This window comes from Paenibacillus sp. J31R120 (genome assembly GCF_056269225.1).
This window is the reverse complement of sequence record NZ_JBWDNN010000003.1, coordinates 171117-227841: the sequence shown is the minus strand read 5'-3', so window position 1 is coordinate 227841 and position 56725 is coordinate 171117. Positions and strand designations below refer to the sequence as shown.

Sequence of the window (56725 nt, the reverse complement as noted above, 5' to 3'; positions counted from 1 at the left end):
GGATCTACCCGCTGAAGCGGGCAGGCGTCGTTTACCAGCCGGCAGACGAGAGAGGAACTGTCATTGTTCAGGTGAAAGGGGAGAAGCTAAGATTTAACCACAAGCGTCTGAAGATGTACATCGCCAAGGAGAAACTGTATCCTGGTGAAACCTACGATCTGGACATTGTTTTTGAATCTAAGGAGCATCGAAAGGCGCGTCATGAGATGAGCCGGAAGCATGTTGAAGGGTTGGAAATTGTTCTGCCCCCTGAGTAGGGGGCAGATTGTGGTCAGTCCATGTTTGCGTTAGTCGCGGCTTCGGATGACTAGAAGTCTGCCATTCCGCACTTCAATCTTGCCTTGCTCAGCCTTCATGACGTTGCTGATTCCTAGCGATTGCCCGATGGTAAGTGTAGCCTCGTTCAGCGGGTATTGGAAGCCGGTAAGCGTAATACCGGTTACTTGTTCGGACAGGGGCAGAAGGGATACTTGCGGATGGTGGCCGCGCTGGAACAGGGTTGTTTTCGAAATGAGACAAATTTCATTATGCTCGTCTACGATTGCAGCTTCTATGCCCAGTTCATTCGCAAGCGCCAGCAGATGCACATTCGCGAGTGAGTGGTCGAAACGCGTTCCGAGTGCGCCTAGCAGAAGCAAGCCGTCAGGTTTCATGTCCAGTGCCAGACGGAAGGCCATCTCGGTGTCGGTGTAGTTCTTGTCTATGGGGTCACAGGAGATGGTATTGCCGCTGCGTTCGCGAATCAGCTCCATCTCCGATTCTGTGACAGAATCGAAATCGCCGATGGCGATATGAGGTGCGAAGCCGTTCGATATCAGATAGATGGCGCCGCTATCCGCGCCGATCAACGTATCGGAGGATGTAATATGCTGAAGAGCCCAAGGCCCCAAATTTCCTCCGGCGAAAATAATGATGCGTTGCTGCATGAAAGGTACTTCCTCTCTGGCCTATGAATAAGTGTCAAGTGTCCGCAAGAGGTGGACACGACTCTCAGTATATCGTTTCCCGCTGAATTCGACAATGTGCTCAAAAATTGTCGTTGCGATTAGAGGGAGCCGGATATAAAATGGGTATGGACGCATGGTGCTTGCCATGCATAACGGACGGGAAGCGGGGATATCGGCAGTGAACTTGACCATGAGCATGGACATTTTCAATGTATTCAGCTTAATCGGTACAATTGCCTTTGCGGTGAGCGGCGCGGTTGTGGCGATGGAGGAAGAATACGATATTTTGGGCGTATACGTGCTTGGACTCGTGACGGCTTTTGGAGGCGGGGTGGTGCGGAACCTGTTGATCGGTGTTCCGGTAACGACGCTATGGAGCCAAGGTTATTTGTTCATGACGGCGCTCTCGGCTATGACCATTGCCTTTATACTGCCAGTTAGGTGGATATTGCGGTGGAGACGAAGCGAAGCCTTTTTCGATGCGATCGGCTTGTCGGCATTTGCCATTCAAGGCGCATTGTATGCGACCAAGATGGAGCATCCGCTTAGCGCGGTGCTTGTAGCCGCTATGCTCACCGGTATCGGCGGCGGGATTATCCGTGACGTCCTGGCGGGACGCAAGCCGCTTGTCTTAAAGGATGAGATCTACGCGGTATGGGCCATGCTGGCTGGTGTGGCGATCGGACTTGGCTGGTTTAAGTCGACAATCGAGCTGCTGGCGTTATTCGTGATCATTATTACATTCAGGATGCTGTCAGTTTACTACAAATGGAAGCTTCCTAGAAGGTCGCTTAGAGGTGCTTTTAGCGCATCGGAGCAAGCGGCCATTCGGAAGTTGAAGCATAAGAAAGGAGAATAATAAGTATGGACCACAATGTTCGAGTATTATTCGTATGTCTTGGCAACATATGCAGATCGCCTATGGCGGAAGCGGTGATGCGCAAGCTGGTTGCAGAGAGTGGGCTGGAGGAACGTATAGCTGTTGACTCTGCTGGAACAGGAGATTGGCATATTGGTCGTGAGCCGCATGAGGGTACTCGGGGTGTGCTTGACGCCCACAGCATCTCGTATGTCGGCATGAAAGCTCGGCAGGTCATCCCGCAGGACGCGGCTGACTTTCACTATATTGTCTGTATGGACCGGAAAAACCTAAAGGATGCGCGCGAGATGATGGCGAGCGCTCTCGGCCAGCAAGCTGCAGGGAAGCTGTTCACATTCATGGAGCTGATTCCGGACAGAGGCGTGCCGGATGTGCCGGACCCGTATTATGAAGGCAACTTCGACTATGTGTATGAGCTGGTTGACGAAGGATGTCACGCTTTGCTCGACAAAATCAAGGCGGATACGGGCTGGTCGTAGGTTAGGGTGTGTGTACTTGCCTGCATTGTGCCTGTACTATTCTGTATTCGTTGGTGGAGGGTACACTGTACTCGATATAGGCGTGATGTACAGGTAACAGGTGCCGAACTGGCTAGATGTGTATTGGACAGATAACGGAGTGCTGTATGGATATAGGTGTGATGTACAGGTATCGGGTGTTGAACTGGCTAGATGTGTAATGGACAGATAGATGGGATGTAATTTGCTGATAGTAACTTTCGTGCTCGAATGACACTCTGTCCCCGTATCCGTACTTAACCTAATTAATAAATATGGTCTTCCTAGTGTAGCGTCTCGTCTTCATTCCGCTGTAAACCGATGCAAATTGAAGGGCTGCTCCGAAAGTTATGCAAAATAACTTCTGGAGCAGTTCTTTTTGTGTACGTATGGCAAAGGGTTGATGCGAAAGTAGCTGCTGAGCGTGCTGCAAGCCGAAAACTTCGGCTTAGAGAGCCGAAAGTAGCCGCTGAGTGTGCTGCAAGCCGAGAAATTCGGCTTAGAGAGCCGAAAGTAGCCGCTGAGCGTGCTGCAAGCCGAAAAACTCGGCTTAGAGAGCCGAAAGTAGTCGCTGAGAATGCTGCAAGCCGAAAAACTCGGCTTAGAGAGCGGGAAGTAACCGCTGAGCGTGCTGCAAGCCGAGAAATTCGGCTTAGAGCGGAGAAAGCAGCCAACGCATCTGCACTAATTCTAGAAAAAAGGGAGCTACAAGACTCAACAGCCTTGTAGCTCCCTTTTTCAAATAAGCGAGTAGCAGCTGACAATCGTCACCTACTCCACTTCTATAAAGTAACGCAGTGCCTGCGGGATTTCCTTTTGCCAGAAGCCCCATTGATGCTTGCCGTCTTTCTCTTCGTAGAAGATGTTGGCGCCTTTGTGTTCCAGCAGGGCACGCGTGTTGCGGTTCAGTGCGACGAAGTCGTAGACACCGCGGTCTGTCTCATAAGCGTCTTCCTGAAGGCCAACGATCATATAAATGTCCAGCCAGCTAAGATCGAGGGCGTTGCCTACTATGCTCTGAGAGCTGGCGTAGAAAGCGCCGGACATCGACATTACCCGTGTGAACAGTTGCGGATACGACAACGCCAGATGCAGCGAGACCGTACCTCCGAGCGAGTCGCCCGCTAGCACCCGGTGCTCAGGCTCGCGACGTACCGGATATTTCTCTTCAATAAAAGGCACAAGCTCCTCAGCGAAAAAGCGGAGGTAAGCTTCATGACGATTACCGTCCGCCGCGTATTCCTCGGTGCGCACTTTTTTGTCGACATCAACGCCTACTATAATGAAAGGCTCCAGCCCTTCATCCAATATCAGCTGCGTCGCTGTCGTCGCGACCCGGCCAAAGTTGAAGAAATCCTCTCCATCCTGACAATAGATAACCGGATAGCTTAGCACTTCATTATAGCCCGGCGGGAGAAATACGCGAAGATTGCGCTGCCCTTCGGCCAAGTAACGGCTGTCTACCGTTTCCTTCAAAATCGTTCTTTTCAAATAGCGTGCATCAGTCATGCTCAAAACTCCTTATCTGAATTGAATGGATTACCGTTGTTGTGGGTAAACAATAGTAAGGTGTATACGGGAAATGGGGCGAAAACAAGCTGTTGTATTATGCTGTACTACTAAATTTCGGACGCTGTAGCATATACAATTCCTTAACAGAATGGTTAGAATAAGCGAAAAAACAACGGTTTTTTTGTTTTTTGCTTTGACCATTTTCATTAAACAGGGTTATAATAATTCTATAACAGAGGTACCCGATTTTCAAATATTTCGATTGAGGTGAGCGTTCAAAATGAGCAAACTGCCATACGAAGTTCAAACGGAACCGGTTACGCCGCTATCTGTATTGTCACTCGATGGAGACGTAATTAATCCGGATCTGATGCCGGATTTGACTGATGAGCAACTGAAAGAAATTATGTATCGCATGGTATTCACACGCACATGGGACGAGCGTGCCGTTAACCTGGGCCGCCAAGGCCGTCTTGGCTTCTATGCTCCTGTATCGGGACAAGAGGCTTCGATGATCGGCAGCGAATACGCGCTGAACAAAGACGATTTTATCTGCCCTGGCTATCGTGACATGCCTCAGCTAGTATGGCATGGCCTGCCTCTGTACCAGGCATTCCTATATTCCCGCGGTCACCAACACGGCGGTCAAATTCCTGAAGACGTGCATGTTCTCATGCCGCAAATCATCATCGGCGCTCAGATTCTTCATGCAACTGGCGTAGCGATGGCATTCAAGAAAAAAGGCGAGAAGCGCGTTGCAATTACGTACACGGGCGATGGCGGTTCGTCGGAAGGCGACTTCTACGAAGGCCTGAACTTTGCAGGCGTGTTCAAACTGCCTGTTATCTACGCTGTACAAAACAACGGCTACGCGATTACGACACCTTTCGAGAAGCAAACAGCTGCGTTGTCGATCGCTCACAAAGCGGTTGCGGCTGGCATCAAAGGCGTGCAAGTTGACGGCATGGACGTTCTTGCTGTTATTAAAGCCGTTAGAGACGCTGCTGAACTGGGCCGTAACGGTGAAGGCGCGACATTAATCGAGATGCTGACTTACCGTTTCCGTCCTCACTCCATGGCGGATGACGCGACGAAATACCGTACGAAGGACGAAGAAGCAGAATGGGCGCTGAAAGATCCGCTGACCCGCTTCGGCAAGTTCCTGGAGAAAAAAGGCCTTTGGACAGAAGAAGATACAGCCCGCGTAAAAGAAGAAGCAAAAGCAGCGGTTAACGAAAACATCAAAAAAGCGGAAGCAGTAGAGAAAATGACTGTTGCCGGCTTGATCGATACAATGTTCGAAACAACACCGCAATACTTGGAAGAGCAAAAGGCTGATTTTCAATAAAAGGGGAGGATGAAACGATCATGGCTCAAATGAATATGCTTGAAGCGATTCGCGATGCGATGCGCGTAGAACTGAAACGTGACTCCAACGTGCTCATCTTCGGTGAGGATGTAGGTAAAGTCGGCGGTGTATTCCGCGTAACGGAAGGCTTGCAGGAAGAATTCGGAGAAGAGCGCGTATTCGATACGCCGCTGGCTGAATCCGCAATCGGAGGTTTGGCAGTAGGTATGGGCGTGCAAGGCTTGCGTCCAATCGCCGAGATCCAATTCGTAGGCTTCATTTACGAAGCACTTGACCAAATGTTCATCCAGGCTGCGCGTATGCGTTACCGTTCCGGCGGTCGCTACAACGCGCCAATCGTATTCCGTACGCCGTTCGGCGGCGGCGTCAAAGCAGCAGAGCTGCATACGGACTCCCTGGAAGGTCTGGCTGTACAGACTCCTGGTATTAAAGTGGTTATTCCATCCAATCCATACGATGCAAAAGGTCTGATGATCTCCGCGATTCGCGACAACGATCCGGTATTCTTCATGGAGCATCTGAACTTGTACCGTGCATTCAAAGCTGACGTTCCAGAAGGCGAATACACCGTTGAGATTGGCAAAGCAAACGTGGTTCGCGAAGGCAGCGACGTAACGATCATCGCTTACGGCATGATGGTTCATACAGCGGTGAAAGCAGCAGATGAGCTCGAGAAGCAAGGCATCAAAGCGGAAGTGATCGACCTTCGTTCCCTAGTGCCGCTTGATATCGACACCATCGTAGCATCTATCCAAAAAACAAACCGTGCAATCGTGGTTCAAGAAGCGCAAAAAACTTCCGGCGTAGCTGCTGAAGTTATCGCGCAAATCAACGAAAAAGCGATTCTGCATCTGGAAGCGCCAGTGCTTCGCGTAGCGGGTCCGGATACGGTATATCCGTTCGCTCAAATCGAAGATCAATGGCTGCCTACGCCAGCACGCATCGTGGCTGCGGCTCAAAAAGTTATCAATTTCTAATTTAATGGACGGAACATTTTTTAAAGGAGGTTATGATCGGTGGCTAAATTCGAATATCGATTCCCAGAGCTAGGCGAAGGCCTGCATGAGGGCGAAATCATCAAAGTGCTGATTAAGCCGGGCGCGACAGTGACGGACGATGACATTATTATGGAAGTACAAAACGATAAAGCTATCGTCGAAGTACCTTGCCCGGTTAACGGCAAAGTGCTGGAAGTATTGGTGAAGGACGGTCAGGTATGCCATGTTGGCGAACTGGTAGCTGTAATTGAGGCGGAAGGCGACCTTCCTGAGCAAGCGACTCCTGCTGCGGCTGAAGAGCCGAAGAAGGAAGAGTCAGCTCCTGCAAGCGCACCTGCTGCAGCTCCTGCTCCTGAAGCTAAAGCAACGAACGCTCAAGTATTGGCAACACCAAGCGTACGCAAATACGCTCGCGAGAAAGGTGTAGACCTGACTCAAGTTAGCGGTACCGGCAAAAACGGACGCATCACGCGTGACGATGTGAACGGATTCGGCGGAGCACCTGCAGCTGTAGAAGCGGCAGCGCCTGCGGAAGAAAAAGCAGCTTCGGCTGGCGAGGCAAAAGCAGCAGCTCCTGTAGCGGCTGGTACACCTTACCGACCAGAAGAGCGCGTACCGTTCAAAGGTATCCGCAAAGCGATCTCTAATGCAATGGTGAAGTCGGTTTACACGGCTCCGCACGTAACGATCATGGACGAAGTAGACGTTACTGAGCTGGTTGCCCTTCGCTCGAAATATAAGCCATACGCAGAGAAAAAAGGCTCCAAGCTTACGTATCTGCCGTTCATCGTGAAGGCCCTGGTAGCGGCTTGCCGCCAGTTCCCAATCATGAACTCCACGCTGGATGAGCAAAATCAAGAAATCGTATACCGCAAGTACTACAACATCGGTATCGCTACCGATACGGACAACGGCTTGATCGTTCCGGTTATCGAAGATGCTGACCGCAAAAACATCTTTATGGTTGCTGACACGATTCGTGACTTGGCTGTACGCGGCCGCGACGGCAAGCTTGCTGCGAACGAACTGAGAGGCAGCACGATTACGATCTCGAACATCGGTTCCGCAGGCGGCATGTTCTTCACTCCGGTAATCAACTTCCCTGAAGTTGCGATTCTGGGTACAGGCCGCATCTCCGAGAAGGCGATTGTACGCGACGGCGAGATTGTAGCAGCACCTGTTATGGCATTGTCCCTGAGCTTCGACCACCGTCTGATTGACGGCGCAACAGCACAAAACTTTATGAACTATATCAAACAGCTGCTGGCACAGCCTGAGCTGTTCATAATGGAGGTCTAACAAATGGTAGTTGGAGATGCTTCCTTAGATATTGATACTCTAGTCATTGGCGCAGGTCCTGGCGGTTACGTAGCCGCTATCCGCGCAGCACAGCTTGGTCAAAACGTATTGGTTGTAGATAAAGAGTATGTGGGCGGCGTGTGCTTGAACGTTGGCTGTATCCCGTCCAAAGCACTGATTTCGGCAGCTCACCAATATGAGTCTGTAAGCCACGCTTCCGCTTTCGGTATCGAAGTGGGTGAAGCGAAGGTTGACTTCAGCAAGGTGCAAGAATTCAAAAACGGCATTGTGAAGAAGCTGACTGGCGGCGTTGCTTCGCTGCTGAAAGCGAACAAAGTACAATTCTTCCAAGGCGAAGTGATGTTCATTAACGAAAACGAAGCTCGCGTATTCAACGATCAAGAAGCGCCGCGCTATCGTTTCAAAAACTGCATCATCGCGACTGGTTCCCGTCCAATCGAGCTGAAGGCGTTCCCTTACGGCGGACGCATCGTGTCCTCGACAGGCGCATTGTCGCTGCCTGAAATTCCGAAGAGCCTTGTCGTAATCGGCGGCGGCTACATCGGTATCGAGCTTGGCCAAATGTACACTAAGTTCGGCACGAAAGTAACGGTAATCGAAGGTTCCGATTCCGTACTTCCAGGCTTCGACAAAGATATGTCTTCCATCGTTGCGAAGAAGCTGAAAGCCAAAAACGTAGACATCGTAACAGGCGCTCAAGCGAAAAGTGCAGAGCAAACGGATAAAGATGTAACAGTTACCTACACAGTAGGCGACAAAGAAGAAAAAGTAACAGCGGACTACCTGCTTGTTACAGTTGGCCGCCGCCCGAACACGGATGGCGAGCTTGGCCTTGACCTGATCGGCGTGAAAACAACAGATCGCGGTCTGGTTGAAGTTGACCAACAATGCCGTACCAGCATTCCGCACATCTTTGCAATCGGCGATATCATCGCAGGACCAGCGCTTGCGCACAAAGCGATGTACGAAGGCCGCGTAGCGGCTGAAGCGATCGCAGGACAACCAAGCGTGATCGATTACAAATGCGTACCGGCTGTATGCTTCTCCGATCCGGAATGCGCAAGCGTAGGCCTGAGCGAGAAAGAAGCGAAGGAGCAAGGCCACAACGTGAAAGTGGGCAAATTCCCATTCGCTATCAACGGCCGCGCAATGTCGCTTAACGCTACAGAAGGCTTCGTGAAGCTGGTAGCAGACGCTGATTCCGGTCTGGTACTGGGCGCGCATATCGTAGGCCTTGAAGCTTCCAACATGATCGCTGAGCTTGCTCTGGCAATCGAGATGGGCGCAACGCTTGAAGATATCGCACTGACAATCCATGCTCACCCAACTTTGGGCGAGATCGTATTGGATGCGGCTGAAGTTGCACTTGGCCATCCGATCCATACGGTTGCTAAGTAATTCACTTAGCCGACTTGATCTAAATTAGCTTGAATGAGAAGCCTCGCTGGCCTTTAAGGCACAGCGGGGTTTCTTTGCGTCCACAATAACCTTCACATGTATGGCTTTGCATGAATTTCATGCGGTTTCCTTTGCCTATCGCTTTTTGCATATATTATAATGAAGAAACAAAATGCGCAGATGATGAGAAGGGGCTGAATCAGCATGAATCAAGAAGAACAAAAACGATCGAGTGAATCACGAACGATTATGACGCAGCTCATTTTCCCTTTGGATACGAATCATTACGATACCATGTTCGGCGGCAAGCTGATGGAGTATATGGATAAGGTAGCCGCGATTGCGGCCATGAGACATGCGAGAACAAGAGTGGTGACGGCGTCCACAGACAGCCTTGATTTTCTTGCGCCGATCAGGGTCGGCGAAGTCATCGAGGTGGAGGCGTTCGTTTCTTGGACGCATCGCAGCTCCATGGAAATTTACGTCTCCGTCACGGCGGAGAATCTGTACGCCGGGACGCGTGCAGTTACGGTGACCGCCTTTTTCACTTTTGTTGCGCTTGGAGAAGACGGCAAGCCATGCCCGGTTCCTTCCGTTGTACCGGAGAGTGAATTGGAGCGCCAGCTGTTCGCCACAGCGCCAGATCGGCATCAGCTGCGCAAAAAACGGAAGAAAGACAGGCTGGGCAACTAATTACAAGTAATGTTATAATAATAGTTATTTTGCGAAAGAAAGCTTGCTTTAAGAGATAGAAGCACAAGCTTTTCGTATAGAATTACGCCGATGATGGCGATTATGATAAAGGAGGGTCTCCTATGAGCACGAGTGAACAGGCTTATTTGCAATTATTAAGGGATGTGCTGCAGGGTGGCGTCCGCAAGGAAGATCGTACAGGGACCGGGACGATCTCCACGTTCGGCTATCAGATGAGATTCCCGCTCAGCGAGGGCTTTCCGCTTCTGACGACGAAGCGTGTACCCTTCAAGCTTGTAGCGAGCGAATTGCTTTGGTTTATTAAAGGGGATACGAACATCCGCTATTTGCTTCAACATAACAACAACATTTGGAATGAATGGGCATTTAAGCGCTGGGTAGAGAGCGAAGCCTATTCGGGACCGGATATGACGAATTTCGGATTGCGCTCCCAGACGGACTCGGCATTCGCCGCGCAATATGAAGGGCAGATGGAAGCGTTCAAGGAGCGTATTTTGACCGATCCCGATTTTGCAGCTCAATATGGAGAACTAGGCAATGTCTACGGGAAGCAGTGGAGAGATTGGAAGACGACTCAAGGCGGAACCATCGACCAGCTTAAGGATGTTATCGCAACGATTAAGAGCAACCCGGAATCCAGAAGGCTTATCGTATCGGCTTGGAATCCTGAGGATGTGCCGACGATGGCTCTTCCGCCATGTCATACGATGTTCCAGTTCTATGTGTCTGAGGGCAAGCTCTCTTGCCAGCTGTACCAAAGAAGCGGTGATATTTTCCTGGGTATTCCGTTCAATATCGCGAGCTACGCGCTTTTGACGCACCTGATCGCACATGAATGCGGGCTGGGAGTAGGCGATTTTGTTCATACGCTTGGCGATGCCCACATCTATTCGAACCATATGGAACAGATTGAGATTCAGCTGTCCCGTGATCCGAAGCCGCTGCCGAAGCTGCTATTGAATACGGACAAGCAATCGGTATTTGATTTTGAAATGGAAGACTTGATGCTCGAAGCTTACAATCCGCATCCGTCGATCAAAGCACCCGTAGCGGTGTAAGGGGAGGAGGAACAGACGATGACGATTACGTTAATAGCGGCAATGGACCGGAACCGGGCTATTGGTGTCCGCAACACTCTTCCTTGGCGCTTGCCTGGAGACTTGGCGTATTTCAAGAGAATGACGACAGGCAAGACCGTGCTGATGGGCAGAAAAACGTTCGAATCGCTCGGCAAACCGCTGCCGAACCGGCGTAATGTCGTCCTCTCTCGCCAGACTGATTTGCATCTTGAGGGTTGTGAAGTGATTCATAATTTGGAGGATGCGATACAGATGTTCGGAGAGGAAGATCTCATGATTATTGGCGGTGCGGAGATCTATGCGCTGGCCTTGCCTCATACGGATCGGATATTGTTGACCGAAGTGGAAACGGAAGTCGATGAGGCGGATGCGTATTTCCCGGTATTTGATGAGAGTGCATGGAGACTTGCCAGCAGCGAGTTCAAAGCGAAAGATGATCGGAATCCCTATGACTTCACATTCCAAAATTATGAACGCATCTAAAATAGAGCGTGTTAAAGCGGCTGATGTACGAACAATATGTCATAAAGTGCAAATGATTGTACGGATAGTCCATTAACGTGATCATTAGAGGAATGCTAGCATGTTATAATAAGTCACCGGATTTGGCACAGCACGCTGTGTTCAATAATATATGGATTCCCGCAAGTGGTCTCATATCGTATCTTGTACGTGTACGTGAAGCAACCGGGAAACAGGGATGGAGGAAATTCGATCATGTCTACACCAACTGGATTTATGGAATATCAGCGCGAATTGCCGGCCGATCGCGACCCGCTTGAGCGCATCAAGGATTGGAACGAATTTCATAAGCATTTGTCCGACGAACAGTTGCGCACCCAAGGCGCACGCTGTATGGATTGCGGAACGCCTTATTGCCATACAGGCATGGAGCTCGCCGGATCGGTGTCCGGTTGCCCGGTCAACAACCTGATTCCCGAGTGGAACAACCTGATCTACAGAGGACTGTGGCGCGAGGCGCTGGAGCGCCTGCACAAGACGAATAACTTCCCTGAGTTCACGGGCCGTGTATGCCCGGCGCCATGCGAAGGCTCTTGTACGGTCGGCCTTATCGGCGATGCCGTCACAATCAAGACGATCGAACAAGCGATTATCGATCGCGGCTTTGAAGAGGGTTGGGTCGTTCCTCAGCCTCCTAAAGTGCGTACCGGCAAGCGTGTAGCAGTCGTAGGCTCCGGCCCTGCTGGCATGGCTACGGCCGCTCAATTGAACAAAGCGGGCCATACCGTTACGGTATATGAGCGTGCCGACCGCATCGGCGGATTGCTCACATACGGCATCCCTACGATGAAGCTGGAGAAGCATGTCGTACAGCGCCGTGTAGACTTGATGACAGAAGAGGGCATCGAGTTTGTCACGAATACGGAGATCGGCAAAGATATTACAGCAAGCGAGCTGGTGGAGAAATTTGATGCAGTTGTTCTGTGCGGCGGCGCGACGCGCGCACGCGATGTAGATATCGAGGGACGCGATCTGAACGGCGTGCATATGGCGATGGACTATTTGAACGGCACAATCAAGAGCTACCTGGACTCCAATCTGGAAGACGGCAACTATATCTCCGCAAAAGATAAGGATGTTATCGTTATCGGTGGCGGCGATACAGGTACAGACTGTGTAGCAACGGCGCTACGCCATGGCTGCAAGTCGGTTACGCAATTCGGTACGCATGCGAAAGCTCCGCTTGAGCGCGATCAGATTAGCAACCCTTGGCCGCAATTCCCGAACGTCTATACGCTGGATTATGCGCAAGAGGAAGCAAAAGCGCTATACGGCGAAGATCCTCGTGCATTCTCCGTCCTGACGAAAAAGTTTGTAGGCGACGAGAATGGCGTCCTGAAGGAGCTTCACACGGTACAAATCGAGCGTACGGTTGACGAAACCGGCCGCAAAATCTATAAAGAAATTCCGGGAACGGAAAAGGTATGGCCAGCAGATCTGGTCTTCATCGCGGTAGGCTTTGAAGGTCCGGAAACAACGCTGATCGAGCAGCTTGGTCTAGCACAGGATCGTCGTTCCAATGTGAAAGCTCCGTATGGCAAATACACGACGAATGTCGACAAGGTATTCGCAGCTGGCGATATGCGCCGCGGACAAAGCTTGGTGGTCTGGGCGATCAACGAAGGCCGCGAGGCTGCCCGTGAAGTGGATAAGTATTTGATGGGCTCATCGATGCTTCCATAAGCAGCGCCTCTATGTTAGGCTATACCTATAGGTTTCATAAGGAAGCGCCCTAGGGCGCTTTTCTTGCTTGTCCAGATTCTGTGGGAATGGAGAGAGAAGATATGATTAAATACGGTTCAGACCAGATAACGGAGCTTCGGTTTACTCGCTTTGATGCATCAATGGAGCGCCGCGACGATCAATGGGTAGATATCGTGCTTCGGCCGACAGTAGATGAGGGCACGCCTGTACCGGATGATCTGATCCAATTCACCCTCTATGTGATCTGCACGCTGGATGGCACGATTGTCCAGATGGTCCCTCAGGATGAGGATTGCGACTGTGAATATCAGCTGACATTCAGTGAGAAAGAACAGGTGCGCGCCTATATGACGCAACTCGCTATTCAGGAAGCGATTTCTAACCTGACTCCCCCGCAATAAGGCAAGTTGTGGTAAAATTATGGATAGATCCTGCGTAGGAGGAGAGGCAGATGTCTGCAGAGCATGCCTATGTGTTAACACCAACCGATGTTCACAACATACGCAACTATGTGCATCATAAGTATGCCTCTATGCCAAGCGATCAGCGTGCGGAGATCGTCGCAGACGCAGTTGCGCGCATCATTCATAATCAATTGCCGGACTTTGATCCCGATACGAAGAAGCAATTAACCTACCGGCTCATTCGCTCGACGGTACTGGAGCAGCAGCGCCCCGTCAGTCCCGACGATATCTACGTCATGTGTATGGAGCTTGATCTGGAGAATCCGGCAGTAGCGGAGCCGCTGCGCAAGTGGACAAGAGAGCAGGAAGCTTCATGGAGGGGCCTGAGTTCCGCCAGCATGCCCCTCGGGGGACGGATGAATGGCGAATCAGACGTTGCCGTTGTCATCCCGCTGCCTTCTGCAAGCGCAGCGATAATCAGGAAGCAGCGCCGAAGAAGCTTCATACTCTATGGGACATTGACGGCAGTCGTGATAGCGGCATCTATGTTTTTTGGCTGGTCCTTGACGCATGAACGGGTGCAAGAGCTTTCAGCCAATGGAGCGGAGAGCGGGATGCTGGTTCCTGCAGAGGCTCCTGCCGCATCGCCCAATGAATTGCCGGCGGAGCTTAAGTATGCCGCTATTGATAAAGACAAGCTCGTTGCTTTTCTGGAGAACAAATCTTCGATTCTAGCAGATTCGTTTTATATAGACGCCATTATGAAAACAGCGAAGGAGTTTGATATTCATCCCGTTTTCCTGATCGCCATCACGGGCCAGGAGCAGGGGTTTGTCCCGCGAAAGCATGAGCGGGCGAAGGAAATCGCCAACAATCCCTTTAACGTCTTTCATAGCTGGCAAGAATTCAATACGACGATTGAGCAATCGTCGCAGATTGCGGCAAGAACCATTACGAGACTGAGCAAGGACAGGCCGTCTGAGGTAGACCCGTTTACATGGATTAACCGGGAATATGCAGAAGACCCTAATTGGTCGAAGGGCGTGCGCACCATTTTCACTTCCATAATAAAGACATTGGAGACGTCCTGATGACTAGAGTTGACCAAAGGAGCGAGCCCAGTTGAAGACACTAATCATTGCGGAGAAACCCGACATGGGACGCAATATCGCGGCCGCTATCGATCCCAGAGCCAAAAATCACCGTACCTATATAGAAGGCGAACACTACATCATTACGTGGGCCATCGGCCATTTGATCGGCTTAGCCGAGCCCGATGCTTATGATGATAAGTACAAGCGCTGGAATATTGGCGACCTGCCTATCATTCCAGAAGTATTCAAGCTGGTCCCCAACAAAAAAACGATGGATCAGCTGAAAGTGATCAAAGAACTGGCGAAGCGATGCGATTCGCTTGTGAACGGCTGCGACGCCGGGAGAGAGGGGCAATACATCTTCTCCCTCATTCAGCGCCATCTGAAGCTGCGCCAGCCCGTCAAGCGACTCTGGATATCGGATTTGACGCCGGAGACGATACGAAGAGGCTTCGCGGAGCTTAGAGAAGGCTCCGAATATGATAACTTGACGAAAGCCGCGACGGCCCGAAGCGAGGCGGACTGGCTGATTGGCATGAACGGCTCGCGCGCTTTTACAACAAAACATAATGTATTATTGTCTGTCGGCCGGGTACAGACGCCCGTTCTGGCGCTTATCTATGACCGCCAAAAAATAATCGAGACCTTCGATTCGCTGAAATTTTATGAAGTGGAGGCCAAATTTCTTCAAGAAGATACAGCGTATCGCGGATTATGGCAGGGTGAGCGGTTGACCGATCCCAAGAAGGCGGAAGCGATCGCCGCGAAGGTGAAGGGGAAAACCGGATCGATCGCGTCGTATGAAGTGAAGGATGTGAAGGAGTACCCGTTCAAGCTGTATGATCTGACGCTCTTGCAGCGGGAAGCGAACGGCAAATTCGGATTTTCGGCGAAGAAGACGCTGGATACGGCGCAAGCCTTGTACGAGAAACATAAGGTGATCACGTATCCCCGTACCAACTCCAACTATGTAACGGAGCAGAACATTCCGGAGATGCACAAGACCTTGTCCTCTTTGCATGGCACTTCGTACGACGAGTGGGCCAAGGGAGCAAATAAAAGTCTCGTGCATAAGGGCAATAAGTTCATTTGCAATCCAGCGAAGGTCGAGGATCATCATGCCATTCTGCCGACGCACCGGAAGGCTAGCGGACTTTCACCCGATGAAGCCAAGCTGTATGATCTCATCGTACGCCGATTCCTGTCACAGTTCTATCCGGCAGCGGAATACAAATCCCATACGGTACTGACCGAGGTGGAGCAAGAAACATTCAAAACGACGGTGAAGGAGCTTCTCAGCTTAGGCTGGAAGGTGCTTTACGCTGATCAGAAGAAAGAACGGCCCAAAGGCGGAAAGAGGGACAAGGAAGACGATTCCGAGGATGAAGAAGAAGTGCTGGAGCCGTTCTCTGTGAATCCGGCGGCGAGTGTGAAATGTACAGATGCCGCAATGAAAGAGAAGGAAACGCAGCCTCCCAAGCATTATACGGAAGGTACGCTGCTGAAGGCGATGGAGAGCGCAGGCAAGCAGATCGAGGACGAAGAGGTACGGGATGCGATGAAGGATTCCGGTCTTGGCACACCTGCTACCCGCGCGGCTACAATCGAGAGGCTTAAAAACGTAGGATATGTAACGATGCAGGGCAAACGGATCATGATTTCCCAGAAGGGGCGAACGGCGATTGAGCTGATCCGCGCAGCCGGTGTGGAGTTGTTGACCTCACCGGAGATGACCGGCATGTGGGAGCGCAGGCTGAATGAGATCGCCAGAGGCAGCGCGTCGGATGCTACTTTTATGGAAAATGTGAAGAAGTTCGCCACGATGATCGTAGATAAGGTTCGCCAACAAGCAAGAGCCGATATCAAGGCATTCGAAGGAGACGAGAAGCCGGGGAAAGGGAAGTCCGCCAGAGGACAGCGTTCCACGCGCAGCACTTCGTCAGGGCGCACGAGTCGGACAAGCAGCGGCCCATCAGGAGCTTCATCAAGCGCACCGGCTAAAAACACGGCGGTCAAAGAACGCGCCGAAGCGCCAGGAGACGGCACGATTGCGGCATGCCCCCGCCCGGGCTGCGGCGGCAGATTGTTTATGGGGCGGAAGGGGTATGGGTGTACCCATTACCGGAGCGGCTGCTCGTTCGTCATCTGGAAGGAAAGCTTCGGTCGCAGCTTGACGGATGCTCAGGTACGGGCCATTGCGGAGAAAGGCAAAACCGCCAAGCTGAAGCTGACCATGGCTGACGGAACGGAGACGCAAGGCAAGATCGTGCTGAGAAATGCGGCGACTGGCGAGCTGGCTGTAGAAGCTGATCGCTAATCGCGGTTCAAGTAACGATGAATCGTATCGGGTACCTCTACAAGCTTATCTAATGTAAAGAAAGCGCCTTTTGGCTGCACATCAATCTGTACGACATTGTAATGCCATTCTTCAGGCGTGCGCACATGAATGGCGTGAATGCCTGCGGTTAAGGCTGGCACAACATCTGTACGAATGGAATTGCCGATCATCCACGTATGCTCGCGGTCAAAGGTGCCATGCTGCAAGATCTGCTCCAGTGCAGCGTTATTCTTCAACTGTCTAATATAGATACGTGAGCTGAAATAACGCTCCAGTCCCATTCGCTCTATCTTGCGTTGTTGAATCAGAAGCTCGCCGCCCGTGTAGAGATGCAGCTCGTGTCCAGAGGAAGCAAGCTCATCTAGCGTGTGCTCCATGTTGGGATAAGGCTCGGTCTCATGATCGTATACGCTGATGCCGAGCTTCCACAAAAAATCCTCTTCCAGGACCGAGCGTTTTCTTCCAGTTGTATCGCTGTAGTAAGTGTAGGTGTCAAGGAACGACTGGGGGAAATGCTCACTCTTGAAACCGGTAACACCAATAAGCGCGATGTCCCGTTCCATTTGCTTGTCGCGAATCGCTTCGGGCGTGACGATGCCATAGCCGCTGAACCAGGTGGACATGGAATCCACGAACTGATCCACGACAAAAAAGAAGTATTTGTTGCAATAAATCAATGTATCGTCCAAATCAAATAATATATGTTGTTTCATGACAGGTCAGTCTCCTTCTCATAAGCCGTTGCTTCTATTGCTGTTGTATGACCAATCTACCGCAAATGGCAGGCAATAGTCAATGAGCGGCTGCGTAACTTGTCTGGCGGGGGCATAGGACGGTTCATGCTTCCGCATAATGTAAGTGGAGGTGATCGGATGCCGTTCAACAAAAGCGAGAAGACCCACAATCAGCAGGACAACGCAAGCCAAAAGGAAGAGGCGATCACGCCGAAGACGGATAAGCAAGCGAAACGTCCTCCAAGCCTGAACGGAATTGACAAACAGCCGTAGCGCAGGAAAAAAGAGGAGAGAGCCGCTAGAGTAGCTGCTCTCTCCTCTTCATTAGGCATATTTCAACTGGCTGGCCGCCAGCTGGTTCTTAATAAAGGCGATACGCTTGCGAATGTAGAAATCGCGGCTATCGCTTCGCAAATCTCTAGGGCTGATCACCTCCTCTGTATCGTTATCAAGAATAACGAGCCGCCCGTCATTATAAAACTTAAACGTTAAGTCTCGTGAGGAGCGTCCTCTCTCTACAAAGCGGAAATTTTCACAGTTGGATTTCATGGTGATCTAGCCTCCTTCAAGGATATGTTTTGTAATATTCAGAACATTTGTTCTTGTTTTTATTATAGCAAACATTTGTTCGTGTGGAAAGAGTTTTTTATTTACTTTAAACTAGATTCATAGAAGGCTGGCATCGAGCAGAAGGAGTGCGGAACATGTTGAGAATTAAGGGTTTGTCGAAGCGGATCCCGGGCGGTCCAAAGGTGCTTAATGATATTAGCTTCGAGGCGTATGAAGGTGACTTCATCGCCGTGAAGGGAAGCAGCGGAAGCGGGAAGTCGATGCTGCTGAAATGTCTGGCGCTGCAAGAGAGCTGGAGCTCCGGTACATACATGTTCAATGGGAAGGACGTATTCAAGGAAGGTATTCTGGCTAAGCGGAAGGTGAAGCAGCAGGTTGCTTATCTGGAAGAGAAGCCATTCCTGTTCCCGGATAAAAGCGGATTGAAAAACGTCATCATCGGCTCTGTTAGCCAAACGCCCGCATGGCGGCGATGGACAGGCATGGTTCGCAGCGACGATTATATGGGCGCAATGGACATGATTGAGAAACGAGGGCTGCTGGATAAAGCAAAATTGCCTGCCAAGCACTTGAGCGGCGGCGAGCGGCAGCGCATGGCGATCGCAAGAGCTTTGGTTCACGGGGCGAAAGTTATTGTGGCCGACGAGCCGGTGTCGGGACTGGACCCGCATGCGGCGGATGCGGTGCTGAGCGAGCTGAAGGCACTGTGCAAAAACGAAGGCATCATCGTCATTGCCGTTCTGCATCAGGGCGATTGGGCAGAGCGGTATGCAGACCGCATATTGGGCCTGAACAAAGGCAATCTCGTGCTTGATGTATACGGAAGACGACTGACGGAACGCGAGAAGATGCAGCTGTAATGGTCCGAGCGCCACGCGGCATACAATGAACCATCTTAAGTACAGGATGGTGAAAGCATATGGCTCCTCAAGCGCCTCTTGTCATACAGACGGCAAAGGCAACGTTCCCGAAGGCGGATTTGTCCCTGCCATACGTAAGCGGCGGTACGAGTGCCGAGGCGGATGCCCGGATCAATCAAGCGATACTCGCGGCTGCTCAGCAGCTTGTCAATAGCCAAGGAAGTCTGGAAGATCCGCGCGCGGAGATGATCGCTTATTATGAAGTGAAGACGAACGAAAAGGATGTGCTCAGCCTCTCGTTATTTAATTACGCCTATACGGGAGGCGCCCATGGCATGACGCTTCAGAAATCACTGACATTCAAAGCCTCGATAGGCAAGGCCTACAGTCTTAGCGAGCTGTTCAAGCCTGGCAGTGATTATGTGGCCCGGATTAATGAATTTGTCGTCAAGGGCATAAAGGAACGGGATATTCCCACATTGGAGCCGTTCAAGAGCATTGCGCCGGATCAGCCCTTTTATATTGCGGACCGTTCGCTTGTCATTTATTTCGGATTATATGAGCTGGCTGCATATGTTTATGGTTTTCTGTATTTTCCGATATCGGTCTACGCTCTTCAAGATATGATTAATGAAGAAGGGCCGCTTGGTCCTATGCTCGCAAATGACTAACATGAGGGAGTAAATTATGATCGTTACGTATTGGCTCGCCGCTGCCTTGGCGCTGCTAGTGCTGGCAGCGGCTTTCATCCGGGCAAAACGAAGTGCGCGGAATCGCGAAGAGAGCAGCCATTCGGCGCGGCAACATCTCCCGGCCGACGAAGCTGCCGTGGAAGCGAACGCCTCTGCCAAGGCTTCTCCGCTAAAGGAGCGATTATTCGAACCGGCGGTTAAGCGTGAGCAGCCGTTAGTCCTAATTGTGGACGACGGGAATGCCTTGCGCATGCTGATGGCCGAGATGCTGCAGGAGGAAGGCTATTGCGTGCTGCAGGCTTGTACGGGTCGGGAGGCCATTGACACATGGCTGAGTGAAAAGCCGGATTGCGTCCTGCTGGATATCCGGCTGCCGGATATAAGCGGTATTGACGTGCTGAGGGAAATTCGCAAAGCCAACAATCTGGCACCTGTAGCGCTCATGACGGCATTCGCCGACGCGGATATGCTGGCGGAAGCCAGAAAGCTTGTCTTTCATTGCTTGCTCGACAAACCATTTGATCTGCTTCATGTGAAGCAAGCCGTACGCGAAATGGCCGGCGGCATGCATCACCGGGAGATCAGTTAATCGAAACCTCTGACTTGCTGGATGCAGGGTCAGAGGTTTTTTTGCATTTTCCATGAATGGACTGTGTTGCATGCCCTGAAGTCTCTTCACATAGAGTAGGGTATGGAGGTGGGGACATGATTGCCGCTTATATCGGGTTGCTGTTGTCTGCCCTAGTATGCGTGCTGATCTTCGGGGTGGCTTATAAAGCCAGCAACGGCTATCGGACCAGCAGGTATCAGAGTATGATGCGCTACGGCAAAGAAACGCAAGCCATGCAAGACAGGCAGGATCTGTACCGTTTCGGCTTGACCCAGCCGCTGCGTCGTGACAGAAGCGGCTGGCAGACGGCCGGTCTATCATTTGGCACGATGGCTCTGATCGGAAGCTCGGCACTGTGGTTCGGACCGGCAGTGGGGCAGGGGGGACTGTCCATCATCGGATTCGGCTTGCCGATCCTTGCGCTCTTCTATATATGTGTAAGCGGCAGCCTGGCGGAGATCGCCTCCGCTATGCCAACGGCAGGCAGCCTGTCACATACGTCGATTATTCTTGGAGGCATGAAATGGGGGAGAAGAGCCGGCTGGTTCCACCTTGCAGGACATCTGGCGATGCTGGCGCTCTTCATTGGCGGATGCGCCTACTTGACGGACAGCGTCGCATCTTGGTATCTCGGATATGCCCCTTCAGTCGTCAGTTTCTTGTGTCTGGCTGCACTCATCGCAGTAGCGCAAGCTGCCTGCTTGCATTGGGGAGCTGCTTGGCTTGGCTGGCTGCATGGAGCGGGTATATGGCTGCAATTGCTAATCATTGGACTTGTGACGGGATCAATGCTATGGCTGCTTTGGCCGAATTCATATTCTGCTGCCGTTTTGTATCAATTCGATACGACGAGCTTTATGGGGCATGTCCGCCCGGAATCCTATATGGTTGGTCTGCTGCTGCTTCTGAAGCTTTTTCTCGGGATGGACGGTGCGGCAGCCGGTGCGGAGGAGACGCTGGAGCCTCGAGTGCGAGTGCCTTGGGCGATTTATTTGTCCACCGCTTATACGTATATTGGCGGGTTGATCTTGCTTACGCTTCTTTCCTTGGCAGTCGCATCCGGTTATGGGGCAGGGGACTTGCTTCAAGCGGCAGCAGGAGTGGCAGGTGCGCCGGGCATCATCTTATTCATAGAGACTGCAATGACAAGCTTGGGCGGCTCGGCACTGATCGCCGTCTTGATTATTGTATCGTTGTGGGCAAGCGGGCTTCAGTCGATGACGGTATGCGCCCGGACCATGTACAGTCTGGCAAGGGACGAATCGATTCCGTTCAGGCAATGGATCGGACGCGTCACTACCGGAGGGCGAATCACTTCACATAGCAGCTGGGTTGCTTCTGCATGTGCGCTGTTCTTGCTTGTTGGCGCGCAATTACAGTGGAATAACGAGATGTTCATCGGACTTCTTGCTTTATCGATCGTCTTCTTGCATGCTGCCTATGGAATTCCGATCGGGCTTCGGCTTAGGGAGCAATTGAGGCGCAGACGGTCCATACATGCACGAGCTCGCGGCGAAAAGGAAGGGATATGGCAGGACGCGCCATGGCATCTGGGGGAATGGAGCGGGACAATAAACGCGATTGCTTTCTGCTGGTTAGGCGCAAGCGCGGCGCTGGCGATTGTCTTCCTGACCATGGACGCGGCTATCGCTGCTCTTGCGCTCGCTTTGCTGCTTGTTTTGATCGAAGCGTGGTCCGGTTGGCGGTCAAAAGCGACTGCGCGAGGCAACGAAATGCGAAAGATGAATTAAAGCAGCCTGGGGAATAACGGATGGGAAATGAAACATTTCCGGCTATTCATTTCCCGGGGAAGCGCAATAACGGACAGAAACTTAATGGTTTCGACAGCGGCTGTAGGGCTGGGAGGGGAACATGTCGAAAGGATAATGAAGCGCAAATAGACATTGATTAGTGTAATAAATAATTGATGACACTAGTTTTCTTTGCCAGCTTCTACCTGCTAAGCTTATAATAGACATAGTTAAACGAGATTAATAGAAAGAAGGGGCAGGCATGGACGCAGGCGTTACGGCGACTCTCGCTTCAGTGCAAGTAGGTCAGCCCCGGCTGCTGCAGTATGGAGCAAAGCAGGTGCTCAGCGGGATATTCAAATCAGCTACGCAAGAAGCGATGAAGGTTCATGCTCTCGGTATTGAGGGAGACGGACAGGGAGATACCGTTCATCACGGTGGGCCTGACAAGGCCATCTGCGCCTATTTTATGAACAGGTATCCGTATTGGTCAGAGCGATTTGGACGAGCCTTCCACAATGGTGCATTCGGAGAAAATTTCTCGCTCACGGACTGGACAGAGGATCAGCTTTATATCGGCGATATTGTGGAGGTTGGCGATGTGGCGCTCCAGGTGAGCCAGCCAAGACAGCCATGTTTCAAGCTCGGCTTACGCAATGAGCTGCCTGAGCTGCCTGCACTCGCGCAGCAGACGGGTTATACGGGCTTCTACTTCCGAGTGCTGCAGGAAGGCATGGTGAAGGCGGGAGATTCTGTCGTCATTCGGGAGCGCCATAAGGCGAAATTCTCAATTGCAGCAGCCAATCATGTGATGTATAAGGAGAAATCCAATTCAAAAGCGATTGAGTTACTGCTTGAAGTACAGGAATTGGCAGCGAGCTGGCGCGATCAATTGACGGCGAGATTGAGCAAGCTGTCAGAACGACATGAATGATTGATGCCATTAAATAATCAGATGGAGGAATGAAGATGAGCTTGGCGCAGGCGCTAGGATACCAATCAGATGATCGGCTTCTTCTTATTAACGCTGATGATTATGGATTATGCCATTCGGTCAATACAGCTGCACAACAGCTGCTGACAGAGGGCGCGATCAGTTCTGCCACCATTATGATGCCTTGCGGGTGGGCAAGGGAGGCTGCGCATTGGAGCGCCGCTCATCCTCAGTATGATGTTGGTGTGCATCTGACCTTTACAAGCGAATGGGAGGCTTACGGCTGGGGACCTGTTACGGATAACGGTGATGTCTCTTCGTTGACCACATCGGAGGGTTACTTTCATCCGGATGTTCGCAGCTTTGAACTGCAAGCGGAATCGGAGCATGTGAAGCGTGAGCTCGTGAATCAAATCGAGAAAGCGATCAAGCTTGGCATGAAGCCTACGCATGCAGATAATCACATGGGCAGCTTGTACGGGCTGCAGACTGGAAAGCACTTTATGGTTGAGGTGCTGGACGTGTGCGCAGCTTACGGATTGCCGTTCCGGCTGCCGAGGTACGTGCAGGTGGAGAGCGGTGTCGCACCGGCGGAGATGGAGGAGCAGGCGCGTGCAGTAGCGGCGCTTGCGGATGCCAAAGGCGTCGTCATTCTGGATTATTTGCTAGGCTTGCCATTCCCGTTTCAGGAGGGAGAGAGCTTTGATTCGTTCAAAGCCGATATGAAGCAATTGCTGGCCAACTTAAAGCCGGGCGTATCGGAATTGATTATTCATCCCTCTCAAGTGACGGATGAGCTGAACGCCTTCCACCGTGAACCGGTAAAGCGAGGCATGGAGTTCGAAATCTTCCGCGATGCGGAAGTGCGTAAGACGATTGAGGAGCAGGGGATCAAGTTAGTACGCTGGAGTGATCTTCAGCAGCTGCAGAGAAGCCGTGCATAATCTAACCCCACTACATAAGGAGTTGAATCTATGTCTTTGCAAGCGGTTAAACAATTAGCAGAGGACATCAAGCGGAATGTCAGCGAAGTGATAATCGGCAAGGAAGAAGTCGTCGAGCTGCTGTTCATTGGCCTGCTGACATCCGGTCATGTGCTGCTGGAGGATGTGCCTGGAACAGGAAAGACGGTGCTCGCCAAGTCGTTCGCGAAGTCGCTGTCGCTTACCTTCAAGCGTGTACAATTCACACCAGATCTGCTTCCTTCGGACTTAAGCGGTATTCATTACTTTAATCAAAAGCATGGAGAATTTCAATTCCGTCCGGGACCGTTGTTCACCAACCTGCTGCTGGCGGATGAGATTAACCGGGCCACGCCAAGAACGCAGTCCAGTCTGCTGGAATGTATGGAAGAGCGTCAAGTGAGCATTGACGGGGAGACGATGCAGTTGAACCTTCCCTTTATGGTTATTGCGACGCAAAATCCGATCGAGCATCAAGGGACATTCGCGCTGCCGGAAGCTCAGCTCGATCGATTCCTATTCAAGGTGAAGATGGGCTACCCGACTACGGAGGAAGGTCTGCGGCTGCTGAAGCGCTTCAAGGAGCATGATCCGCTGGAGACGCTTCAGCCGATTGCCGGGGCAGAGGAGCTTGCAGCGGCAAGACAAGCCTATCGCTCGGTAGGAATCGCCGACGACGTTCTGGCTTATCTGCTTGCAATTGTGGAGCGCTCGCGTACCAGGGAGGACGTGGCCATTGGCGTAAGTCCTCGCGGCAGCCAGGCGCTGCTGCGGGCCTCCCAGGTCCATGCCATTCTGCGGGGGCGCGATTATGTGACGCCGGACGATATTAAGGCGATGGCGTTCCCAACGCTTGCGCACCGTCTTGCCTTGCGCGGCATCGCCCGAACGCAAGGGCAGGCGGAAAAGGTGCTGGAAGAGATCATTCGTCACATCGAAGTGCCGGCCGAGATCGGCCTGGCATCCAGGTAGTCTGAATATGTTTATTCTATGGGTGCTGTTGTTCGGCATGGCTGCCATCTATGGCCAAGGGCGTATGTTCAGGCGGTATTCGCTTCGCAAGCTCGGCTACAGCCGGAAATTCCGCCAGCACACTTGCTTTGCAGGGGACGAGATTGAACTGGTGGAGCAGCTGGAGAATCGCAAGAGCCTGCCTGTGCCCTGGCTGCGCGTGGAGTCGCAGCTTCCGGCGCAGCTTCAATTCCGGCAGGGAGAAAATATCGAAGTAAGCAGTGGCAGCCTGTATCAGAACCATCGAAGCTTCTTCAGCCTGGGCAGCTACAAGCGGCTGACCCGCACGCATTATATTAAAGCGCTTAGGAGAGGCAGCTATCGGCTTAACTCCGTAACGATGACAAGCAGCGACCTGCTGGGTGTTTTCCGGCAGCATACGCAATTCCAGCTACAGGACGAGCTGCTCGTCTATCCCCGGCCTGCCGATGTTCCGTTTCATCTCTTGCCTTCCCGGAGCATGCAAGGCGAATATGCCGTTAAGCGCTTTATAGTGCCTGATCCATTCGTAGTGTCCGGATCGCGAGAGTACCAGCCAGGCGATTCCATGAAGCAAATCAACTGGAAAGCGAGCGCGCGAACGGGTGGGCTTCAGGTACACCAGTACGACTATACGGCGGAGCGGAATATGATGATTCTGCTGAACGTAGAGGACAATGAAAAGATGTGGCGCGCGGTATCGAACGAGGCGCTGATCGAGCGGGGGATCGAATGGGCCGCAGGCGTTGCAAACGCCGCAATCTTGCAAGGCATGGCGGCCGGATTCACAGCGAATATGCCGATCGGGTCCGGCCCTGACAGCGTTCGCATCGAGAGCAATCGCGGACATGAGCATATGCTGCTTCTGCTGGAGGTTATGGCTATGCTGCAGCTTAGCCGGACGGTCTCCTTCAGCCAGCTGCTGGAGCACGAGGCGTCGCTTGGTTATTCCAACCAAGACATCGTCATCTTATCGGCTTATTGGACCGATACGTTGGAGCTTGCTTCGGACAAGCTGCGCGCTTGCGGCAACTCGGTGACCGTTTGGGTCATTCCGAGAGAGGGCTTGGAACCGTTCCAAGCCGGGGCGAAGACAGGAGAGGAGGTCAGCGCATGAAGAACGCATCGCGGATTCCTCTCTGGAGAGCTGTCGCTACTGGCTATATCGAGCTATTATTTTATTTTCCGGTATTGTTGACCCTCACCATATTATTATTGCCTTCCGCGACGCTGAACTGGTGGCTGGCGACGTTGCCTCTGGCTTACTGTGTGCCGCTTGCTTTGCTCAGCTTGCATACGCGAATCAGGCTTGTAACCCGCTTGCTGCTGGTCTTAGCGGCAGCGGCAGCCCATGGCGTCGTTGTTGCCATGTTCACTGAAGTGGCTATGTCTCCGGTACCGCTAGTGACCATGACGCTATTAGCCGCAGTGTTCGTGAATAGAGGCTACCAGCAACTGAATCAAGGCTGGAAGGGCAGCTTCCATATTGTGCATATGTTAGTTGGAATAATGGCTTATATTGCGACCCAGATATTGAAGATGGGGATGATCCAGCCGCTCAGCGAGTATACAAGCATTCTGAATGCAGGCATGATTGCTTCCATATTTCTGCTGCTGGTCATTAGGAATGAACGCCATGTCACGAATGAAGTGGTCGATCACCGTTCATCCCAAGCGTTGAGAGCTACACGCAGACAGAACCGTATTTGGATTGTTTCTCTTATGGCTTTGCTTGGTTTGGTGATGGCCATTGCGCAGCTCAGACATGCGATAGAGGATATGCTCCGCTCCATCCTTCGTGCGTTGCTCGCCATATTCGGATCAGGCGAGCCGGAGCCGCCGCCAATTGAAGAAACTCCGCCACCGGGCATGCTGCCAAAGTTTAATCCGGATGGATATCGTGTCTGGGACTATTTGAATATAATAGTTGTTGTCGTCTTCACAATTCTAATGGCTGTAGGCACAGTGTACCTTATTAAGCTGGTGATCAAGAAATTCGGCCATGCCATCAAGGCGATGATCAACCAGCTGCTTGGACGCAGAGTCGCGCAGCCGGAGCCTGAAACGGGATTTACCGATGAAATTGAGGACTTGATGTCTTTCTCCGACCTTCGCAACCGGATGAAGAACAGGCTTCGTTCCTTGTTCGGCTCAGGCGGGGGCAAAGGCGATGAATGGGATTCCTTATCTACGAATCGCGACAGAGTCAGGTACTTGTACCGAAGCTGGGTAGCAGATGCAGAGAAGCGAGGCTATGAGCATAAGCCGCATTTGACCCCGCGTGAGACCGCTGCCGATCAAGGGAGCGTGCAGCAGCCAAGCGACAGGGAGTGGGTTCATCCCTTTATTGATCAATACGAGGCAGTCCGCTATGGAGACAAAGAGCCCCAAGATGATCAAGTACAGCAATTCCGAACAAAATTGCAGACTCATAAACGCAACAAAAAATAACGGCGGATCGCCGTTATTTTTGTTGTTCAAGCATATGCTGGACGATCTTGCGTCCATGGAAGCGGCCGGACTCGATAAAGATTTCATTGGCCTCATGCTTTGAAGCTACGACGCCTGCCAGATAGATGCCCGGCACGTTGGTCTGCATCGTATTCTCATCAAATGTCGGATAACCCTCTGCTTCAATGGTTACGCCGCTTTCCATCAGGAAGCCGCGGTCAGGATGAAAGCCGGTCAAAGCCAGCACAAAATCGTTGGTGAGCTTCTCTTCTCCGCCTTCGTGCTGAATAATAACATACGTATCGGCAATATCTATGACTTGGGACGAAAATTTCATGGCGATGGAGCCTTTGGTTACTTTGCCCTCAAATGTAGGTCTGACCCAAGGCTTAATGCTGGAGGAATATTGCGCTCCGCGGTAGATGACCGTTACCTTCGCGCCGACACGCTCAAGCTCAAGCGCAGCATCGATTGCGGAGTTGCTGCCTCCGATAATGGCAACCTCCATGCCTGCATAAGGATGGGCTTCACGGAAAAAGTGGCTTACTTTATCCTTATCCTCGCCGGGGATACCCAGCCGATTCGGATGGTCGAAGTAGCCGGTTGCGATAATGACATGGCGGCAATAACGCTCCCGCGGCGATCCGAAACGGTCTTCGCCACTCAGCTTGAAGCCGTCTTCGGTACGCTCGATGGACAAAACGGTCTCAAAGGGCTGAACGCGTACGTTATGGCGCTGCGCGGCGGTGCGATAGTAGTTAAGCGCCTCCAGCCGGGATGGCTTCTCATTAGCCGTTGTGAACGGGATTTCACCGATCTCCAGATTTTCGGGCGAGCTGAAAAAATGCATGTATGTAGGGTATTGAGAGATGGAATGGACGATATTGCGCTTTTCAATAATGAGCGGACTAATGCCCTCGCGCTGCAGCTCGATAGCCGCAGCGAGGCCGCAAGGTCCGGCGCCGATAATAATGGTATGTTCAATTGTATCATTAGACATGGATGAATCCTCCTGTAGAGCGGTTACTTGTACGTATTATGATTATTCACATTGTACTTCGGACTGCGCCAGTGCGCAAATTTGGCGAATAACTATCTTGAACGAGCATCTGTTTATTGTATAATATGGTGGAAGCTTTACGTTAAACTGATTAAAACAGGGGGAGTGACATGCGTCGACGATTTGTAATAGAAGCAGTAATGGTGGCAACGTATGGACATCTTCTCGTGCCGAGTCGTCCGGTTGATTATGTTGTTCCCTATTCCTCCATTGCAGAGCTGTATGATATGAGGGACGGTTCGGACCCGGTGATGGACAATCCCGATGATGACGGTCACGTGAAGGAGAAAATCATTGAATTGATTGCGTTTTTCGAGGATTCGCTGAACCGGAAGAAGATTGAGAAGGCGCTGCAGGTGCCTTGGCGGGAAAGCTCGGCGCTCTTGCTTAGTGAAGATATTCATTTTACTGTGGTGAATGCGATGGACAATGCACAGTATGGCGAAATCTTCGATCCGATCGAGACCGAGCTGCTGCTGACCGGTATGAAGCTGGGGATTCCGCTATTGTCGGATCAATTCGAGTTTCAAGATAAGCTGATCGAGGCTGAAGTGCCTGTGCAAGTATATGATATCGAGGATTTCGAGTTTGCAGTAGAGGAAGGCATCTCTGCTGAGGACCTGGAAGTATAACAGCGGCTATGCGTATATGCGAAGATACAGAAGAAGGCAAGTTGGACGGGGCAGCGCCCTAATCGTCCGACTTGCCTTCTTGTTGTCTGCGGTCGATGGCCTCGGCCATCGTCTTGTCTGTCAGATGCGCATAAATTTGTGTAGTCTCGGGTGAAGCATGCCCCAGCTGCTCTTGCGTTTTGTAAATATCATTCTGCAAATAATAGTCCGTAGCAAAGGAATGCCGAAGCTTATGGACGGACAGATAAGGTTTGCCGAAACGCTTGGCGTATTTGATGACCATCGCCTGAATCGCTCGTTTCGTCATTCGTGAACCTTCGTTGTTGCCGTTAGCTACGGCGAGGAACAGCGCTTTTTCCCGTCTCGGACATTTATAACGGGTTTCCCGCACCGACAAATAATGGTTTAAATCCTCAACCGCTTCGTTGCGGAAGTAGACGGGTGTTTTGAAGGTGTCGTCGTTTTTGCCCTTGCGGTATACATAACATAACTTCTTCTTCAGATCGATATCATCGGTGTTCAGATTGACCAGCTCCGAGACACGAAGACCGGAATGAAGAATAAAGCTGATCATGCAAGCATCTCTAATCTTGTTCAGTTCATAGGAATAGGAGGCTTGTTTATTGTTCGCGATCTCTACGCCATACCCTTGCTTAACGTAATCAAGGAACTCCGTAATTTCCTCCTCTTGCAGCAGCTTGCCTTCCAGCTTGGCCGCCGTATCCTTCGGCTTGTGCGTACGCTTGATGGATACCTTCGCCATCACATTGCGCTTCAGCAGCGGATAGAAGTCGTCGTCCTCCGCGATTTGGCTCAAATAATGAAACAAGGAGCGGAGTGAGGACAGCTTTCTGGAGATCGTCGTTCGGTTGTTGCGCTCCGGCTTATACGTAGAGAGGAACATGCGGTACGCATCGATGCTCTCCATCTTCAGTGTCTCCAGGTCCTGAAGGGGGACTTCCTTCAGATTGGCCGCTTCCGTCAGTCCTTCGCTAATGAGCCAATGAAGAAAGGTGTCGTAATCCCTCATATATTCCACAAGCGAGGAGGGCGAGAGATCGGGCAGCTTATAGTTGATGAATTGCTCGATGTACCATGGCATAGAAGGGAGCTTGGCGTCCAGCTCCTGCCGGTCTTTCATTTTAATAATATTCATCACGTGTCTCCTCATAAATCCAGCTCTTTAGCTTATTGTACCAATGGGCTTGGTTGCGGACAATCCTCGATGATGATTATACAGGATTCAATAGAGTATGTATGTATAATGGAAATATTCGTAATCCGAACATTATCTCGAGTGAAAAAACGTAATAGATTTATTTTTATCCTCATAATTCTAACTTTAAATTAAATAAAGCGGATTTTATTAGTAAATTCATGTAATTAGTTCAATTCTGTTACATGATTATCTCATTCATGTTACACTACAACGAGTCGCTTGAGCGTAAATAAATGAAGGAGGTCATGTCTCTAAATGAAGAAGAAGCTTGTTATCATGACGTTGGCATTCGCTTTAGGATTATCCGCATTAACCAGCTTGTCGGTTCCGTCTGCGCACGCAGCCGCACCGCAAACGTTGTTTTATGGAAGCACCGCTCCGGATGTTCCGGACTTACAATATCGGTTAAAAGTATTAGGTTATTTCAATACAGACATCACACCGTTTTTTGGCCCAGTAACAAAAGATTCGCTTGTCCGCTTCCAGAGGGATTACGGTCTTGCCGCTGACGGCATTGCAGGAAAGCAGACATGGGCGATGCTGAAGAAAGTATCCGTAAACAAGCATGAGCTTGATCTATTGGCCAGAATCATCTATGGCGAAGCCAGAGGCGAGCCGTATGTCGGGCAAGTGGCTGTTGGCGCGGTCGTGATGAACCGGCTGGCATCCTCGAGCTTCCCGAATACGGTGAAGGGCGTGATTGAACAGCCGCGAGCGTTCACCGCTGTCGATGACGGCCAATATGATATGGTGCCGAACAAGCAAGCTTACCTGGCGGCACTTGACGCCGTTCGCGGCTACGATCCGACGAATGGCGCACTGTACTATTTTAATCCGGACACTGCGACTTCCTCGTGGATCTGGACACGGACACAGACAGGCAAGATCGGACGCCATATATTTGCAGTCTAGACAGCATGCTCCGCCATTGGAATGGCGGGGCTTTTTTTTGGTTGCCGCTATTCGTTCATTGTCATAGAACATGGTATAATAAAGGTTATATTCATTCAGGAGGTGGAAGTACATGAAAGTTGAAATATGGTCGGACTTTGTATGTCCGTTCTGTTATATCGGAAAGAAGAAATTCGAGGAGGCACTCGCTCAGTTTGCCCACAAGGAACAGGTCGTGACGGAATTCAGAAGCTTCGAGCTTGATCCGAATGCGGATTCAAGCGCGAGAATGAATACGTATGAGATGCTGTCCAAAAAGTACGGCATGACGATGGAGCAAGCGAAAGCATCCAGCGACAATCTGGTGCAGCAGGCTGCTGCAGTAGGGCTAGAGTTCAGATTTGACGGCGCTCTCGCGCTGAATACATTCGACGCGCATCGTCTGGCTCAGTATGGCGAGTCAGAAGGCCGCGGGGCGCAGACGGCTGAGCGCTTGTTCCGTGCCTACTTTACCGATAATGAAGATATTTCAGACAAGATCCGTCTGGTAGAGCTTGCAGTCGAGGCTGGGCTTGATGAAGCAGGTGCAAGAGAAGTGCTGGAATCAGAACAATTCGCGGATGTCGTCCGCGGGCAAGAGGAAGAAGGCAGCCGCTTGGGCATTCGGGGTGTGCCGTTTTTCGTTGTCGACCGGAAGTACGCCGTGTCTGGCGCACAATCTCCGGCCGTATTTCTGGATACGCTGAATAAAGCATGGGAGGCGAAGTATCCGACACTTGTGCAAGTAGGCGACGACCAGGAGGGTGCTGCTTGCACCGACGGGTATTGCGCTCCCGGCATGGACAATAAAGCCTGATTAGGCGAATGGACAGGCCAGTTGCCGTCCATACTAACTATCTGATTTCTTGGGGAGGAATAGGTTGTGGCTGCTGTACAACGTCAATTGCTTGTCTTCTCCGGCTCGTACGCCGAAGAATCCGATCAAGGACTGCGCGTATTCCGACTTGATGAGTCGAGCGGGCAATTAACGGAGACCGGCTCCTATGCCGGCTTGAAAAATCCGACGTTCGTCCATGTCGATCCCGAGCGGAAACGGCTTTATTCGATATCGGAAGGCGTAAATGCTGAAGGCCAAAAAGCGGGAGAAGCGGCGTCATTCCGCATTGACGAAAAAGAAGGAAAACTTGAGCTGCTTAGCCGTCGACTGACGGTGGCAGGCACGACTTGTCATATTCAGCGTGATCAAGGCAACCGGTTTTTGTCGGTGACCAGCTATCACGGCGGGATGACCGGGCTGCTGCACATCGAGGAAGCCGGCACGATCGGCGAAGTTGCCGATGTTCGCCAGCATGAGGGGAGCAGCGTTGATCCCGAGCGGCAGGACAGGCCCCATCCGCATTCCAGCTTCTACAGTCCGGACGGCCGCTTCCTGCTCGTACAAGATCTGGGACTGGATCTTATCGCAGTCTATCGCCTTGATGCGGAGGCAAGCAAGCTCGTACCCCACGACACGGTGAAGCTCCACGCCGGAGCGGGACCACGTCACTTGACGTTCCATCCGAACGGCAAGTTTGCTTTTGTCATTAATGAACTGGATTCCACGGTTACCTCGCTGGCATATGATGCAGCGGAAGGCAAGCTTGAGGTGCTGGGAACGGTTAGCACACTTCCGGCCGATTATAACGGTGAGAACGGCACAGCCGAGATTGCCATCTCCAAGGACGGGCGCTATCTGTACGGCTCTAACCGGGGACATGACAGTATCGTTGTATTTGCTGTGAATCCAGAGAACGGCGGCTTAAGCCTCATCCAGCATATTTCGTCGGGCGGCGGACATCCAAGGCATTTCGCACTCACACCGAATGGCCAATATCTGCTTGCTGCCAATCGTGATGCGAACAATATCGTCTCGTTCCGCGTGGATCCGGAGAAGGGGACGTTGCAGGCTACAGGCTATGAAGCAGAAGCAACGAAGCCAGTCTGTGTTATTCCGGCATACTTTAATGTATAAACAATGAATGACTTAAATAAAAAAAGAGAAATCCGATTGCAATTGGATATATGAAAGGGATCGTTATTGTTGACAACCAGCACAGACACGAAAGAAAATCTTAAGCCTACGAAGATTTGGAAATGCAGAAACGCGGAATGTAAAGCATGGGTAAGGGATGAGTTCGCCGCATCCGAGCAGAAATGTCCAATTTGCAGCGGTCCGATGCACCGGAGCATGAGACATCTCCCGCCTGTTCAGAACAAAGCAAAGTCGCAGCCTCGCAAGCCGAAATCTGATTTTTAACTGCTGATCATACAATCGCCCATGTTCCGTTACGGAGCATGGGCGATTATTAGTATGATTCATTATCCGATAAGTTTGAGGCCAATGACAGCGCCAAGTACAAGTACGATGAAAAAGATACGCATAAAACTTTTGGATTCGCGGAAGAACAAGATGCCGACTAACGCGCTGCCGACTGTGCCGATCCCTGTCCATACCGCGTATGCGGTACCCATGGGCATATCTTTCATGCCAAGGGATAGAAGAATGAAGCTGATCAGGAAGCCGCCCCCCAGCATGAGAGCATTAGGCAGTGAGGCCTTTTTGTTGTATTGGGCGATGCCGGCTACGCCAACAACTTCGAACAATCCTGCCATAATAACGAGAAACCAGCTCATGCCGGCTCACCTTCTTTCTTGGAAGAATGCTCTTCATCTCCGCCGTGCGTGACCATTTTCAGACCGAGAATTCCCACGAGCAGCACTGCGATCAGACCGATCTTGCTCCATCGGAACGGCTCGCCGAATACCGCCATCTCGACAAGAACAGTACCGACTGTTCCGAGACCGACGAAGACGGCATATGCCGTGCTGGTTGGCAGCTTCTTCGCGGTATAGATCAGCAGCAGGAAGCTGACGATGATCGCGACGACCGTGCCGGCCCAAGACAGGAAGTCTTCCGCATGCTTGAGGCCCATGACCCACATCACCTCAAAGCAAGCTGCCACAATGACGAGCAGCCAATACTTGTTTTGACTTGATTTCATAGTTCGTCACTCCTTTTCTATAGTTTTTGATCTTGCCTAAAACTTCATTCATCGGACCAACAGGGCAGCAGATGACTGAAATAGGCACAAAAAAAAGCCCTGGAAGCATCTGGTCGATGATCTCCCGGGCTTTTATCCCTCCGTGTTGCCGCGGCTGCAGCCGCGTGTCTTCCCTCGGACCAGACCGGCTTATGCCGCGGAACCCTAGAAGACTATTGTTTCATGAAGTTTCGTTTGATTATAGTACACTCCAGGGCAGGGGTCAAGTGCAACTTTTCGAGGAATATGATAGGATGAAGGTAATCGAATTGAAAGGGGAGATGTGGCTTGGAATTGCTGCAGAACAACAGTGAGGCTAGTGTCGGAGCCATCGTCTTGATTGACGGGGAATGCCATCTGTGCCAGCATATTACCCGATATTTGATTGGACATGACAAGAAGCGTGCGTTTTCCTTCGCGACGCTGCAATCCGTCGCTGGCCAGCGCTTGCTGCGGCAAGGCGGATTGGATACCGAGAATTGGAATTCCTTCGTTCTGTATGACAACGGACGTTTTTATATGAATTCTGGCGCCGCGTTAAGAGTGTTAAGAGGTCTGGGAGGCTGGCGAAGCATGCTATATGCGTTCATAGCTGTTCCTGCACCGCTGCGCGATGCCGTATATCGATGGATAGCGAAGAATCGCCATCGCTTCGGCGGCGCCGCTCCGTCTTGTCTGATGCCTACCCCTGAAGTGATGTCCCGATTCGTGAAGGATGGCATTGCTTCAGTATCGGCATCGTAATAATCTGCTTTTTTGAATGCGACCATTGGAGAGAAACCGGATGAAAAAGTTTAAAAAGTTTTATATAGAGACGACCAGCATATGCAATCTGTCCTGCACCTTCTGTCCGCCGACGCAAAGAGCCAAAGGCTTCTTGTCCGTTGAGGACTACAGTCGAACGCTGGATCAGGTGAAGCCTTATACCGACTATATCTATTTCCATGTGAAGGGTGAGCCGCTGCTGCATCCGAAGATCGATCAGCTGCTGGATATCGCGCATGAGAAAGGGTTCAAGGTCAACATCACGACGAACGGAACGCTCATTGCGAAAAATAAAGCGAAGCTGCTGGGCAAGCCTGCCCTGCGGCAAATCAATTTCTCGCTGCATAGCTTCGACGGGCATCCCGGCTCGCAGGACAAAGTGGGTTATCTGGCGGATATTTTGGCCTTTGTGAAGGAAGCGCAGGAGACGAGCGATGTCATTATCTCGTACCGGCTGTGGAATTTGGACATGGACAATGACGTGAACAAGCAGCGGGAGAAAAACAGGGAGCTTCTTGGCATGATCGAGGAGGCTTATTCGCTGGACTATTACATTGAAGAACGATTTAAGCCTGGAACAGGCGTGAAAATTGCGAACCGCATCTATTTGAATCAGGACCCCGAATTCAAGTGGCCTGATCTGAAGGAACCGGAGGATGACGGGAAAGGCTTCTGCTATGCCCTGCGCAATCAAGCCGGTGTCTTGATTGACGGCACAGTCATCCCATGCTGTCTGGACGGGGAGGGTGTTATTAATCTCGGCAATATTCACGAAAAGCCTTTTGCTGAGATCATGGATGGAGAGCGTGCCACCAATCTGTACGACGGCTTCTCGCGCAGGGAAGCCGTCGAAGAGCTATGCCGCAAGTGCGGCTATCGTCAACGCTTTGGGACATAGGTACGGATATGGGACTCGTAGATTCCCATACGTCCTGAGACAGCAGTGCTAATAAAGCAAGCGATCAGCAAATATAGCGCACCGTGTATGCCGAATAGCTCCAGGCCAAGAATGGTGCAAGCGACAGGCGTTTTGGATGCGGCACCGAATACCGAGGCTAGACCTAAAGCGGCAAGGAATGATGCCGGCAAGGCCAAGTAAGGCGAGAGCGTGTTCCCAAGCGCGGAGCCGATGACGAATAGCGGCGTCACTTCTCCGCCCATGAACCCGGAACCTAATGTGACAGAAGTGAACAGAATCTTCCACATAAAGGCAAACGGGGAGGCTTCGCCATCGAATGCGTCTGCCATCAACGGGAGGCCAAGTCCCAGATAATCACGGCTGCCGATGCCATATACAAGTGCAATAATAATGACTCCGCCAACAAAGCTGCGCAGCGCCGGATGCTTGAATCCTCGCGCGAACAGCTTCTTCAGTGTGGCGGTAAGACGGATGAACAACCAAGTAGCGAGGCCGAAGGCAAGTGCAGCGGCGGCAACCTTCACCATTACGAGCCAGTGGAGGGTCGGAAGCTCGCCAATAGCATAATGCGTATGCTTGATGCCCCAGGCCAGCGTTACATAGTGACCGGTGAAGCTGGCGATGAGGCACGGCAGAAGAGCATGATAGCGCATAGCGCCTCGGCTGCTGGCTTCCAAGCCGAAGACGGCCCCAGCGATTGGCGTGCCGAATACGGAGCCGAAGCCGGCTCCGATCCCGCATAATACCGCCATTCTGCGTTCGCGCTCATCAAGACCGAGCCATCCTCCGATGGCCGAGGAGAGGCTGCCGCTCATCTGAACGGCGGTTCCTTCGCGTCCCGCCGAGCCGCCGAAGAGATGCGTGAACAGCGTTCCGAACAAGACGAGGGGTGCCATCCGCAACGGAATATGGCCATTCCCGCTATGTACTTGCTCCAGCACAAGGTTATTGCCGCGTATGGCATCTTTGCCATATTTCATATAGATAAGGCTCACTGCGGCGCCGCCTATAGGCAGCAGCCATAAGAGCCAGGCAGAACGTAACTGCATGGCAATAACGCTATCAAGACTAGCGAGAAACATGGCGGAGGCGGAACCGGCAGCAACACCGATTCCTAAGGGGAGAAGAATCCATTTCAGCCATTTCATCAGGTTGCAGCTCCTCCGTAAATAGTCGATTGCCCAAAATAGCAGGCTTCGGTCTAATCATACAACGGATCGCTTCCGTTAGGAATGAGCCTTAGCCAGCTCCTCCAGCACCTGCTTGCGGCGTTCATCTCTCTCCTGCGGCAGCATCTGCGGACAGTTGTAGCATTTCGCGCCATCTTCGCGCCGGTCATACATACAGCAGGACGACCGCAGCATTTGCGGATGGCCTGAAGGGTCCCAAGGATTGTCAATATAGCGTGGCTTATGAAGGTACGGGTTGCGCTTGCGCTGGAATACTTCCGCAGGCAATTCTTCGATAACCTCGAATTCCGCGTCCATTCGGTCGGCTAATCCGGGAATATCAAAGGCTTGCCGCACATAAGCGATTACACCATGCATGCCACCGCCGAACTGGTTCCAGATCATATCTGGTTTGCATCCGCCAGCTGCTGCAATTCCGTTGACCGCAGGGATGATCGTCATTTGGAATAATGTCGTCCATTCACGAACGAGAATCTCCTTGCGCTCGGGTTCATCAGATGGCAAAGAGACGGGCTCCAGCGCATGCAGCTTGAAACCGTAATGGGCGTGGTCGTTATGCTGCTCCAACTGAAATGTCAATGCGTCAAGCGGAAGTCTCAGAAATACATTGTGGCTGGCGGAGAAAAATACGTTCATGACCGTCAGATTGAACAGTGTAATACCGGTGAAGGAGGTTGGCAGATCCATGCCAACGGCTTTCCACAGCCTGCCCATCTCATCAAGTGCTCCTCTGGCGCTTGCCGCTTCCGTGAGCCCGGATGCAGGCAGTTCGAATATCGGCTTATCCGCACCTTCGGGCGAGATATGGTAAAAGTCTTTGATTACACTGAAATCGAGCTCCTGAGACATGAACGTCCCCTCCGATGGCTTTAAAAATAGTTATCACATTTAGAATAGAGCTATTATAGAGCGGGGCGGAATCCCCTGTCAATGAAGGAGAAAAGCCCGTTTGCAGCGGACATGGCCATTAGAAAATGTCCATGTTCCAGCAAACGGGCAGCAGGCGGTGCAGGAGCTATCGCGTCAATCGGGTTAGGGCCGCTTCCAGGAGATGATCCCGTTATCGTCCATAATGCCCAGCGTTACATCGGCAACATCGGGATCTTCCAGCAGCCGGGTACGAATCCGATGATTAATTTCGGTTGCTTCTGCAAGCGAGAAGCCTTTCCGAAGCTCTACATAGGCTTCGACGTGATAATTTTTACCTTCCTGAACGATACGCATCTTGCCGATGTCCGTAACGTCGGGATTTTCCAGAATGATAGCGCCCAGCCGATCTTCCACATCCTTCGGCGCCGCGACGCCGATTAAGCCTACCATGTTGTCATAACCAACCTTGAAGGCGACGCCAATCATCAGGCACGCAATCAAGATGGTGGCGATGCCATCCATGAGTTTGAATGAGGAATATTCGGCAAGAATAATCGCGAGTAAGGCAAAAACAGCGCCGAGGGTAGCGACGATATCTTCATAGAATACGAGCCGGGTCGGCGGTGCGGCACGTCCAGCATTGCGGATGGCGGAGGGGAGTATGCCCATTCCTTTCGCACCGCTTCGCGTTTCTTTGACAATCTCTTTCATCGCTTTGATCAGAATTGAACCGTCAATGACGATGGCAATAAACAGAATGATGAAGTTGAGCCAGAAGCTTGTCGCTTCTTCGGGATGCTTGATCAGCTTTATCCCTTTGAGGAAGGTCTCATACGCCATAATCGTAACCACGATGACAGCGATCATGCAGAACAGATTCACGACCCGGCCAAAGCCTGTCGGGAATCGCTTGGTCGGCTGTCGCTCGGCCAGTACGCTGCCGAAGAAGACGAAGCCTTGGTTTACCGCATCCGCGACGGAATGCATGGCGGAGGCGAACATGGTGCCGCTGCCGCTGATGGACGCTCCGATGGCCTTAATAATGGCTAGCCCGGTATTGCCAAGTGCTGCTGTGGCGGATGAAGTATTGCCTTTTTTGACAAGCGCCCAAAAATTGCCCATAAATAAATTGACCTCCATAACCAAACTTTAACAGCTGTCACACAAGACATTATATGTCTATTATGGTTTTTCTTCAATAAAGAGATGCATGGAGGAGAAACGTCGATTTTTAAGTGATTTTGGCAAACGGTGAAAAATAGCATTATAATGGAGAAGATATGATGAAGGGAGTGGCGAAAGAGAGCCATGCTAACAAGTGAAAGAGTAGAATCGAAAGAACAGCTGGACCAGGCTTACCGCATTCGAATGGAAGTATTCGTGAATGAACAGGGCGTATCGCCCGACGTCGAGATTGACGAGCATGAGGAAGATTCGATTCATGTGCTGGTCAAGTATAATGGTGAGCCAGCCGGAGCAGGCCGAATTCGGGTCGTGGACGGCGTTGCGAAGCTGGAGCGAGTATGCGTGCTTGCGCCGTACCGCAAACATAAAATCGGTGCTGCTGTCATGGCAGAGCTTGAAGAAGTGGCGAGGGAAGCCGAATTGACGAAAGCAAAGCTTCATGCACAGACGCAAGCTGCGGGTTTCTACGAGAAGCTGGGGTATACGGCGGATTCCGATGAATTCATGGAGGAAGGCATCCCGCATATTCGCATGATCAAGAAGCTATAGAGGAGTACGGAGAACGCGCCGGCCCTTTTTGCTGGCATGCATCTATTGAAAGAAGGTTGCCACGTTGATCTTTTCAACTTATACATTCATATTCCTATTCCTGCCGGTGACCTTTCTCGTCTACCGGTTGCTTACCTATGTGAAGGAGCCGAATGTCGCCAAGCTATGGCTTGTTATGGCTTCGATTTACTTCTATGCGCAGGGCAGCGGAACATTCGTCATCCTGTTCATGCTCGATATCTTCGTCAACTTTGCAATTGGCAGTATGATTGTCAAAGCGGGCAAGAGGGGAGCAAGCTGGTCGAAGCGGCTGCTGCTTACACTCGGTTTATTGCTAAATGTCGCGTTCCTGGGCTATTACAAATATGCAAATTTCGCCATCGAAAATGTCAATCATTTGACCGGACAAGCGTTCCCGCTGCTGGAGATTGTGCTGCCGCTCGGGATCTCATTCTATACGTTCCAGCTGATTGCTTATCTGGTCGATTGCTATAAAGGACTGACCAAGGAAACGCCAATTGTCGATTTCCTGCTGTTCATTACCTTCTTCCCGCAATTGATCGTAGGTCCGATCGTGCATCATGCCGATGTCATTCCGCAATACCAGGACAAGGCGATGCGCCGCATCAATCCGGCCAATATTATGCTGGGCATGTTCCTGTTCTCCATCGGCTGCGCCAAGAAGATCATGCTGGCCGATCCGATCACGAGTTATGCCGCAACGTTCTATGCGAATGTCGGAGCAGGCGATACGCTCTCCGCGTGGCTGGCTTCGGTCGGGTATACGATCTCGTATTACTTCGATCTGTCGGGTTATGCGGACATGGCGCTGGGACTCGCGCTGCTGTTCAATATCCGGCTGCCGCATAACTTCAACTCGCCGTACAAGGCGCGGAACTTCCGTGAATATTGGCAGAGATGGCATATGACGCTGTCAAAGTTTCTCTCGGATTATATCTTCCGCAGCTTCTACCGTAAGGGAAGCGGAAGCTTTAACTTCTACTTTTCGGTCATGATGACGTTTTTTGTCTCCGGCTTCTGGCATGGCGCAGGCTGGCAATTTATCGTCTGGGGCATCATTAACGGCGTCTTCGTATGTATGGCCCATTTCATGTACCGCAACAAGTGGAAGCTGCCGTTCATTTTGGCCTGGACCTTGACGTTCGCAGGCGTAATCGGAACCCGGATTCTGTTCGTGTCTGATACGATGGGCGAGGCTTGGCTTGTCATTCGCAAGATGTTCAGCCTAAAGGATTTTGCAGGAATGGATATGACAGCTGCACTGGATCAGGTGGCGAGCTTCGCTGCTTACAACGCCTATACGATCGTACTGCTTCTCGTCGGCATGGCGATCTCGTTCTTCGGGAAAAACTCGGCACAGATGACGCAGGACTTCAAGCCTGGCGTACGACATGCGGTGGCTGCAGCACTGCTGCTCGGCATTTCGCTGGCGCAGATGACATCGGTGTCCAATTTCCTATATTTCCAATTCTGAGGTGATGCAGGTGAAATTGCTCAAATGGTTGATCGCGTTCGTCGCATCGCTGGTTCTGGCGGCGGCGGTCGTGGCCGGCTTTAATATGGTCGTCGATCCCTTCGGCGTATTCGGCGACAAGGTATTGAAATGGCATTCTTATAATATGGTCAACAATCCGCGAGTAGCCAAGATCGGCTACCTGGACCAGTATCATGAACGCTATAATTCGTATATTATCGGCGGTTCGAAGTCCAGCTCGATCTCACCTGAGCTGCTGAACAAGTATTACGGCGACGATGCGAAGTTCTACAGTATGCTCATGTACGGCGGCGACTTCCATGATTATGAGAAGACGCTTTATTATCTCGTGGATGAATACAAGCCCAAAAATATCGTCGTGCATATGAGCTTGCAGGAACTCAGCCACTTTAACGAGAAGGCGACGGACTTCAAGCAATCGCTCCATGCCAAGGTATCGGGCGATTCGAAGTTCTCGTTCTATCTGGATTATTTGAAGCTGAATCCTTCTTATGGCTATGCCAAATTGGAGGGCTACGCCAAGCGGGCGGTCGACTCGTTCGAATACTCGCAATTCATACCGGAGACCGGTGTCTATAACAAGGTCAAACGGGATGCGGAGAAGGTCGATGATCTGGAAGCCTACATGCAAGCGAACAAAGCGGCCTTCGCGCCATTCGGCAAGCTGGAAGCCTCGGCTCTCGACAAGAACGTAGAGGCGCTGGCGCGAATGAAGGCCTATACGGAGTCGCATGGTGCCACCTTCCGGCTTATCACCGGAGCTACTTCCGAGCAAGAGCTGCTCAGCTATGATATGGAGGATCTGAAGACGTATTGGACTAAGCTGGCGGAGGTTACGGACTTCTGGGATTTCTCCGGGTATACGCCGATCAGCGGGGACCCGCGCTACTTCTACGATACGATGCATTACCGCAACACGCTTGGCAGCATGATGCTGGGCTACATCTTCCAAGATGACAGCGTATATGTGCCGAGCGGCTTCGGACAATTGACAACCAAAGACAATGTCGCGGAGCACGCAGCTGCGATATTCCATCGTCCTGCTGCGCCATCTGCGGATGCGGTCAACATTCCCATCCTTGTCTATCATCATATTGATGACGATCCATACGAGCCGAACTCGCTTATTACACCGCCTGCAAAGTTCCGCAGCGATATGGAAGCAGTCAAGGCGGCCGGCTTCAACGCCGTGCTGATCTCGGATCTGATCGATTATGTGGACGGGAAGAAGGAGCTGCCGGATAATCCGGTAGCCATTACGTTCGATGATGGATACTTAAGCAATTACGAATATGGTTACCCCGTTCTGAAGGAACTGGGTCTGAATGCGACCATCTCCATTATCGGCTGGTCCACAGGGCGTAACGAGCACCGCATTCCGGGCAAGCAGTTCTATCCGCATTTTACGTGGGAGCAGGCTAAGGAAATGCAAGACTCCGGCATTATTGATATTCAGAATCACAGCTATGACATGCATGAATCGAACCCTGATGATCCTTCCATCCGAAGCGGCGTGCTGCAAATGCCTGGCGAATCGAATGGCGATTACGCTAGAGCGCTTCTAACCGATATCGGAGGCATGGCGGATTCGATCGAGCAGCAGCTTGGCAATACAGTGAATGTCTTTACGTATCCGTTCGGCTACTACTCCCATTTGTCCGAGCAAATTCTTAAGGACATGGGTTATCGGGCCACTTTATCGACCAAGTCGGGCATCAGCCAAATCGTCAAAGGCGATCCGGATTCGCTGTTTGCTCTGAAACGCATTAACGGTAGTCCAGAAGTGCCAAGCGAAACGTTGGTCGCAAGACTGCAGGGCAAATAGACGAACGATTGAGCATTCCGGGTAATGAGTCAGCTTAGCAACAGAGCAATGAAAAAGACTGTCAGGTATTGGCCTGACAGTCTCAGCATGTAGAGAAACCCACGTTTTTTTGAAAACGCTGGGTTTCTCTTTTTTTTGCCAAAAGGGAGAGGAGAGATAGGAGCTTAGGTCTCGTATCCCCTATAAGAAAGAACGCCAGAAAACAATTCCGTTCTTCCGGTACATGGGACAGCAGAAGATAATATAATGCAGGAGTCCAACTAATAAGGAGAACCCAGATGAAACGTACGATATTCTACGATTACATTATCGTAGGGACAGGACCCGCCGGAGCTGTCATTGCAAAACTCCTCTCCGACGAGAAAAAAACTTCCGTTCTTCTCTTGGAATCTGGCGAAAATAATGATAAAGATAAGCCCATTAGCCATTCGACATTCGCTCCTGAATTGGAGGAGCAGTATTTCCCGGAATACTTTTGGCAAGGAGAAGGCATCCCCCAAGCAGGTGTAGACGACCGCACGTTTGAATGGACTACTGGGCGGCTTCTCGGCGGCGGCTCCTCGATTAACGGGGAACAGTATGTGCGATATACAAGCGCTGTATTTAAAGAATGGGAAAATCTCTTGGGTCCGCTTTGGTCGCCGGCAAGGGTTATACGACGGTTTAAACAACTGGAGAAATACAATGGAAAAACAACCAATACGAATGCACGAGGTTATAACGGGAGAATCGACATACGGCAAGCCCCTGTTCGTCCGACAGCCATGGCTAAGAAGCTGGTTTCTGCTATAGAACGAGCTACGGGGTTTCCGGAGATCGTTGATTACAATAATCCGAGAACCCCTCTCGGACCCTTTACCCGTTGGCAGCTGTATCAAAATCCGAACGGCCGAAGGGTGAGCTCGTCAACTGCTTTTCTATCTTCGGACATAATTAGTCCAGGCGGCCGAGGAGTAAGAGGGCGAAGATTGCGACTGTTATCTAACTCAACGGTTCTTCGTGTGCTGTTCTCCGGCAAACAGGCTAATGGGGTCGAGTTTTTAAGAGATGGGAAATGCAAAAAGGCATATGCCCGGAAGAACGTCATTATTTCCGCAGGCATTAATAGTACTCAAATTTTGATGCTATCGGGTATTGGACCTTACAATCTTCTTAAACAAGCAGGTATAACCCCCGTTTTTAATAATCCCAACGTGGGAAAAAGCTTAAGAAACCACACCTTAAACTTCGCTGTTTTTGCAACCAACCCTAATGACAGGGCATTACCGGCTTCAGATCCTAACTCCCTTTATACCGGGGGAGCTTTCTTGCCGGAGCCTTCAGGCACGAATCCCAGACGCCGCGCAGTACAATTGATCGGCATCGGTTCGGAAGAAAACCGATTGTCGTTAGCGCTTATTTACCTTAGGCCCTTGAGCCGAGGATCGATTAAAATCCAAAACCAAGATCCTCTAAAAATAGTACTGGCAGATGAAGGTTTTCTTGATAATCCTTCTGATATGGAGGCAGTAAAAAACATCTATAAAGTATATGTGCGAAAGATAGCATCGGAGTTAGCGGCAATTGATTCGACCTATCAGCTTATATCCCCAACGATCGATATCATGAACGACGACTCCAAACTGGAGGCATTTATTAAGGACAATTTCAGCCACAATCATCATCAGCAAAGCTCGCTCCGTATGGCTCCATTGAATAAAGGTGGGGTTGTCGACCGCCGCGGACACGTTCACGGGGTGAAAAAGTTAATTGTTGCTGATGCTTCCATTATCCCGTTCACTGTGGATGGGAATACCTCTGCCGCATCATTCCTTATTGGTTACACTATTGCCCGGCAATTAATCATGCATAAGCGAAGACTACAAAGACAACGTAGATTTAAAAAAATAGGAGACCTGTTTGAAAACGATGAGGAGTGAAAATCGCAGGCACTCGGAATGACAGACGTGATGGTAACCTAAGAAACGAATGAACGAAGTCTCGCAACTGCTAAACAGCTCCATTGGGTTTCCGCTATTCGGATCTCCCTTAAAACAAAAGAGAAACCTGGCGTCCTAAAAAAGACGCAGGTTTCTCGACAATCTGAGACTGTCAGGCATTGGCCTGACAGTCTTTTTGCCATTCCCAAAAGGGTTGCAGTTATGCGTCCAGCCAAGGAATCAAGGAGCCATAGGCTTGTTATTAAGCCCTAGCCTGTGGACGGATTGTTCGGCGCATGACCCTTCTGGTTCCGATGCTGAGCCACTGTACCTGCTACGTCGTTCTCGGCTTGCCTTGAGCGAATCGCGTACGACACGTTTTTGCTTGCTGAGGAGCGTTGCTTGTGACGACCCATGTTCAGATTCCTCCATCATGCGTATAGTGGCCCGCAAAGTAAGCGGGCTGTATTAAGTTCTCCGATCTGTTGCCGATCTATTGCGGGAATGCCAGCCATGCAAGGAAGTCATGCGGATAAAAAAGCAGGATCTGGCAAACGATAAGGACGTCTAACTCATCGGGAGTCAGGGGAGATGTCTATGCATGACCATCATACGCCGCTGTCAAGCCATATCGAAGAATCGAGGGAGAAGCTGAAGCATTTTTTGCATGATTGCAACGATGCTTCGATTTATCACTTCAGAATTGGCGAACAATTGCCCGGCATGTTAGTTTTTTTTAACGGACTGACGCATGAGGATCGAATGGATGATCTCCGCAAAGAAATGGCGGGCTGGAGATTCCATGAAGACGGCGGTTCCTTGCAGGAACAATTTCAATATAAAGTTGCGGGTGTATGCTCGGAAGAAATTAAAACGCTGGAAGAGCTGGTTAATCATATCTCGATCGGCAGCGTGATCCTGCTTGTTGACGGAATCGACCGCGGTTATGCCTTTTCCCTGGCGGAGTGGCGAAAACGGGCGATTGAGGACCCTGCCGCAGAGTCCGTCATTCGTGGACCGCGCGAAGGCTTCACGGAAAGCATCGTCGACAATCGGGCGATGCTGCGCCGCAGGCTGAGAAGCCAGAAGCTCAAGATGAAAGGGATTGAGGTCGGCCGCATTACACAGTCCCATGTTACGATCGCCTATATCGAAGGTCTGGCAGCGCCGGAGCTGGTGCGTGAAGTAGAGGAACGCATCGGTATGATTGATGTCGATGGCGTGCTGGAGAGCGGCACCATTGAAGAATACATCGAGGATCAGCCGTATTCGCCTTTCCCGCAGATGCTAAGCACGGAACGGCCGGATGCGGCTGCCGCCGGCCTGCTGGAAGGCCGTGTCGTCATCTTGACCGACAATACGCCCATGGCCCTGATCGCGCCTGTCAGCCTGTTCTCCTTGCTGCAATCACCGGAAGATTACTACGAGCGGTTCCTCATCGCGACAGCCATACGCTGGCTTCGCTATTCCTTCTTCTATATTGCGCTGCTTGTCCCATCCGGTTACGTAGCACTGCTGACCTACCATCATGAAATGGTACCATCCGCCTTGCTGCTTAGCATCGCCAAGTCCAGGGAGGCTATTCCGTTCCCTGCGCTGATGGAGGCATTTATGATGGAGACGATGTTCGAGGCGCTAAGAGAAGCTGGTGTGCGCCTGCCCAAGCAGGTAGGCGCCGCCGTCAGCATCGTGGGTGCGCTGGTCATCGGGCAAGCTGCTACCTCTGCCGGTCTTGTATCTTCTCCGATGGTCATGGTCGTGGCGATTACGGGCATCGCCTCATTCCTGCTGCCGCACTATTCTGTCGGCATCTCCATCAGACTGCTGAGATTTCCTATGATGCTGCTGGCGGGTGTGTTCGGCTTGCTGGGCTTGCTAATGGGGATTATCGGCATTGCGATTCATCTATGCTCGCTCCGTTCCTTCGGAATGCCTTATTTGTCACCCATAGCGCCTATGATGGTCGGGGAATGGACGGATGTTGTCATGCGCCCGCCTGCATGGCTTCCGCGCAAGCGGCCAAGGCTGACGAACAGCGGAGGGGGGAAGCGCAATAAGCCGGGTATGCACGTATCCAAATTGCATCGAAAACAGGAGTGAGATGCAGACATGATGACAAAGGCGCGCAATCTCATTCGTGTTATTGCGGCTATCTCGGCAATCCCGCTTCTTACGGGCTGCTGGGACCGGATTGAGGTGAATGATATCGCCATCATTTTGGGCGCAGGCATTGATCAGGAGAAGGACAATAAAGTGAAGCTATCTGTCGAGATCTATCTGCCGTCTCCCGGCGGCAATGAATCAGGAAGCGGACAAGAAGGGATGGAATCCGAGAGGAAGAACGGCAATATTCTCGTATCCAGCGCCACAGGCACCTCGATGGCTGACGCCATGTCGAAGCTGCAGGAGAGGCTCTCACGCCGCTTGTATTGGGGCCATAACAATGTGTATGTGTTCGGGAAGGAGCGGGCAGAACGAGGGTTCAATGACGATCTGGATTTCTTCCTGCGCTATGTGCGCGCAAGAGAAAGAACGAACATCTACGTGACGCAAGGCAAGGCGATCGATACGATGGGGGTCATACCGAGACTGGATCAGAACTTGATGGAGGCGCTGACGGAGCTATCGAAGACAGAGGTCAGTATCGATGTCGACTTGAAGACGGTTATGGAACAGATCGTGGAGACGCCGGAGCAGACTTATACGATCCCCTATATTCTGACGAGTGCGGTCATGTCGGAGAAAAAGCATCTTCGCAATGCGAATGTGCCGTACTTCAAAGGACTGACGATCTTCAAGAAAGGCCAGATGATCGGGAGTCTCAATCATGAGCTGACGCATGGCTATTTCTGGATTACGAATCAGATTAAACCGAGCACAATACTGACTGCGGCCGTTGCCAAGGATGAAACGATAGCCGTGCATTTGACGACAAGCAAGTCCAGGCTTATTCCTAAGATTGACGGCAGCGGCAAATGGCATATGGAGCTGGTCATCGAATGTGAAGGGAATCTGATTCAGAATGCGAGCCGTCTGGATTATTCCGTAACGGAGCAGCTTGTGGAGATGGAGACGTTATTCGAGCAGATGATTAAGAACCAAATCGACAAATCCTTGAATGTGATTCAGCAAAAATATAAATCGGATATTCTGGGATACAGCAAGCTATATCGAAGAAAATACCCGAAGCAATGGGCGGCTGCCAAGTCGGAATGGAGCGAAACCTTCCGGAGGATCGAGACAAATACGCAAGTCAACATTCAGATCCGCAGACCCGGAGCGCTTGTGAAGCAAATCAATAACATCCCAATGGAGTGATATGCGTATGTCCATCCCCTTAATGCTGCTCGTCTGGTTATTCGCGCTCGCTTTAGGTTATATGAACGGCACCTGGCGCGGCTTGCAAAAGCGGGACGCCTGGATTGCCTGCACGCTGCTGTTCTTAAGTCTGGCGCTAACGATAGGTCTCGCGATTGATCCGCAGCTGACGAATATGACGGAATGGGTAGATCAGGCCTTGAGCCCGCTGAGGCCGCTGCTGGAGCCGGTGAACTGAGATGCTAAGCGGAAAAATCTCCTCACTTCAGCTTGCGATTATTATGTTTCAATTCGTGCTCAGCTCAACCGTGCTGCTGATGCCGTCCATTACAACCCGCTTATCGGCAAAGGATATGTGGTTGACTCCGCTGCTTGGGATGGGAGTGGGGTATCTGGTCGTGTGGCTGGCCTACCAGCTGTTCAAGCTCGCGCCGGAGGGCTCGATCGTCAGGCTGCTGGAATCGCTCTTTGGAACATATCCAGGTAAGATCATCAGTGTGCTGTTCATTGTGTTCCAATTCCATATCGTGGCGATTTCCATTCGTGATTATGCCGAATTTATCGAATCGAACTTCTTCCTCAAGACGCCAATCGTTGTCATAATCGGCACTATGCTTATTTTATGCGGGTGGGCGGTAAGAAGGGGGTTTGAGGTCATTGCGCGAACCGGACAAATTTTTGTGCCGATCATCACGTTGTTTACCGTGCTCATTCTCGTACTTCTAATCCCCGAGCTGAATCCCCATCATCTTCTACCGCTGCTGGAGAGAGGTGCCGTGCCAGTTCTACAAGGCTCGCTGGTTGTGGATGGCTGGTTCAGCCAATTGTTGCTTGCCGTCTATATTCTTCCGTTAGTACGCGACAAAAACAACATTAAGAAGTGGGGCTTTTGGTGTGTCACCGGCATTACGTTTGTGATGCTGGCGTCGAATCTGGCCGTCTTCATGCTGGTAGGCGAAAGCACGGGCTATTATACCTACCCCGTTCTCATGGCGGCACGCTATATTGCGTACGCCGAGTTTTTCGAGCATTTGGAAGCCATCGTGATGATGGTGTGGGTGCTGGGCGAGTATATTAAAATCAGCGTGTACTATTATGCCATTACGCGAGGCATCTCCGAAACCTTCCGGCTTAAGAAGCCCGAAATTATTGTCATGCCAGTGGGGCTGCTGCTGCTGTTCGTATGTTTTTGGGTAGGGCCAGACTTTCAAACGGTCGCTTCATTTATCGGGAATACGGGAACGAGCTATATCCTGATCGGATTTGTCATTTTTCCCATCCTGCTATGTGTTCTAGCCTTTATTCGGGGTTGGTTCAAAGGACCCGGTACCAGTGCAAAATAGTACTGTTCTAAAGCCAGGAATTTCCTTATAGTGGATAAATAGAAAGAGATGTCTATGAGGGGATAGGTGATAGGCTTGGCTGCAAAGGAATCGATTTGGTCGAAGGTGCTGACGGGGCTGTTTTTTGTGCCTCTCATCTGGATTGTCGGCTTTTTTGTTTATATTTTCGCTGTCTTGTCCGGGGTCAGACTGTTTTATATCTGGATTATTTTTAGCATATGCGTCGTACTGTCGATCATGCTGGTGGTCGGATTGGGGAATTGGTTGAGGCGCAAAGTGTACTGGTCTTGCATGGCGGGCGTGCTGCTCGTCTTGGGCGCTGTCGTATTCGGTTATGAGATGAACCGGATGTATCACAACAACATCCCGACGGTAGCGGAGAACGAGGTCGATCTTGCCGCTTATGAGCCGTTCGTCCGCGGTTCCAAGGCAGTGATGCTGGATGAGCCGTCCACTCTTAGAATCAAAGACGAACTGCCCATTATGGACGGGGCTACTGCGTTGTACCCGCTCTATTCGGCGTTCGCTATGGCCGTATATCCCGAGAAGGGTTATGATCATATCCGCAGCGAGGTTCGTTCCACGAAGACGAGCCAAGCCTACGACAGTCTTATCTCTGGGGAAGCGGATATCATCTTTGCGGCTGAACCGTCCGAACGGCAGCGCGGCGACGCGCTGGCTGCTGGCGTAGATCTGAAGCTGACGCCGATCGGAAGGGAAGCGTTTGTATTTTTTACGCATGCGGACAATCCGGTTAACGATCTGACAACGGAGCAGATTCAGGACATCTATTCCGGGGCTATCACGAATTGGGATGAGCTGGGCGGCAAACATGCGTCCATTAGAGCGTTCCAGCGCCCGGAGGGCAGCGGCAGCCAATCTGCGCTGCAGCGGCTCATGAAGGGGAGAAGCTTGGCGCATCCGCCCAGGAAAGATGTGACGCCAGGAATGGGCGGAATTATTGCGCAAACAGCGGACTACCGCAATTATCCGAATGCGATCGGGTTTACGTTTTTGTATTATGCTACGGAAATGATTGGAAACGGAGAGATTAAGCTGCTCTCTGTAGATGGCGTCTATCCTGGCAGGGAAAGCATTGCGAACGAAACTTATCCGCTCAGCAGTCCGTTCTATGCCGTAACGGCAGGAACTAGCAATCCTCATGTCGAATCCTTGATTAACTGGATACGGTCGGAGCAAGGGCAGAAGCTTGTGGCAGAGACAGGTTATACGCCCCTTGCCGCACCGTAGCAACAAGAGAGGAGTACATATATGAAGCCAAACATTTTTGTTGATTATGCCATTTCCGATGCCGTTATGGATTATTTGCTGGAGCATTGTAAAGTCGATGCTTGGAAGGAAGAGGATACCATTCCAAGGGGAGAGCTCTATAAGCGGATTGCCGCTGCGGAAGGATACTTGACGGGGGGCAGGCGCATTGATGACGAGCTGCTGGCGGCAGCGCCGAAGCTCAAAGCTGTAAGCACGATCAGCGTCGGCTATAATCACTTCGACATCGACGCCATGAAGCGTCATGGCGTCACGGGGACGCATACGCCGGAGGTGCTGGATGAGACGGTAGCGGATCTCGTGTTCGCGCTTATGCTGGGCAGCGCCCGCCGAGTAGCGGAGCTTGACCGCTATGTCAGAGAAGGCCTCTGGAAGCGGGGGGACAATGACAATCTGTTCGGTGTAGACGTGCATCACGCCACGGTAGGCATTGTGGGCATGGGACGCATCGGTGAAGCAGTTGCCCGCAGGGCAGCGTTCGGCTTCGGGATGAAGGTGAACTATCATAACCGCAGCCGCAAGCCTGAAGCGGAAGCGAAGTATGACGCCACCTATATGGCACTGGACGAGCTGCTGGCTGCATCGGATTATGTTGTATTGTTAGCGCCATTAACGAATGAAACCAAAGGGTTGATCGGCAAGCGGGAGTTCGGCCTGATGAAGCCTTCCGCCATCTTCATTAATGCTTCCCGCGGGGCTACGGTAGATGAACCGGCACTGATTGAAGCGTTGCAAAAGGGGACGATTCGTGCGGCTGGACTGGACGTCTTCCAGCAGGAGCCGCTCCCTGCAGATCATCCGCTGATTGCTCTGCCTAATGCGCTGCTGCTGCCGCATATCGGCTCGGGCACGTCGAAGACCAGAGAAGACATGGCGATGCTTGCCGCTCACAATCTTGTAGCTGTCTTGCAAGGCGAAGAGCCGCCTCACCGCGTTCCTGAATTCAAATCCTGATCGCTGCATATAGAAAGCGCCACTGTATATTCCATACAGCGGCGCTTTCTTATATCTTATAGGCAAGTTGTGTGTATCCTTCCACGGATTCGTTCAGTCTCTTATTTCACTTCAGCTGCCGGGAGCTTGACCACTTCCACCCGGTTGGAGAAGAAGGTAGCTCCGCCGCCCATATCCGCGAGGCGCTGCGGTGTAAGGGCGTTCACCGCGCTGCGGCCTTCCGTGTCGTCGTCCCACCACAGTCCTTGCGTTACCAAGACACCGGGAAGCACATCTCCGCCGACCTTTAGCGTCAATTGTACCTCACCGCGATCATTGCGAACCAGTACGCGTTCTCCGTCGGCAAGCTCAAGCTTGCCGGCATCATCGGCATGCATATGGAGCGTCGGTCGCTTCTCTAGCTTCTGCAGCTTGGGCTGGTTGGCAAAGGTAGAGTTGATATAGCTGTGGTTAGGCCCGGTCGTCAGCAGGAACGGGTAATACTCCGGTTCGACAAGCGGTGTGTAGGTCGCAACTGGAGGCAGTCCGGCTCCGCGCATCGCCTCGGAATAAAGCTCGATCTTGCCGCTAGGCGTCGGCAGATCGTCCATCTTCGGATAACGTGTGCCGTCACCGGCCTTCATCCAGTCATGCTCCACCAAAGCCTCGAAAGTGATGTCTTTCAATAGCGGATTATGCTTGCTGTCCAGTGCGATACGAATCATGTCCTCTTCGGACAGATCGAATAGCTCCGGCTCAAAGCCCATGCGAAGAGCTAATTCCTTGAAGAGTGTAAAATTCGATTGGCTCTCGCCCGCAGGCGGCTTGATTGGCTTGGAGAGTTGAACGTAATGATGCCAGTAAGAGCTATATAAGTCCAAATTCTCCAGATGGGCGGTTGCCGGCAGGACAATATCCGCGTATTTGCTAGTATCCGTCAGAAACAGATCATGCACGACTGTGTACAGATCCTCCCGCATTAGCCCTTCTCTCACTTTGCGCTGGTCAGGCGCGACGATAGCGGGGTTGCTGTTGTAGACGAACAGCATTCGAACTGCAGGCTCAAGCGCAGTTAACGCATCGCCCAACTGATTCATATTGACGGTGCGCACATCGGGGTCCGGCAGCAGATCTTCCCGCTCGATGGCGGCATTGTTGATTCGGGCATACCAGCTGTTGCCCTTCATCGCGCCGCCGCCGATCTCGGCCCATTGTCCTGTCAAGGCAGGGAGGCAAGCAATCGTGCGGACGATCATGCCGCCATTGTCATGATGCTGCAGCCCGTTGCCGATCCGAATGAAGGACGGGGTGGTCGTGCCGTAGGCGCGGGCCAGCTCCTCTATCTTCTCGGCAGGAATGCCTGTGAGCTCGGCTGCCACGGTAGGGGGATACTTCGCTGCTTCAATCTTTAATTCGTCATAACCGACGGTATGATGCTGGATAAAGCTCTCATTCACATAACCGTCGCGGATCAGAAGGTGCATCATGCCGAGAGCCAGCGCACCGTCGCTGCCGGGACGCAGCAGAATGAATTCATCCGCCCATGCGGAGGTACGGTTGCGATGAACGTCAATATGAATAATTCGCGCCCCGTTTTTGCGAGCTTCTGTAGCGAGCATAGTCTGGTGCATATTGGTGGAGACCAGGTTGGCGCCCCATATGAGGAACAGCTTCGTATGGACGGTTTCCTCGGGATCGATGCCAATGGAGCCGCCCATTGTATAGCTATAGCCCTTTGAGCCTGCGGCATTGCAGATTGTGCGGTCAAGCTTGCTTGCGCCCAGGCGGTGGAAGAAGCGGCGATCCATGCCTTCAGCATTCAGCACACCCATATTGCCGTAGAAGCTGTAAGGAAGGATAGCCTCGGCTCCATACTCGTCCATAATTGAAGTCATTCGGCGCGTAATCTCGTCGTAAGCCTCATCCCACCTGATGCGCTCGAATTGAAGAGAGCCCTTCGGGCCGGTTCTTCGCATCGGGTATAGCAGACGTTCGGGATGATGGACACGATCGGGCAATTGCCTTACTTTGTTGCATATAGCACCCCGGGTAACGGGATGATCGGGATCGCCGGTCACGTTCGTTACGCGTCCGTCCTGAAGCGTGACGTGAAGGCCGCATGTATCGGGGCAGTCGAACGGACAGACGGATCGCACGACCCCGTTCTCTAAGAATGTAGTCATGGTAGGATCACTCCGAAATCTTGTTAGGTTCCAATGAAGAGGTTATCTCCCCATTATACGTGCTGGCGGCGTTCTTTTAAATACGCCGATGGGGAGTGACCGAGCGTACGCTTGAAGACGCGCTGGAAATACGTGATGTCGGAATAACCCAGATAGTCGGAAATCTCCGACACGGTCAGCAGCGATTCCGTCAGCATATAGACCGCAGTGCGCATGCGGAGGCTATGCACATATTCGCTGATCGTCTGACCCGTCACTTGGCGGAACAAAGTTGCGGCGTGATTGGGCGATCTGCCTATGCATTCAGCCAGATGCTCCTTCGTCACTTTGCCGCGATAGTGATTCTGAAGATAAGCCTTCATCCGCTCGATATGCTGCTGTGACATAGCGGTCTGCTCACCTCGGCGCAGCTCCCGGCCCCATAGCGCCAGAGCCTCCAGCGTCAATGCTGCGGCTCGCAGCTTGACATAGGGCAAGCTTTCTTGCCACTCCTTCCATACGGTTCGAAGCCTCTCGATCATCATATCGTAGCAGCCGGCCTTGGCCATAATGAAGGGACCGGATACCGGAAAGGGATCAATCTCATCCGCCATCCCTAAGCGGAACGTTAAAACAAACTGCTCATGGAACACGGTCGGCACGCTCTTGCCGTAATAGCCCGAGCCAGGGGCGATGAACATAAAGTCGCCTTTCTCTAGCAGCAGCTTCTCGCCATTGATCCAGTAGACGCATTTTCCATAAGTCATCACGACAAGCACAGCGGAGCCGTCCTGCACGGTACGCTCCTCGTACCAGTTCATCCCTTGATGTTGGCGCATTCCTTCGAACGACAGCATACGACACCCCGAATCATACTATAGTATATCTATCATACTATAGTGCATGTACGTTGTCTCCTTTTTCCTCTACAATGGACGAAGCTAATGATGGAGGGATGACGACATGAGTCTGACGAAAATTGTATGTACGATGGGACCATCCAGCAATTCGATATCCATACTGAAGGAAATGATGAATGCGGGCATGAATGTAGCCCGATTGAATATGGCGCATGGCGAGTTAAGCGATCATAGCGAGCGCATCGCCTTGATCCGCGAAGCGGCAGCGGCGGCACCGGCTATCGTCGCAATCATGATGGACATTAAAGGACCGGAGATTCGAATCGGTACATTGGAGGAAGGCAGCTACGAGCTGAAGGCAGGCGACAAGCTGACTCTGACCAGCAGACCGATTACGGGCAATGGCAGCTGTGTGGCCGTCAATTACCCGGATATGCCGAAGGTTGTCAAAGCGGAGGATAGAATCTTGATCGATGATGGTTTGATCGAGCTTAGCGTCGATGCGGTGGAAGATACGGAAATCATATGCAGCGTGCTGAACGGCGGTCCGCTTAAACCGCGCAAAGGCGTCAACCTGCCGGGCATTCGCACGACGCTGCCTGGAGTAACGGATCGGGATATTAAGCATATCGCATTCGGTGTAGAAGAAGGCATCGATATGATTGCGATGTCGTTCGTGCGCAAGGCGGAGGATGTTCTGCAAGTAAAGCAGCTGCTGGAGGATGCAGGCGCAAGTCATATTCAGATTATTTCCAAAATTGAGAATCAAGAGGGCGTCGAGAATCTGGATGCGATCATTGAGGTGTCCGACGGCATCATGGTTGCCCGCGGCGACCTGGGCGTTGAGATTCCGGCAGAGGACGTTCCCATGATCCAGAAGGAAATGATCCAGAAGTGCAATCTGGCGGGCAAGCCTGTCATCGTGGCGACACAGATGCTGGATTCGATGCAGGTGAATCCGCGTCCGACGCGCGCGGAAGTAAGCGATGTTGCGAATGCGGTGCTGCAAGGAGCGGATGCAATCATGCTATCTGGCGAGACGGCAGCCGGGAAGTATCCGCTTGAATCCGTCCGCATGATGACGATGATCGCGGAGCGCGCGGAATCGACGATTGACTATACCGAGCTGTTCCGCAGCAAGCTGACGGCTCCATCCTCGTCCACGACGGAAGTGATCAGCCAAGCGGTTGTCAGCTCGTCTCTGCAACTGGACGCCAAAGCCATCCTGGCGCCGACCGAGAGCGGCTTCACAGCGCGTATGGTATCCAAGTATCGGCCGAAGGCTCCGATCATTGGCATTACGGCACATGATCATGTATTGCGCCGCCTGACGCTGGTGCGCGGCGTCGTCCCGGTGAAGGGCGAATGGGCGGAATCCACGGACGCTTTGATCAAGTCGGCAGTGCGCAATGCGTCTCGTACGCAGCTGCTGAAGTCGGGCGATTATTTCGTCATCTCGGCAGGCATCCCAAGCGGCCGGGCCGGCGCGACGAACTTGATCCAAATTCAGCAGATGGACTAGGAATGACTGCCTAGGTGTTGCTTTTTGCACAACCGGCTATTGACAGATCCGCTGCTTGGTGACACAATAAGTGAGGTTCGATTCACGCAGGTGACATCGTTCCATCTATACGCAATCCTTTCGTATAACTCCACATAACGGCCTTGGGCACAGGGTGGGGGTATCTACGGGAAGCCTAACTTCCTTGCTACGAATGGCAGGTCTAATGATTCATCCAGACCTTGCTATCCGTAGCTTTTTTGCGTTTATTAAGCTACTTGCAACAGATATACAGGGGGAGAGAAGACAAAATGAAATATATGATATCCGTATTTGTAGGCGCAGCCAGCTATGGCGTATTATCGACT

58 protein-coding genes and 1 riboswitch (2 of these 59 only partly in view) are annotated in these 56725 nt (G+C 51.7%); of the genes, 44 read left to right on the top strand and 14 right to left on the bottom strand.

Going from position 1 to position 56725, the window contains the following annotated elements; all coding sequences use genetic code 11:
• Positions 1-257: the 3' portion of an endonuclease MutS2 gene (locus tag AC0YNW_RS13400; protein ID WP_475832425.1), read on the top strand. It extends 1780 nt beyond the left edge of the window; 257 of the gene's 2037 nt are visible here — the last part of the coding sequence; its start codon lies beyond the left edge, outside the window; the stop codon is at positions 255-257.
• Between the two features lie 30 nt (positions 258-287).
• Here AC0YNW_RS13400 and AC0YNW_RS13395 read toward each other — a convergent pair whose 3' ends face one another.
• A complete protein-coding gene (locus AC0YNW_RS13395) occupies positions 288-926 on the bottom strand; it encodes a thiamine diphosphokinase (protein ID WP_475832424.1) in 639 nt (212 codons plus the stop codon).
• A 217-nt stretch (positions 927-1143) separates the two neighbouring features.
• On the opposite strand from AC0YNW_RS13395, the gene AC0YNW_RS13390 reads away from it, so the two are divergent.
• From AC0YNW_RS13390 to AC0YNW_RS13380, 3 genes are all read left to right on the top strand, one after another.
• Positions 1144-1806: a trimeric intracellular cation channel family protein gene (locus tag AC0YNW_RS13390; RefSeq protein ID WP_387474257.1), complete on the top strand. Its 663-nt coding sequence runs from the start codon at positions 1144-1146 to the stop codon at positions 1804-1806.
• Between the two features lie 5 nt (positions 1807-1811).
• Positions 1812-2306 (top strand): low molecular weight protein-tyrosine-phosphatase, encoded by a 495-nt coding sequence (locus AC0YNW_RS13385; protein ID WP_475832423.1) that lies wholly within the window; start codon positions 1812-1814, stop codon positions 2304-2306.
• Between the two features lie 399 nt (positions 2307-2705).
• Positions 2706-3053 (top strand): hypothetical protein, encoded by a 348-nt coding sequence (locus tag AC0YNW_RS13380; RefSeq protein WP_475832422.1) that lies wholly within the window; start codon positions 2706-2708, stop codon positions 3051-3053.
• 42 nt (positions 3054-3095) lie between these two features.
• Here the strand turns inward: AC0YNW_RS13380 and AC0YNW_RS13375 are convergent, their stop codons facing one another.
• The gene (locus tag AC0YNW_RS13375; RefSeq protein WP_387473357.1) at positions 3096-3833 is read right to left on the bottom strand and encodes an alpha/beta hydrolase; all 738 of its coding nucleotides are present in this window, start codon (positions 3831-3833) and stop codon (positions 3096-3098) included.
• A gap of 283 nt (positions 3834-4116) precedes the next feature.
• Between AC0YNW_RS13375 and pdhA the strand changes: the two genes are divergently transcribed.
• The 11 genes from pdhA to AC0YNW_RS13320 all read left to right on the top strand — a co-directional run bounded on the left by pdhA (position 4117) and on the right by AC0YNW_RS13320 (position 16755).
• Positions 4117-5184, top strand: coding sequence for a pyruvate dehydrogenase (acetyl-transferring) E1 component subunit alpha (gene pdhA, locus AC0YNW_RS13370; RefSeq protein ID WP_387473355.1), 1068 nt, complete (start codon positions 4117-4119; stop codon positions 5182-5184).
• Positions 5185-5204: 20 nt separating this feature from the next.
• Complete coding sequence (locus AC0YNW_RS13365) at positions 5205-6182, top strand: alpha-ketoacid dehydrogenase subunit beta (RefSeq protein WP_387473353.1); 978 nt, start codon at positions 5205-5207, stop codon at positions 6180-6182.
• A 39-nt stretch (positions 6183-6221) separates the two neighbouring features.
• Positions 6222-7502: a dihydrolipoamide acetyltransferase family protein gene (locus AC0YNW_RS13360; RefSeq protein ID WP_475832421.1), complete on the top strand. Its 1281-nt coding sequence runs from the start codon at positions 6222-6224 to the stop codon at positions 7500-7502.
• Between the two features lie 3 nt (positions 7503-7505).
• On the top strand, positions 7506-8921 hold the full coding sequence (gene lpdA / locus AC0YNW_RS13355; RefSeq protein WP_475832420.1) for a dihydrolipoyl dehydrogenase: 1416 nt from the start codon (positions 7506-7508) through the stop codon (positions 8919-8921).
• Between the two features lie 204 nt (positions 8922-9125).
• Positions 9126-9614: an acyl-CoA thioesterase gene (locus AC0YNW_RS13350; protein ID WP_387473347.1), complete on the top strand. Its 489-nt coding sequence runs from the start codon at positions 9126-9128 to the stop codon at positions 9612-9614.
• 122 nt (positions 9615-9736) lie between these two features.
• A complete protein-coding gene (locus tag AC0YNW_RS13345) occupies positions 9737-10693 on the top strand; it encodes a thymidylate synthase (RefSeq protein ID WP_475832419.1) in 957 nt (318 codons plus the stop codon).
• An 18-nt stretch (positions 10694-10711) separates the two neighbouring features.
• Positions 10712-11197: a dihydrofolate reductase gene (locus AC0YNW_RS13340; protein WP_475832418.1), complete on the top strand. Its 486-nt coding sequence runs from the start codon at positions 10712-10714 to the stop codon at positions 11195-11197.
• A gap of 234 nt (positions 11198-11431) precedes the next feature.
• Positions 11432-12919, top strand: a complete 1488-nt coding sequence (locus tag AC0YNW_RS13335; protein WP_475832417.1) for a glutamate synthase subunit beta — start codon at positions 11432-11434, stop codon at positions 12917-12919.
• Between the two features lie 101 nt (positions 12920-13020).
• Positions 13021-13341 carry a hypothetical protein gene (locus tag AC0YNW_RS13330; protein WP_475832416.1) on the top strand — a complete coding sequence of 107 codons (321 nt, stop codon included), beginning with the start codon at positions 13021-13023 and terminating at the stop codon, positions 13339-13341.
• Between the two features lie 50 nt (positions 13342-13391).
• Positions 13392-14435: a hypothetical protein gene (locus AC0YNW_RS13325; protein ID WP_475832415.1), complete on the top strand. Its 1044-nt coding sequence runs from the start codon at positions 13392-13394 to the stop codon at positions 14433-14435.
• Between the two features lie 31 nt (positions 14436-14466).
• Complete coding sequence (locus AC0YNW_RS13320; RefSeq protein ID WP_475832414.1) at positions 14467-16755, top strand: type IA DNA topoisomerase; 2289 nt, start codon at positions 14467-14469, stop codon at positions 16753-16755.
• Here the strand turns inward: AC0YNW_RS13320 and AC0YNW_RS13315 are convergent.
• The gene (locus AC0YNW_RS13315) at positions 16752-17489 is read right to left on the bottom strand and encodes an HAD family hydrolase (RefSeq protein ID WP_387473332.1); all 738 of its coding nucleotides are present in this window, start codon (positions 17487-17489) and stop codon (positions 16752-16754) included. The genes AC0YNW_RS13320 and AC0YNW_RS13315 overlap by 4 nt on opposite strands.
• 159 nt (positions 17490-17648) lie before the next feature.
• Here AC0YNW_RS13315 and AC0YNW_RS13310 point away from each other — a divergent pair, with 159 nt between their 5' ends.
• Positions 17649-17783, top strand: coding sequence for a hypothetical protein (locus AC0YNW_RS13310; RefSeq protein WP_387473330.1), 135 nt, complete (start codon positions 17649-17651; stop codon positions 17781-17783).
• 51 nt (positions 17784-17834) lie between these two features.
• On the opposite strand, the gene AC0YNW_RS13305 is transcribed toward AC0YNW_RS13310, so the two are convergent.
• Entirely contained in the window at positions 17835-18059 is a 225-nt protein-coding gene (locus AC0YNW_RS13305) for a hypothetical protein (protein WP_475832413.1), read from the bottom strand.
• A 155-nt stretch (positions 18060-18214) separates the two neighbouring features.
• On the opposite strand from AC0YNW_RS13305, the gene AC0YNW_RS13300 reads away from it, so the two are divergent.
• The 9 genes from AC0YNW_RS13300 (at position 18215) to AC0YNW_RS13260 (ending at position 27330) form a co-directional block, all read left to right on the top strand.
• Positions 18215-18940, top strand: a complete 726-nt coding sequence (locus tag AC0YNW_RS13300; protein WP_387473325.1) for a phosphonate ABC transporter ATP-binding protein — start codon at positions 18215-18217, stop codon at positions 18938-18940.
• Between the two features lie 59 nt (positions 18941-18999).
• Positions 19000-19611 (top strand): DUF3298 and DUF4163 domain-containing protein, encoded by a 612-nt coding sequence (locus AC0YNW_RS13295; RefSeq protein ID WP_475832412.1) that lies wholly within the window; start codon positions 19000-19002, stop codon positions 19609-19611.
• Positions 19612-19627: 16 nt separating this feature from the next.
• Entirely contained in the window at positions 19628-20221 is a 594-nt protein-coding gene (locus AC0YNW_RS13290; protein ID WP_475832411.1) for a response regulator, read from the top strand.
• A 116-nt stretch (positions 20222-20337) separates the two neighbouring features.
• On the top strand, positions 20338-21993 hold the full coding sequence (locus AC0YNW_RS13285) for an amino acid permease (protein WP_475832410.1): 1656 nt from the start codon (positions 20338-20340) through the stop codon (positions 21991-21993).
• Between the two features lie 262 nt (positions 21994-22255).
• Entirely contained in the window at positions 22256-22927 is a 672-nt protein-coding gene (locus tag AC0YNW_RS13280) for an MOSC domain-containing protein (RefSeq protein WP_475832409.1), read from the top strand.
• A 35-nt stretch (positions 22928-22962) separates the two neighbouring features.
• Positions 22963-23871 (top strand): polysaccharide deacetylase family protein, encoded by a 909-nt coding sequence (locus AC0YNW_RS13275; protein WP_475832408.1) that lies wholly within the window; start codon positions 22963-22965, stop codon positions 23869-23871.
• Between the two features lie 30 nt (positions 23872-23901).
• Positions 23902-24861 (top strand): AAA family ATPase, encoded by a 960-nt coding sequence (locus tag AC0YNW_RS13270; RefSeq protein WP_475832407.1) that lies wholly within the window; start codon positions 23902-23904, stop codon positions 24859-24861.
• 7 nt (positions 24862-24868) lie between these two features.
• A complete protein-coding gene (locus AC0YNW_RS13265) occupies positions 24869-25996 on the top strand; it encodes a DUF58 domain-containing protein (RefSeq protein ID WP_475832406.1) in 1128 nt (375 codons plus the stop codon).
• Positions 25993-27330: a DUF4129 domain-containing protein gene (locus tag AC0YNW_RS13260; protein ID WP_475832405.1), complete on the top strand. Its 1338-nt coding sequence runs from the start codon at positions 25993-25995 to the stop codon at positions 27328-27330. Before AC0YNW_RS13265 ends, AC0YNW_RS13260 begins: the two co-directional genes overlap by 4 nt.
• Positions 27331-27343: 13 nt before the next feature.
• Here the strand turns inward: AC0YNW_RS13260 and AC0YNW_RS13255 are convergent, their stop codons facing one another.
• Complete coding sequence (locus AC0YNW_RS13255) at positions 27344-28330, bottom strand: YpdA family putative bacillithiol disulfide reductase (RefSeq protein ID WP_475832404.1); 987 nt, start codon at positions 28328-28330, stop codon at positions 27344-27346.
• A gap of 170 nt (positions 28331-28500) precedes the next feature.
• Between AC0YNW_RS13255 and AC0YNW_RS13250 the strand changes: the two genes are divergently transcribed.
• The gene (locus AC0YNW_RS13250; protein ID WP_475832403.1) at positions 28501-29022 is read left to right on the top strand and encodes an ADP-heptose synthase; all 522 of its coding nucleotides are present in this window, start codon (positions 28501-28503) and stop codon (positions 29020-29022) included.
• Between the two features lie 58 nt (positions 29023-29080).
• On the opposite strand, the gene xerS is transcribed toward AC0YNW_RS13250, so the two are convergent.
• Positions 29081-30178: a tyrosine recombinase XerS gene (gene xerS, locus AC0YNW_RS13245; RefSeq protein WP_475832402.1), complete on the bottom strand. Its 1098-nt coding sequence runs from the start codon at positions 30176-30178 to the stop codon at positions 29081-29083.
• A gap of 318 nt (positions 30179-30496) precedes the next feature.
• On the opposite strand from xerS, the gene AC0YNW_RS13240 reads away from it, so the two are divergent.
• From AC0YNW_RS13240 to AC0YNW_RS13225, 4 genes are all read left to right on the top strand, one after another.
• Positions 30497-31153, top strand: coding sequence for a cell wall hydrolase (locus AC0YNW_RS13240; protein ID WP_475832401.1), 657 nt, complete (start codon positions 30497-30499; stop codon positions 31151-31153).
• A gap of 112 nt (positions 31154-31265) precedes the next feature.
• Positions 31266-31988 carry a DsbA family oxidoreductase gene (locus AC0YNW_RS13235; RefSeq protein ID WP_475832400.1) on the top strand — a complete coding sequence of 241 codons (723 nt, stop codon included), beginning with the start codon at positions 31266-31268 and terminating at the stop codon, positions 31986-31988.
• A 66-nt stretch (positions 31989-32054) separates the two neighbouring features.
• Positions 32055-33143: a lactonase family protein gene (locus AC0YNW_RS13230; protein ID WP_475832399.1), complete on the top strand. Its 1089-nt coding sequence runs from the start codon at positions 32055-32057 to the stop codon at positions 33141-33143.
• Positions 33144-33209: 66 nt separating this feature from the next.
• Positions 33210-33428, top strand: a complete 219-nt coding sequence (locus AC0YNW_RS13225) for a cold-inducible protein YdjO-related protein (RefSeq protein WP_475832398.1) — start codon at positions 33210-33212, stop codon at positions 33426-33428.
• 62 nt (positions 33429-33490) lie between these two features.
• On the opposite strand, the gene AC0YNW_RS13220 is transcribed toward AC0YNW_RS13225, so the two are convergent.
• Together AC0YNW_RS13220 and AC0YNW_RS13215 are read right to left on the bottom strand one after the other, a co-directional pair.
• Positions 33491-33805, bottom strand: coding sequence for a DMT family transporter (locus tag AC0YNW_RS13220; protein WP_387473287.1), 315 nt, complete (start codon positions 33803-33805; stop codon positions 33491-33493).
• Positions 33802-34173 (bottom strand): DMT family transporter, encoded by a 372-nt coding sequence (locus AC0YNW_RS13215; RefSeq protein ID WP_387473285.1) that lies wholly within the window; start codon positions 34171-34173, stop codon positions 33802-33804. Before AC0YNW_RS13215 ends, AC0YNW_RS13220 begins: the two co-directional genes overlap by 4 nt.
• Before the next feature lie 119 nt (positions 34174-34292).
• Positions 34293-34392, bottom strand: a riboswitch (guanidine-I (ykkC/yxkD leader).
• 108 nt (positions 34393-34500) lie between these two features.
• Between AC0YNW_RS13215 and AC0YNW_RS13210 the strand changes: the two genes are divergently transcribed.
• The gene (locus AC0YNW_RS13210) at positions 34501-34956 is read left to right on the top strand and encodes a thiol-disulfide oxidoreductase DCC family protein (protein ID WP_475832397.1); all 456 of its coding nucleotides are present in this window, start codon (positions 34501-34503) and stop codon (positions 34954-34956) included.
• A gap of 40 nt (positions 34957-34996) precedes the next feature.
• The gene (locus AC0YNW_RS13205; RefSeq protein ID WP_475832396.1) at positions 34997-35875 is read left to right on the top strand and encodes a radical SAM/SPASM domain-containing protein; all 879 of its coding nucleotides are present in this window, start codon (positions 34997-34999) and stop codon (positions 35873-35875) included.
• Here AC0YNW_RS13205 and AC0YNW_RS13200 read toward each other — a convergent pair.
• The 3 genes from AC0YNW_RS13200 to AC0YNW_RS13190 form a co-directional block, all read right to left on the bottom strand.
• A complete protein-coding gene (locus tag AC0YNW_RS13200) occupies positions 35857-37044 on the bottom strand; it encodes a chloride channel protein (RefSeq protein ID WP_475832395.1) in 1188 nt (395 codons plus the stop codon). The two genes, AC0YNW_RS13205 and AC0YNW_RS13200, sit on opposite strands and share 19 nt — an antisense overlap.
• Positions 37045-37122: 78 nt before the next feature.
• Positions 37123-37935: a (2Fe-2S)-binding protein gene (locus AC0YNW_RS13195; RefSeq protein WP_475832394.1), complete on the bottom strand. Its 813-nt coding sequence runs from the start codon at positions 37933-37935 to the stop codon at positions 37123-37125.
• 183 nt (positions 37936-38118) lie between these two features.
• The gene (locus tag AC0YNW_RS13190; RefSeq protein ID WP_475832393.1) at positions 38119-39078 is read right to left on the bottom strand and encodes a cation diffusion facilitator family transporter; all 960 of its coding nucleotides are present in this window, start codon (positions 39076-39078) and stop codon (positions 38119-38121) included.
• A 186-nt stretch (positions 39079-39264) separates the two neighbouring features.
• Here AC0YNW_RS13190 and AC0YNW_RS13185 point away from each other — a divergent pair, with 186 nt between their 5' ends.
• The 4 genes from AC0YNW_RS13185 to AC0YNW_RS13170 all read left to right on the top strand — a co-directional run bounded on the left by AC0YNW_RS13185 (position 39265) and on the right by AC0YNW_RS13170 (position 44950).
• Positions 39265-39690 (top strand): GNAT family N-acetyltransferase, encoded by a 426-nt coding sequence (locus AC0YNW_RS13185; RefSeq protein ID WP_387473269.1) that lies wholly within the window; start codon positions 39265-39267, stop codon positions 39688-39690.
• Between the two features lie 64 nt (positions 39691-39754).
• Positions 39755-41185, top strand: a complete 1431-nt coding sequence (locus AC0YNW_RS13180) for an MBOAT family O-acyltransferase (RefSeq protein WP_475832392.1) — start codon at positions 39755-39757, stop codon at positions 41183-41185.
• Positions 41186-41195: 10 nt separating this feature from the next.
• Positions 41196-43031 (top strand): polysaccharide deacetylase family protein, encoded by a 1836-nt coding sequence (locus AC0YNW_RS13175; RefSeq protein WP_475832391.1) that lies wholly within the window; start codon positions 41196-41198, stop codon positions 43029-43031.
• A 278-nt stretch (positions 43032-43309) separates the two neighbouring features.
• Complete coding sequence (locus AC0YNW_RS13170; RefSeq protein WP_475832390.1) at positions 43310-44950, top strand: GMC family oxidoreductase; 1641 nt, start codon at positions 43310-43312, stop codon at positions 44948-44950.
• A gap of 269 nt (positions 44951-45219) precedes the next feature.
• On the opposite strand, the gene AC0YNW_RS13165 is transcribed toward AC0YNW_RS13170, so the two are convergent.
• Positions 45220-45366 (bottom strand): hypothetical protein, encoded by a 147-nt coding sequence (locus AC0YNW_RS13165; RefSeq protein WP_387473259.1) that lies wholly within the window; start codon positions 45364-45366, stop codon positions 45220-45222.
• Positions 45367-45541: 175 nt separating this feature from the next.
• On the opposite strand from AC0YNW_RS13165, the gene AC0YNW_RS13160 reads away from it, so the two are divergent.
• The 6 genes from AC0YNW_RS13160 (at position 45542) to AC0YNW_RS13135 (ending at position 51855) form a co-directional block, all read left to right on the top strand.
• Complete coding sequence (locus tag AC0YNW_RS13160) at positions 45542-47050, top strand: spore germination protein (RefSeq protein ID WP_475832389.1); 1509 nt, start codon at positions 45542-45544, stop codon at positions 47048-47050.
• Between the two features lie 9 nt (positions 47051-47059).
• Positions 47060-48268: a Ger(x)C family spore germination protein gene (locus tag AC0YNW_RS13155; protein ID WP_475832388.1), complete on the top strand. Its 1209-nt coding sequence runs from the start codon at positions 47060-47062 to the stop codon at positions 48266-48268.
• A gap of 7 nt (positions 48269-48275) precedes the next feature.
• Positions 48276-48506 (top strand): hypothetical protein, encoded by a 231-nt coding sequence (locus tag AC0YNW_RS13150; protein WP_475832387.1) that lies wholly within the window; start codon positions 48276-48278, stop codon positions 48504-48506.
• 1 nt (position 48507) lies between these two features.
• Positions 48508-49611 (top strand): GerAB/ArcD/ProY family transporter, encoded by a 1104-nt coding sequence (locus AC0YNW_RS13145; RefSeq protein ID WP_475832386.1) that lies wholly within the window; start codon positions 48508-48510, stop codon positions 49609-49611.
• Positions 49612-49686: 75 nt separating this feature from the next.
• The gene (locus AC0YNW_RS13140; RefSeq protein WP_475832385.1) at positions 49687-50862 is read left to right on the top strand and encodes a PstS family phosphate ABC transporter substrate-binding protein; all 1176 of its coding nucleotides are present in this window, start codon (positions 49687-49689) and stop codon (positions 50860-50862) included.
• Between the two features lie 21 nt (positions 50863-50883).
• Positions 50884-51855, top strand: a complete 972-nt coding sequence (locus tag AC0YNW_RS13135) for a 2-hydroxyacid dehydrogenase (protein WP_475832384.1) — start codon at positions 50884-50886, stop codon at positions 51853-51855.
• Positions 51856-51956: 101 nt separating this feature from the next.
• On the opposite strand, the gene AC0YNW_RS13130 is transcribed toward AC0YNW_RS13135, so the two are convergent.
• Positions 51957-54017, bottom strand: a complete 2061-nt coding sequence (locus tag AC0YNW_RS13130; RefSeq protein ID WP_475832383.1) for a molybdopterin-containing oxidoreductase family protein — start codon at positions 54015-54017, stop codon at positions 51957-51959.
• Between the two features lie 53 nt (positions 54018-54070).
• The gene (locus AC0YNW_RS13125) at positions 54071-54853 is read right to left on the bottom strand and encodes a helix-turn-helix domain-containing protein (protein WP_475832382.1); all 783 of its coding nucleotides are present in this window, start codon (positions 54851-54853) and stop codon (positions 54071-54073) included.
• A gap of 106 nt (positions 54854-54959) precedes the next feature.
• On the opposite strand from AC0YNW_RS13125, the gene pyk reads away from it, so the two are divergent.
• Together pyk and AC0YNW_RS13115 are read left to right on the top strand one after the other, a co-directional pair.
• On the top strand, positions 54960-56378 hold the full coding sequence (gene pyk / locus AC0YNW_RS13120; RefSeq protein WP_475832381.1) for a pyruvate kinase: 1419 nt from the start codon (positions 54960-54962) through the stop codon (positions 56376-56378).
• 290 nt (positions 56379-56668) lie between these two features.
• On the top strand, positions 56669-56725 hold the 5' end (the start) of the coding sequence (locus AC0YNW_RS13115; RefSeq protein WP_475832380.1) for an EamA family transporter. Its footprint extends 912 nt past the window's final position; only the first 57 of its 969 coding nucleotides appear in the window; the start codon lies at positions 56669-56671; its stop codon lies beyond the right edge, outside the window.

Excerpts from the sequence above, each read along its gene's own strand:
- AC0YNW_RS13395 (WP_475832424.1), bottom strand. The coding sequence starts at position 926 with ATGCAGCAACGCATCATTATTTTCGCCGGAGGAAATTTGGGGCCTTGG.
- AC0YNW_RS13390 (WP_387474257.1), top strand. The coding sequence starts at position 1,144 with ATGGACATTTTCAATGTATTCAGCTTAATCGGTACAATTGCCTTTGCG.
- AC0YNW_RS13385 (WP_475832423.1), top strand. The coding sequence starts at position 1,812 with ATGGACCACAATGTTCGAGTATTATTCGTATGTCTTGGCAACATATGC.
- AC0YNW_RS13375 (WP_387473357.1), bottom strand. The coding sequence starts at position 3,833 with ATGACTGATGCACGCTATTTGAAAAGAACGATTTTGAAGGAAACGGTA.
- pdhA (WP_387473355.1), top strand. The coding sequence starts at position 4,117 with ATGAGCAAACTGCCATACGAAGTTCAAACGGAACCGGTTACGCCGCTA.
- AC0YNW_RS13365 (WP_387473353.1), top strand. The coding sequence starts at position 5,205 with ATGGCTCAAATGAATATGCTTGAAGCGATTCGCGATGCGATGCGCGTA.
- lpdA (WP_475832420.1), top strand. The coding sequence starts at position 7,506 with ATGGTAGTTGGAGATGCTTCCTTAGATATTGATACTCTAGTCATTGGC.
- AC0YNW_RS13350 (WP_387473347.1), top strand. The coding sequence starts at position 9,126 with ATGAATCAAGAAGAACAAAAACGATCGAGTGAATCACGAACGATTATG.
- AC0YNW_RS13345 (WP_475832419.1), top strand. The coding sequence starts at position 9,737 with ATGAGCACGAGTGAACAGGCTTATTTGCAATTATTAAGGGATGTGCTG.
- AC0YNW_RS13340 (WP_475832418.1), top strand. The coding sequence starts at position 10,712 with ATGACGATTACGTTAATAGCGGCAATGGACCGGAACCGGGCTATTGGT.
- AC0YNW_RS13335 (WP_475832417.1), top strand. The coding sequence starts at position 11,432 with ATGTCTACACCAACTGGATTTATGGAATATCAGCGCGAATTGCCGGCC.
- AC0YNW_RS13330 (WP_475832416.1), top strand. The coding sequence starts at position 13,021 with ATGATTAAATACGGTTCAGACCAGATAACGGAGCTTCGGTTTACTCGC.
- AC0YNW_RS13325 (WP_475832415.1), top strand. The coding sequence starts at position 13,392 with ATGTCTGCAGAGCATGCCTATGTGTTAACACCAACCGATGTTCACAAC.
- AC0YNW_RS13315 (WP_387473332.1), bottom strand. The coding sequence starts at position 17,489 with ATGAAACAACATATATTATTTGATTTGGACGATACATTGATTTATTGC.
- AC0YNW_RS13310 (WP_387473330.1), top strand. The coding sequence starts at position 17,649 with ATGCCGTTCAACAAAAGCGAGAAGACCCACAATCAGCAGGACAACGCA.
- AC0YNW_RS13305 (WP_475832413.1), bottom strand. The coding sequence starts at position 18,059 with ATGAAATCCAACTGTGAAAATTTCCGCTTTGTAGAGAGAGGACGCTCC.
- AC0YNW_RS13300 (WP_387473325.1), top strand. The coding sequence starts at position 18,215 with ATGTTGAGAATTAAGGGTTTGTCGAAGCGGATCCCGGGCGGTCCAAAG.
- AC0YNW_RS13295 (WP_475832412.1), top strand. The coding sequence starts at position 19,000 with ATGGCTCCTCAAGCGCCTCTTGTCATACAGACGGCAAAGGCAACGTTC.
- AC0YNW_RS13290 (WP_475832411.1), top strand. The coding sequence starts at position 19,628 with ATGATCGTTACGTATTGGCTCGCCGCTGCCTTGGCGCTGCTAGTGCTG.
- AC0YNW_RS13285 (WP_475832410.1), top strand. The coding sequence starts at position 20,338 with ATGATTGCCGCTTATATCGGGTTGCTGTTGTCTGCCCTAGTATGCGTG.
- AC0YNW_RS13280 (WP_475832409.1), top strand. The coding sequence starts at position 22,256 with ATGGACGCAGGCGTTACGGCGACTCTCGCTTCAGTGCAAGTAGGTCAG.
- AC0YNW_RS13275 (WP_475832408.1), top strand. The coding sequence starts at position 22,963 with ATGAGCTTGGCGCAGGCGCTAGGATACCAATCAGATGATCGGCTTCTT.
- AC0YNW_RS13270 (WP_475832407.1), top strand. The coding sequence starts at position 23,902 with ATGTCTTTGCAAGCGGTTAAACAATTAGCAGAGGACATCAAGCGGAAT.
- AC0YNW_RS13265 (WP_475832406.1), top strand. The coding sequence starts at position 24,869 with ATGTTTATTCTATGGGTGCTGTTGTTCGGCATGGCTGCCATCTATGGC.
- AC0YNW_RS13260 (WP_475832405.1), top strand. The coding sequence starts at position 25,993 with ATGAAGAACGCATCGCGGATTCCTCTCTGGAGAGCTGTCGCTACTGGC.
- AC0YNW_RS13255 (WP_475832404.1), bottom strand. The coding sequence starts at position 28,330 with ATGTCTAATGATACAATTGAACATACCATTATTATCGGCGCCGGACCT.
- AC0YNW_RS13250 (WP_475832403.1), top strand. The coding sequence starts at position 28,501 with ATGCGTCGACGATTTGTAATAGAAGCAGTAATGGTGGCAACGTATGGA.
- xerS (WP_475832402.1), bottom strand. The coding sequence starts at position 30,178 with ATGAATATTATTAAAATGAAAGACCGGCAGGAGCTGGACGCCAAGCTC.
- AC0YNW_RS13240 (WP_475832401.1), top strand. The coding sequence starts at position 30,497 with ATGAAGAAGAAGCTTGTTATCATGACGTTGGCATTCGCTTTAGGATTA.
- AC0YNW_RS13235 (WP_475832400.1), top strand. The coding sequence starts at position 31,266 with ATGAAAGTTGAAATATGGTCGGACTTTGTATGTCCGTTCTGTTATATC.
- AC0YNW_RS13220 (WP_387473287.1), bottom strand. The coding sequence starts at position 33,805 with ATGAGCTGGTTTCTCGTTATTATGGCAGGATTGTTCGAAGTTGTTGGC.
- AC0YNW_RS13215 (WP_387473285.1), bottom strand. The coding sequence starts at position 34,173 with ATGAAATCAAGTCAAAACAAGTATTGGCTGCTCGTCATTGTGGCAGCT.
- AC0YNW_RS13205 (WP_475832396.1), top strand. The coding sequence starts at position 34,997 with ATGAAAAAGTTTAAAAAGTTTTATATAGAGACGACCAGCATATGCAAT.
- AC0YNW_RS13200 (WP_475832395.1), bottom strand. The coding sequence starts at position 37,044 with ATGAAATGGCTGAAATGGATTCTTCTCCCCTTAGGAATCGGTGTTGCT.
- AC0YNW_RS13195 (WP_475832394.1), bottom strand. The coding sequence starts at position 37,935 with ATGTCTCAGGAGCTCGATTTCAGTGTAATCAAAGACTTTTACCATATC.
- AC0YNW_RS13190 (WP_475832393.1), bottom strand. The coding sequence starts at position 39,078 with ATGGGCAATTTTTGGGCGCTTGTCAAAAAAGGCAATACTTCATCCGCC.
- AC0YNW_RS13185 (WP_387473269.1), top strand. The coding sequence starts at position 39,265 with ATGCTAACAAGTGAAAGAGTAGAATCGAAAGAACAGCTGGACCAGGCT.
- AC0YNW_RS13170 (WP_475832390.1), top strand. The coding sequence starts at position 43,310 with ATGAAACGTACGATATTCTACGATTACATTATCGTAGGGACAGGACCC.
- AC0YNW_RS13165 (WP_387473259.1), bottom strand. The coding sequence starts at position 45,366 with ATGGGTCGTCACAAGCAACGCTCCTCAGCAAGCAAAAACGTGTCGTAC.
- AC0YNW_RS13160 (WP_475832389.1), top strand. The coding sequence starts at position 45,542 with ATGTCTATGCATGACCATCATACGCCGCTGTCAAGCCATATCGAAGAA.
- AC0YNW_RS13155 (WP_475832388.1), top strand. The coding sequence starts at position 47,060 with ATGATGACAAAGGCGCGCAATCTCATTCGTGTTATTGCGGCTATCTCG.
- AC0YNW_RS13150 (WP_475832387.1), top strand. The coding sequence starts at position 48,276 with ATGTCCATCCCCTTAATGCTGCTCGTCTGGTTATTCGCGCTCGCTTTA.
- AC0YNW_RS13145 (WP_475832386.1), top strand. The coding sequence starts at position 48,508 with ATGCTAAGCGGAAAAATCTCCTCACTTCAGCTTGCGATTATTATGTTT.
- AC0YNW_RS13135 (WP_475832384.1), top strand. The coding sequence starts at position 50,884 with ATGAAGCCAAACATTTTTGTTGATTATGCCATTTCCGATGCCGTTATG.
- AC0YNW_RS13130 (WP_475832383.1), bottom strand. The coding sequence starts at position 54,017 with ATGACTACATTCTTAGAGAACGGGGTCGTGCGATCCGTCTGTCCGTTC.
- AC0YNW_RS13125 (WP_475832382.1), bottom strand. The coding sequence starts at position 54,853 with ATGCTGTCGTTCGAAGGAATGCGCCAACATCAAGGGATGAACTGGTAC.
- pyk (WP_475832381.1), top strand. The coding sequence starts at position 54,960 with ATGAGTCTGACGAAAATTGTATGTACGATGGGACCATCCAGCAATTCG.